At 59.0% G+C, this 56,181-nt stretch carries 53 protein-coding genes (2 of these 53 cut by a window edge); 34 read left to right on the top strand and 19 right to left on the bottom strand.

Going from position 1 to position 56,181, the window contains the following annotated elements:
- The 3 genes from ACOYW2_RS15005 to ACOYW2_RS14995 form a co-directional block, all read left to right on the top strand.
- Window positions 1-529, top strand: the 3' portion of a protein-coding gene (locus ACOYW2_RS15005; protein ID WP_482423621.1) for a UbiA family prenyltransferase. Its footprint begins 422 nt before the window's first position; only the last 529 of its 951 coding nucleotides appear in the window; the start codon falls outside the window, past its left edge; the stop codon is at window positions 527-529.
- Window positions 530-552: 23 nt separating this feature from the next.
- A complete protein-coding gene (locus ACOYW2_RS15000) occupies window positions 553-1,095 on the top strand; it encodes a hypothetical protein (RefSeq protein WP_482423620.1) in 543 nt (180 codons plus the stop codon).
- Between the two features lie 312 nt (window positions 1,096-1,407).
- Window positions 1,408-3,882 carry a diguanylate cyclase gene (locus ACOYW2_RS14995; protein WP_482770957.1) on the top strand — a complete coding sequence of 825 codons (2,475 nt, stop codon included), beginning with the start codon at window positions 1,408-1,410 and terminating at the stop codon, window positions 3,880-3,882.
- 25 nt (window positions 3,883-3,907) lie between these two features.
- On the opposite strand, the gene ACOYW2_RS14990 is transcribed toward ACOYW2_RS14995, so the two are convergent.
- Window positions 3,908-4,585, bottom strand: coding sequence for an HAD family hydrolase (locus ACOYW2_RS14990; RefSeq protein WP_482770956.1), 678 nt, complete (start codon window positions 4,583-4,585; stop codon window positions 3,908-3,910).
- Between the two features lie 257 nt (window positions 4,586-4,842).
- On the opposite strand from ACOYW2_RS14990, the gene ACOYW2_RS14985 reads away from it, so the two are divergent.
- Genes ACOYW2_RS14985 through ACOYW2_RS14975 form a run of 3 tightly spaced genes read left to right on the top strand, consistent with a single transcriptional unit; the run spans window position 4,843 to window position 7,061 of the window.
- Window positions 4,843-5,388, top strand: a complete 546-nt coding sequence (locus tag ACOYW2_RS14985; RefSeq protein ID WP_482770955.1) for an FGGY family carbohydrate kinase — start codon at window positions 4,843-4,845, stop codon at window positions 5,386-5,388.
- A gap of 7 nt (window positions 5,389-5,395) precedes the next feature.
- Window positions 5,396-6,442 carry a xylulokinase gene (locus ACOYW2_RS14980; RefSeq protein ID WP_482770954.1) on the top strand — a complete coding sequence of 349 codons (1,047 nt, stop codon included), beginning with the start codon at window positions 5,396-5,398 and terminating at the stop codon, window positions 6,440-6,442.
- Window positions 6,443-6,467: 25 nt separating this feature from the next.
- Complete coding sequence (locus ACOYW2_RS14975) at window positions 6,468-7,061, top strand: TetR/AcrR family transcriptional regulator (RefSeq protein ID WP_482770953.1); 594 nt, start codon at window positions 6,468-6,470, stop codon at window positions 7,059-7,061.
- A 34-nt stretch (window positions 7,062-7,095) separates the two neighbouring features.
- Here the strand turns inward: ACOYW2_RS14975 and ACOYW2_RS14970 are convergent, their stop codons facing one another.
- From ACOYW2_RS14970 to ACOYW2_RS14960, 3 genes are all read right to left on the bottom strand, one after another.
- Entirely contained in the window at window positions 7,096-7,761 is a 666-nt protein-coding gene (locus ACOYW2_RS14970) for a class II aldolase/adducin family protein (RefSeq protein WP_482770952.1), read from the bottom strand.
- A 12-nt stretch (window positions 7,762-7,773) separates the two neighbouring features.
- Entirely contained in the window at window positions 7,774-8,412 is a 639-nt protein-coding gene (locus ACOYW2_RS14965) for a class II aldolase/adducin family protein (RefSeq protein WP_482770951.1), read from the bottom strand.
- Between the two features lie 62 nt (window positions 8,413-8,474).
- Window positions 8,475-9,938, bottom strand: coding sequence for an aspartate aminotransferase family protein (locus ACOYW2_RS14960; RefSeq protein WP_482770950.1), 1,464 nt, complete (start codon window positions 9,936-9,938; stop codon window positions 8,475-8,477).
- Between the two features lie 646 nt (window positions 9,939-10,584).
- Between ACOYW2_RS14960 and ACOYW2_RS14955 the strand changes: the two genes are divergently transcribed.
- The 6 genes from ACOYW2_RS14955 (at window position 10,585) to ACOYW2_RS14930 (ending at window position 14,453) form a co-directional block, all read left to right on the top strand.
- On the top strand, window positions 10,585-11,205 hold the full coding sequence (locus ACOYW2_RS14955; RefSeq protein ID WP_482770949.1) for a hypothetical protein: 621 nt from the start codon (window positions 10,585-10,587) through the stop codon (window positions 11,203-11,205).
- Window positions 11,206-11,228: 23 nt separating this feature from the next.
- A complete protein-coding gene (locus ACOYW2_RS14950) occupies window positions 11,229-11,918 on the top strand; it encodes a hypothetical protein (protein ID WP_482770948.1) in 690 nt (229 codons plus the stop codon).
- Between the two features lie 161 nt (window positions 11,919-12,079).
- The gene (locus ACOYW2_RS14945) at window positions 12,080-12,787 is read left to right on the top strand and encodes an AzlC family ABC transporter permease (RefSeq protein ID WP_482770947.1); all 708 of its coding nucleotides are present in this window, start codon (window positions 12,080-12,082) and stop codon (window positions 12,785-12,787) included.
- Window positions 12,784-13,119, top strand: coding sequence for an AzlD domain-containing protein (locus tag ACOYW2_RS14940; RefSeq protein WP_482770946.1), 336 nt, complete (start codon window positions 12,784-12,786; stop codon window positions 13,117-13,119). Before ACOYW2_RS14945 ends, ACOYW2_RS14940 begins: the two co-directional genes overlap by 4 nt.
- Window positions 13,120-13,157: 38 nt before the next feature.
- A complete protein-coding gene (locus ACOYW2_RS14935) occupies window positions 13,158-13,775 on the top strand; it encodes a dual specificity protein phosphatase family protein (RefSeq protein ID WP_482770945.1) in 618 nt (205 codons plus the stop codon).
- 33 nt (window positions 13,776-13,808) lie between these two features.
- Complete coding sequence (locus tag ACOYW2_RS14930; protein ID WP_482423604.1) at window positions 13,809-14,453, top strand: manganese efflux pump MntP; 645 nt, start codon at window positions 13,809-13,811, stop codon at window positions 14,451-14,453.
- A 9-nt stretch (window positions 14,454-14,462) separates the two neighbouring features.
- On the opposite strand, the gene ACOYW2_RS14925 is transcribed toward ACOYW2_RS14930, so the two are convergent.
- The 3 genes from ACOYW2_RS14925 to rapA form a co-directional block, all read right to left on the bottom strand.
- Window positions 14,463-15,320 (bottom strand): DNA ligase, encoded by an 858-nt coding sequence (locus ACOYW2_RS14925; RefSeq protein WP_482770944.1) that lies wholly within the window; start codon window positions 15,318-15,320, stop codon window positions 14,463-14,465.
- Window positions 15,321-15,323: 3 nt separating this feature from the next.
- Window positions 15,324-15,686 carry a hypothetical protein gene (locus tag ACOYW2_RS14920; protein WP_482770943.1) on the bottom strand — a complete coding sequence of 121 codons (363 nt, stop codon included), beginning with the start codon at window positions 15,684-15,686 and terminating at the stop codon, window positions 15,324-15,326.
- Between the two features lie 279 nt (window positions 15,687-15,965).
- Entirely contained in the window at window positions 15,966-18,731 is a 2,766-nt protein-coding gene (gene rapA / locus ACOYW2_RS14915; protein WP_482770942.1) for an RNA polymerase-associated protein RapA, read from the bottom strand.
- A gap of 309 nt (window positions 18,732-19,040) precedes the next feature.
- On the opposite strand from rapA, the gene ACOYW2_RS14910 reads away from it, so the two are divergent.
- The 8 genes from ACOYW2_RS14910 (at window position 19,041) to ACOYW2_RS14875 (ending at window position 26,392) form a co-directional block, all read left to right on the top strand.
- Entirely contained in the window at window positions 19,041-19,418 is a 378-nt protein-coding gene (locus tag ACOYW2_RS14910; protein WP_482770941.1) for a hypothetical protein, read from the top strand.
- A gap of 10 nt (window positions 19,419-19,428) precedes the next feature.
- Entirely contained in the window at window positions 19,429-19,734 is a 306-nt protein-coding gene (locus ACOYW2_RS14905) for a hypothetical protein (RefSeq protein ID WP_482770940.1), read from the top strand.
- A gap of 128 nt (window positions 19,735-19,862) precedes the next feature.
- Entirely contained in the window at window positions 19,863-21,443 is a 1,581-nt protein-coding gene (locus tag ACOYW2_RS14900; RefSeq protein ID WP_482770939.1) for a DUF2293 domain-containing protein, read from the top strand.
- Window positions 21,444-21,519: 76 nt separating this feature from the next.
- Window positions 21,520-22,353 (top strand): zinc transporter ZupT, encoded by an 834-nt coding sequence (gene zupT / locus ACOYW2_RS14895; protein WP_482415675.1) that lies wholly within the window; start codon window positions 21,520-21,522, stop codon window positions 22,351-22,353.
- A gap of 196 nt (window positions 22,354-22,549) precedes the next feature.
- The gene (locus tag ACOYW2_RS14890) at window positions 22,550-22,687 is read left to right on the top strand and encodes a hypothetical protein (protein WP_175469871.1); all 138 of its coding nucleotides are present in this window, start codon (window positions 22,550-22,552) and stop codon (window positions 22,685-22,687) included.
- A gap of 494 nt (window positions 22,688-23,181) precedes the next feature.
- Complete coding sequence (gene hisD, locus ACOYW2_RS14885; protein WP_482415676.1) at window positions 23,182-24,492, top strand: histidinol dehydrogenase; 1,311 nt, start codon at window positions 23,182-23,184, stop codon at window positions 24,490-24,492.
- 737 nt (window positions 24,493-25,229) lie between these two features.
- A complete protein-coding gene (locus ACOYW2_RS14880) occupies window positions 25,230-25,949 on the top strand; it encodes a hypothetical protein (protein ID WP_482770938.1) in 720 nt (239 codons plus the stop codon).
- 212 nt (window positions 25,950-26,161) lie between these two features.
- Window positions 26,162-26,392, top strand: a complete 231-nt coding sequence (locus ACOYW2_RS14875; RefSeq protein WP_482770937.1) for a VF530 family protein — start codon at window positions 26,162-26,164, stop codon at window positions 26,390-26,392.
- 39 nt (window positions 26,393-26,431) lie between these two features.
- On the opposite strand, the gene ACOYW2_RS14870 is transcribed toward ACOYW2_RS14875, so the two are convergent.
- The 5 genes from ACOYW2_RS14870 to ACOYW2_RS14850 form a co-directional block, all read right to left on the bottom strand.
- Window positions 26,432-27,160 (bottom strand): DUF1638 domain-containing protein, encoded by a 729-nt coding sequence (locus ACOYW2_RS14870; protein WP_482770936.1) that lies wholly within the window; start codon window positions 27,158-27,160, stop codon window positions 26,432-26,434.
- A 90-nt stretch (window positions 27,161-27,250) separates the two neighbouring features.
- On the bottom strand, window positions 27,251-28,147 hold the full coding sequence (locus tag ACOYW2_RS14865; protein ID WP_482770935.1) for a GTP-binding protein: 897 nt from the start codon (window positions 28,145-28,147) through the stop codon (window positions 27,251-27,253).
- Window positions 28,148-28,308: 161 nt separating this feature from the next.
- Entirely contained in the window at window positions 28,309-28,962 is a 654-nt protein-coding gene (locus tag ACOYW2_RS14860) for a cobalamin B12-binding domain-containing protein (protein ID WP_482770934.1), read from the bottom strand.
- Window positions 28,963-29,098: 136 nt separating this feature from the next.
- Window positions 29,099-30,475 (bottom strand): monomethylamine:corrinoid methyltransferase, encoded by a 1,377-nt coding sequence (locus ACOYW2_RS14855; protein ID WP_482415681.1) that lies wholly within the window; start codon window positions 30,473-30,475, stop codon window positions 29,099-29,101.
- 593 nt (window positions 30,476-31,068) lie between these two features.
- Window positions 31,069-32,466 carry a trimethylamine methyltransferase family protein gene (locus ACOYW2_RS14850; protein WP_482415682.1) on the bottom strand — a complete coding sequence of 466 codons (1,398 nt, stop codon included), beginning with the start codon at window positions 32,464-32,466 and terminating at the stop codon, window positions 31,069-31,071.
- On the opposite strand from ACOYW2_RS14850, the gene ACOYW2_RS14845 reads away from it, so the two are divergent.
- Window positions 32,449-32,805 (top strand): hypothetical protein, encoded by a 357-nt coding sequence (locus tag ACOYW2_RS14845; protein ID WP_482770933.1) that lies wholly within the window; start codon window positions 32,449-32,451, stop codon window positions 32,803-32,805. The genes ACOYW2_RS14850 and ACOYW2_RS14845 overlap by 18 nt on opposite strands.
- 413 nt (window positions 32,806-33,218) lie before the next feature.
- On the opposite strand, the gene ACOYW2_RS14840 is transcribed toward ACOYW2_RS14845, so the two are convergent.
- From ACOYW2_RS14840 to ACOYW2_RS14830, 3 genes are all read right to left on the bottom strand, one after another.
- Entirely contained in the window at window positions 33,219-34,214 is a 996-nt protein-coding gene (locus ACOYW2_RS14840) for a TRAP transporter substrate-binding protein (protein WP_482415684.1), read from the bottom strand.
- A gap of 911 nt (window positions 34,215-35,125) precedes the next feature.
- A complete protein-coding gene (locus ACOYW2_RS14835; RefSeq protein WP_482415685.1) occupies window positions 35,126-36,871 on the bottom strand; it encodes an ASKHA domain-containing protein in 1,746 nt (581 codons plus the stop codon).
- A 214-nt stretch (window positions 36,872-37,085) separates the two neighbouring features.
- Window positions 37,086-38,432, bottom strand: coding sequence for a uroporphyrinogen decarboxylase family protein (locus ACOYW2_RS14830; protein WP_482415686.1), 1,347 nt, complete (start codon window positions 38,430-38,432; stop codon window positions 37,086-37,088).
- Window positions 38,433-39,512: 1,080 nt separating this feature from the next.
- Between ACOYW2_RS14830 and hisD (ACOYW2_RS14825) the strand changes: the two genes are divergently transcribed.
- The 12 genes from hisD (ACOYW2_RS14825) to ACOYW2_RS14770 all read left to right on the top strand — a co-directional run bounded on the left by hisD (ACOYW2_RS14825) (window position 39,513) and on the right by ACOYW2_RS14770 (window position 50,043).
- Entirely contained in the window at window positions 39,513-40,823 is a 1,311-nt protein-coding gene (gene hisD, locus ACOYW2_RS14825) for a histidinol dehydrogenase (RefSeq protein ID WP_482423589.1), read from the top strand.
- 93 nt (window positions 40,824-40,916) lie between these two features.
- Window positions 40,917-41,762, top strand: a complete 846-nt coding sequence (locus ACOYW2_RS14820; RefSeq protein ID WP_482770932.1) for a DegT/DnrJ/EryC1/StrS family aminotransferase — start codon at window positions 40,917-40,919, stop codon at window positions 41,760-41,762.
- Window positions 41,671-42,120 carry a DegT/DnrJ/EryC1/StrS family aminotransferase gene (locus ACOYW2_RS14815; RefSeq protein WP_482770931.1) on the top strand — a complete coding sequence of 150 codons (450 nt, stop codon included), beginning with the start codon at window positions 41,671-41,673 and terminating at the stop codon, window positions 42,118-42,120. Before ACOYW2_RS14820 ends, ACOYW2_RS14815 begins: the two co-directional genes overlap by 92 nt.
- Before the next feature lie 738 nt (window positions 42,121-42,858).
- Window positions 42,859-43,854: a TRAP transporter substrate-binding protein gene (locus tag ACOYW2_RS14810; protein ID WP_482415689.1), complete on the top strand. Its 996-nt coding sequence runs from the start codon at window positions 42,859-42,861 to the stop codon at window positions 43,852-43,854.
- 83 nt (window positions 43,855-43,937) lie between these two features.
- Window positions 43,938-44,315, top strand: coding sequence for a TRAP transporter small permease (locus tag ACOYW2_RS14805; RefSeq protein WP_482423587.1), 378 nt, complete (start codon window positions 43,938-43,940; stop codon window positions 44,313-44,315).
- Entirely contained in the window at window positions 44,206-44,487 is a 282-nt protein-coding gene (locus tag ACOYW2_RS14800; RefSeq protein ID WP_482423586.1) for a TRAP transporter small permease, read from the top strand. The genes ACOYW2_RS14805 and ACOYW2_RS14800 overlap by 110 nt, the downstream gene beginning before the upstream one ends.
- A gap of 12 nt (window positions 44,488-44,499) precedes the next feature.
- A complete protein-coding gene (locus tag ACOYW2_RS14795) occupies window positions 44,500-45,783 on the top strand; it encodes a TRAP transporter large permease (protein ID WP_482415691.1) in 1,284 nt (427 codons plus the stop codon).
- A gap of 117 nt (window positions 45,784-45,900) precedes the next feature.
- Entirely contained in the window at window positions 45,901-46,281 is a 381-nt protein-coding gene (locus ACOYW2_RS14790) for a RidA family protein (protein WP_180143332.1), read from the top strand.
- Window positions 46,282-46,388: 107 nt separating this feature from the next.
- Complete coding sequence (cuyA, locus tag ACOYW2_RS14785; protein ID WP_482770930.1) at window positions 46,389-47,390, top strand: D-cysteate sulfo-lyase; 1,002 nt, start codon at window positions 46,389-46,391, stop codon at window positions 47,388-47,390.
- Between the two features lie 167 nt (window positions 47,391-47,557).
- Entirely contained in the window at window positions 47,558-48,310 is a 753-nt protein-coding gene (cuyB, locus tag ACOYW2_RS14780; RefSeq protein ID WP_482415693.1) for a cysteate racemase, read from the top strand.
- A 239-nt stretch (window positions 48,311-48,549) separates the two neighbouring features.
- Complete coding sequence (locus ACOYW2_RS14775; RefSeq protein WP_482770929.1) at window positions 48,550-49,206, top strand: GntR family transcriptional regulator; 657 nt, start codon at window positions 48,550-48,552, stop codon at window positions 49,204-49,206.
- 213 nt (window positions 49,207-49,419) lie between these two features.
- Window positions 49,420-50,043 (top strand): arylesterase, encoded by a 624-nt coding sequence (locus ACOYW2_RS14770; RefSeq protein ID WP_482770928.1) that lies wholly within the window; start codon window positions 49,420-49,422, stop codon window positions 50,041-50,043.
- A 124-nt stretch (window positions 50,044-50,167) separates the two neighbouring features.
- On the opposite strand, the gene ACOYW2_RS14765 is transcribed toward ACOYW2_RS14770, so the two are convergent.
- Window positions 50,168-50,569, bottom strand: coding sequence for a helix-turn-helix domain-containing protein (locus ACOYW2_RS14765; RefSeq protein WP_482770927.1), 402 nt, complete (start codon window positions 50,567-50,569; stop codon window positions 50,168-50,170).
- Between the two features lie 55 nt (window positions 50,570-50,624).
- Between ACOYW2_RS14765 and ACOYW2_RS14760 the strand changes: the two genes are divergently transcribed.
- A complete protein-coding gene (locus ACOYW2_RS14760) occupies window positions 50,625-51,407 on the top strand; it encodes a DUF3179 domain-containing (seleno)protein (protein WP_482770926.1) in 783 nt (260 codons plus the stop codon).
- A gap of 81 nt (window positions 51,408-51,488) precedes the next feature.
- Here the strand turns inward: ACOYW2_RS14760 and ACOYW2_RS14755 are convergent, their stop codons facing one another.
- The 3 genes from ACOYW2_RS14755 to ACOYW2_RS14745 all read right to left on the bottom strand — a co-directional run.
- Window positions 51,489-52,835, bottom strand: a complete 1,347-nt coding sequence (locus tag ACOYW2_RS14755) for an alanine/glycine:cation symporter family protein (protein ID WP_482423582.1) — start codon at window positions 52,833-52,835, stop codon at window positions 51,489-51,491.
- Window positions 52,836-53,336: 501 nt separating this feature from the next.
- Window positions 53,337-54,437, bottom strand: a complete 1,101-nt coding sequence (ald, locus tag ACOYW2_RS14750; RefSeq protein ID WP_482770925.1) for an alanine dehydrogenase — start codon at window positions 54,435-54,437, stop codon at window positions 53,337-53,339.
- A 390-nt stretch (window positions 54,438-54,827) separates the two neighbouring features.
- Window positions 54,828-56,181, bottom strand: partial view of a sigma 54-interacting transcriptional regulator gene (locus ACOYW2_RS14745; protein ID WP_482770924.1) — the 3' portion only. It continues 269 nt past the right edge of the window; 1,354 of the gene's 1,623 nt are visible here — the last part of the coding sequence; its start codon lies off the right edge, out of view; its stop codon occupies window positions 54,828-54,830.

Below are 56,181 nucleotides of genomic sequence, written 5' to 3'. Positions count from 1 at the left end.
TGACGGCCTCTGGCCCGGGGCCATGGTCCTGGTGGGACTTTTTTTCTACAACGCGGTGTATACCCCGCTAAAGAAGAAGAGTCATCTGGCCCTGCTCCCCGGTTCCCTGTGCGGCATGGCCGCCCTTCTTGCCGGGTGGATGGTGGCCGGGGGCTCTCCCATGGACCGCGGGGCGCTTTCCGCTGCTCTGGTGGTGGGGGTGTGGCAGATTCCCCATTCCATGATCCAGAACCTCAAGCACGCCGATGAGCTGAGAAAGAGCGATCAGCCCACCATCACGAAGCTCTTCAAGGATCCGGACCTGGCCTTCGTGACCCTCATGTGGGTGATGCTCTATAATCTCTCCTTGTACCACCTTATTTTCATGGCGCCCTTTTCGGATTGGGCGCTGCTCCTGCTCTTTACCAATGCAGGCTTTCTGACCCCGCTTTTTGCCCATACCCTGTTTGTGCTCAAGAGGCCGGGCCTTGCCTTCAACTTTCTGAACCTGTCCCTGGTGGTGTATTTTATCGCCCTGATGATACCCTGAAACGACGTGAAAACGGAGAAGGGATGCCGACGATTCATGACCCGATCCCCCTTGTGGAAGAACTCTTCGTACCTTGGAAGGCGTCCCTTGCCGGTGAGTACACGGGATACCGAAATCATGTCTACCGCATGCTTCACTTCTGCTTCGGCCTTGCCCGCTGCTCCGACGCGGATCGAGAAAAGCTCTGCATCGCAGGGGTGTTCCATGATATGGGCTTGTGGATCGACAGCAGCTTCGACTACATCCCCGCATCCATCCCCCCGGCCCTGGCCTGCCTGAAGGGCCGCAACCTCTCTGCCCACTCCCATGAGATTTCCCTCATGATCTCCGAGCACCACAAGCTTCGGGAGTACAGGAACAAAGCCTTTCCCCTTGTGGAGCTGTTTCGCAAAGGCGATCTGGTGGACGTCTCCCTGGGCCTGTGCAGCTTCGGGCTTTATAACGCCTATGTCCGGGCGGTGAGGGGCCATTTTCCCAATGCCGGATTTCATGTGAACCTTGCCCGCAGGGCGGCCAGATGGGTCGTCAGGCACCCCCTGGATCCCGTCCCCATGATGAAGTGGTGACGAACGCTCCATCATTCCTCCGTTCCCAACGTTTCCTTGATCCCTTCCTCTTATGATGTGTTCCCGTGTATCCCTGTGTCTGCATGTTGCTGAACGTCGAATGCGTTTGACCCGTTCCGTCCGGCGCGGAGCGAGTGACTCGGGTGTATTCATATGTCTCAGCGTGTGATACATAAATGATTTCCCGTTTAGACAAAGTTGGGGGTGGACAGGGCCCTGGGAGAGGCCCTTTGGTTTTCTTTTTTTCGTTGCGCAGTAGAATTTGCGCGTCCGGGGCCCTGGTGCGGCAACGATTGCCGGAGTATGTGGTGCATGGCTGTATGTGGGTGTGTGAAGCGTGTGATGCTGGTGGGGGCCTTTGTTCTGTGCCTTGGCTTGCCGGCGGGGGCGTTTCAGGTGTCTTTGTTTGTGCCCCGGGACGACACGGTGTTCTGGGCGTCCCTTGTGAGGTTGACCCGTGCAGCGGCCCATGACCTGGCCCTGGACCTGGAGGTCTATTCGGCCGACAACCGGGGCGACATCATGCTGTCTCAGGTAGAGGCCGCGTGCGCCAAGGGCACCGACGGCATTCTTTTCATGAATTACGAAAACCTCGGCCAGCAGATCCTGGCCATATCCCAGGCCCACGGAGTGCCGGCATTTCTTTTCAACACCGGTTTTTCCGATTCCTGGCTGGTCCCCAGGAAACAGTATCCCCATTGGATCGGAAGCATGACCCCGGATGATGCCCGGGCCGGGGCGCTCCTTGCCGAAGGGTTGATCCGGGCGGCCAAGCGGTCGGGCAGGAGCGATGTCCAGATGCTGGCTGTGGAAGGCAACCCCTTGGAGAAATCGTCCTCGGACCGGGTCGACGGCATGAAGGCGGTTGTGGCTGACCGTGACGACGTGACGCTGTACGGCATTGTCAGCGCCGGAAAGGGGTGGAGCAGGGGCCGGGCAAGGGACGCGGTCATGGAAGGGCTGCGCAGCCACCCGGACATCAATACCGTGTGGGCGGCAGGGGACGACATGGCCCTGGGCGCCCTGGATGCCGTACGTGAGCTGGGGCTGGACAATGGAACGGTGGTCACGGGGGGCATAGACTGGAGCTTTTCAGCCGTAGAGAGCATTCGGTCCGGTGGTGTTACCTTGAGCGTCGGCGGCCATGTCCTGGAAGGGGCCTGGTCCCTTGTCCTGATGCACGACTATCTTAACCGCCGGGATTTTGCCCGGGAAAGCACGGTCTTCAAAACCAGGATGCACGCCATCGACAGCGGCAACGTCGAGCAGGTGGCGGCCTTTTTATCCGATGACTGGGATCATGTCGATTTCACCTGCTTCTCCAAATACCTGAACAAGGCCTTGCTCTACCGGTTCGACCTACCCTACCTGCTGGACGCTTTTTATCCAAAGAAAAACACCTTTGAGCTCACCGCCGAGGAGCGCCGCTGGCTGGCGGACCATCCCACGGTGCGCCTGGGGATCGACGACAACTGGCCTCCGTTTGAGTTCATCGGACCGGAGGGGCGATACAAAGGCATGGTGGCCGATTATGTCCGGGTTCTGGAAGATCGCCTGGGAATCCGGTGCATCTACACCCGCGGGATGAGTTGGACAGACACCCTGGAGGCCATGGGGGAGCATCGCCTGGATATGATCGCCGCCATCGGTGCGATCCCCCGGCACAAGGGCGCCATGCGGCTCACCACGCCATTTTTGTCATTTCCCCTGGTGGTGATCACCAGCGAACAGGTGGATTTCGTGGAGGACATGGCAGCCCTTTCAGGCAGGACCGTGGCCGTCGTCAAAAATTATTCCGAGCACACCATTCTTTCTGCCGAGTACCCGGATATCAAGGTCCTGGCAACGGACAGCACGGCCCGGGCCCTGGCTGCCGTGGCCACGGGCAGGGCCCACGCCTACGTGGGAAACCTGGCCGTGGCAAATTACACCATCAAGCAGGAGCGGTTTACCCACCTCAAGGTGTCCGGCACGGTCCCCAGAACCCTGGAAATCAGCATGGGGGTCCGCAAGGACTGGCCCCTGTTTGCCGGACTGCTCTCCAAAGCCATTGAGTCCATTTCCGAGGCGGAGCGGGACACCATCTATCAACGCTGGCTCCCCTTGCGCTACGAGCACGGCTTTGACTACGGGTTGCTCTGGAAGTGCCTGGGAGGCGCGGCTTTGATCCTGGCCCTTGCCTTGTATTGGAATAGGCGGCTGGCGGCCTTGAACAGGGCCTTGAAAAAGGAGATTGCCGTGCGGGTGACGGCTGAGGAGGCCTTGCGGCGGGAGCAGTCCAGGGTCAAGGTGATGGCGGTGACCGATCCTTTGACCGGCTTGTACAACCGGCGGAAATTTGCGGAGGCCTTTCCCCTTGAGATCAGTCGGCTTCGCCGCAGCGGACGATACCTCGCCTTTGCCATCATGGATATCGATTTTTTCAAGCAGTACAACGACCATTACGGCCATCAGATGGGGGACGAGGCCCTGAACCAGGGCAATCTCCAGCGGTGCAAACGGGGCACGGACTACTGCTTTCGCCTGGGCGGGGAAGAGTTTGGCATCCTTTTTCTGGCCCGTGATTCGCAGCGGGCCCTGGCCTTTATGGAAAACATGAGGCAGGCCATTGCCGCACTGGCCATCGAGCATGCCCACAGCGGGGTCGACGATGTCCTGACGGTCTCCCTTGGCCTGGTGGTTTCCGACACCCCCACAGACATTGACGGCATGTACAAAGTCGCGGACAACGCCCTCTATCGGGCCAAAGGCGCCGGGCGCAACCGGACCGAAATGGTCTGCTGCTGAGCCAGGCCACGGGGACGTATGTTCGTCAGGTTGAGAGGGTGTGATGGGCGATGGCCCATCCCCGTGCCAGGGCCGTCGCCTTGAGGTCCGGGGTGGGGTTCACTGCCGTGGGATGGCCCACGGCCTCAAGGAAAGCCAGGTCCGCGTGGTGATCGGAGTAGGCGTGGGATGCGGCCAGGTCGATGCCCATGGTCCGGGCCAGCTGGCCGATGGCCCGAGCCTTCTCCCCTCCGACACAGACGTTTGCAGCCGGGCGGCCGGTGCATTGATCGTTGCCGTCGGTTTCAATGGGGGTGGCGAGCCAGGCGTCGGGGGTATGGTCGTCCACAAAGGGCGCCAGAAGGTGCCCGCTGGTGGCCGAGACCACAATGACAAGGTGCCCCTGCTTCCTGTGGGCGGCCATGCAGGACATCATCTCGGGAAAGAGCAAGGGGCTCAGGCGCTTTTCATAGAGCTGTCTGGCGTGGGCCCGGAGGCGGGACATGGGAATGCCCTTGTATGAGGCGAGGTAGATGCGGTTGAAGCGGTCGTGGTCCATGAGCTTTCGCTTGTACAAGGGCTCGGCCAGAGCCACCTTGAGCAGGCGAAAGGGGTAAAGGGGCCCCGGGCAGTGGTGGCGAAGCAGGGAGAGGGCCTCCATGCGCTGGCTGTCTGCGGCGATGAGGGTGCGGTCAAAGTCGAAAAATGCGGCGGTGCGTCTCATGGATCTCCTTGGGGTGACGGGTGGGCGTCCGGGACGGTATGTACCATGTGCCTTCCCAGGGTGTCAATGTGCGGGCTGACGCAACATTCCGGGATGACGGGGGAATGGGTTGATCCCTCTTGTGGGCTCCATGGTTCCTGAAATTGTACTGACCGGTCAGTTATCCTGTTGACACCATTGCAATTCCTCGGATATGTTTTCTTTAAAAATCAGCGACGCTACCCGTTTTTCTACCTCAACCATGTGAAGGAGTGAGTGTGGATCCCGTGACCCATGTCCTTGCCTTCGATGTCGGAACCACAGGTTGCAAGACCTGCCTGTACCGTATTGGTGAGTCCCTGACCCAGGTGGGCTCCGAGGTTGCCGAGTATCCCCTCTACGTGACCGAAGACGGGGGGGCCGAGCAGCGCGTGGACGAGTGGTGGGAGGCCCTGTGCCGATCCACGCAGGCGGTCCTTGCCAAAAGCGGTGTGCCCCCTGCCGGAGTTCGGGGCATCTCGTTCTGCTGTCAAATGCAGGGGTCGGTGCTGGTGGACAAAAACGGCGAGGCCCTGCGCAACCCCATGGTCTACCTGGACGGCCGGGCCACGGAGCAGATCTCCCGATACCTGCACAAGGGGCTGCTTCGCATCAGCGGCATCAACGCCGTGACCCTCTTGAACACCCTGCGTATTACAGGGGGCATCGCGGCCACGGCCAAGGATCCGCTGTGGAAGTACCATTGGGTGAAAGACCACGAGCCCGAGCTCTTTGAAAAGGCCCACAAGTGGCTGGACGTCAAGGATTACCTTCTCCTCCGATGACGCCGCCATGACCCGGGATCTCGCCCACATCACCTTTGTCTACGACACGCGGCAGGGCAGGGAGGGGTGGCATAAAGGCCTCTGCAGGACCTTTGGCGTGGACATGGCCCATCTGCCTGAGGTGGTGGAGGCCACGGACGTGGTGGGGGGGCTTTCGGATCGGGCGGCCCGGGAGCTGGGGCTCTGCGCCGGCACCCCTGTGTTCGGCGGGGGCGGGGACGTCACACTGACGACCATCGGGGCCGGGTGCCTGGATCTTCACGATACCCATATCTACGTGGGAACCTCCGGCTGGGTGGGTTCCAACGTGGGCAAACGGTATGTGGATATCGCCCACTTCATGGCGGCGATTTCAGGGGCGATCCCCGGGTATTACAGTTATGTGGCAGAGCAGGAGACCTCGGGCGCCTGCCTTCAGTGGGTGAGGGACCACCTGGCCCTGGATGCCATCGGCGTCTACCTCAAGGAGAAGGGCATGGATGCGGAAAACGTGGACCCGGCAGCCCTTTACTCCCTCATGAACCAGGCCGTGGACGAAACCCCGCCCGGTGCGGGGGACCTTCTTTTTACGCCCTGGCTCCATGGAAACCGGGCGCCCAGGGAGGACATCCGGGCCCGGGGTATTTTTTTTAATATCGGCATGAACACGGGCAAGCGCCAGATGATCCGGGCGGTGCTCGAGGGGGTTGCCTTTCACAAACGGTGGATGCTGGAGGCCATGGAGGCGCGGATTCCAAGGCAGGAGGCGGTCCGCTTCGTGGGGGGCGGGGCCCGCTCCGGGGTGTGGTGCCAGATCATGAGCGATGTGACGGGGCGACGCATCGAGACCCTGGCCCACCCCCAGGACAGCGGCGCGGCAGGCGCTGCCGTGGTTTGTGCCGTGGGGTTGGGGATCATGCCCTCTTTTGCCGCGGCAAAGCCGTTGATTAAGGTGACAAAAACCTACGAGCCCCGCACCGAGTTTAAGCCCATGTACGACCGCCAGTTTGACGTGTTCAAGGGACTCTACAAAAAAAACAGAACACTTTTCAATACATTGAACCAGGGACGATAAAACGGGAAAAATCAATCGGAGGACCATGGATTCCGGGAAAACAAGCACCAAACGCAAGCAGATACTTGAGGCCGCAGCCACCATTTTTTCGCAAAAGGGGTTCCACCAGGCGCGCATGGACGAGATCGCCGTCATGGCCAATGTGGCCAAGGGCACGCTGTACTACAATTTTTCCAGCAAAAGCCTTCTCTTTGCCGCCACTGTCACCGAAGGGATGGAAGGCATCGTCAGGCAGATCCGGTCCGAACTGGTGTCCGATCTTCCCTTTCCCGAGCATTTTCAACTGCTGGTGACCTCCATTGTCCGGCTCTACCTTCAGCACAGCGACCTGGCCCACATCATTTTCAATGAAATCTCAAGCGGCATCGACGACGCGGTCCTCGTGGAGATCGAGCGGGTCCGTTCCCGGTTTATCGAGTTCATCGCAGAGATGCTCGAACGGGGCCAGCAAAAGGGGTATATCAAGGCCATCGACCTGAAACTCTCTGCCGTGGCCCTTGCCGGGATCATCGACAGCGTGTGCGGCCATCTGCTCCAGCACCCCGACGAGGCCACCGAGGAGAAGGCCGTTGCCACCCTCCATGCCATGCTCTCCACCGGGTTGTTGAACGGCGAATAGGTGAGTGGCCGTTGGCATTGACGAGCCTGGGGTATTACCCCCTGTCCGCCCGAGGCATGGGTTGTGTGCGTTTTTTTGCATAGGCAAGCCGGTAGACGGTGCGCATGAGAAGGGCTTCTCCTCGGTTGATCCGGATACCGCCCCCTAAAAAGGTGGCCTCGATGGCGGCCTTGCAGTTCTTTTCCAGGACCTGGGCCACGGCACGGGCATCGTCAAAGGTTCCGGCTCCGCAGAGGGCGCCGCTGTCTCTGAGGAGCACGGCATTTCGTCCCTTCATGGCTGCCACCACCGGGGCGGTGCCCCGGCATGGCCAGGATCGGGCAACCTTTGCGGAAACGCCCACCAGCTGGGCCATGTCGTCCAGAAGGGGCGGCACCTCGTGCCCTGCCTTGGAGGCGGTGAGGATACTCAGGGGATCGGCGTGGACAAGAACGCCCAGGTCCTTTCGTTTTTTGTAGAGGGCCCCATGCAGGGGGAACCGGCGATCCGGCCTGGGGCCTGCAAGGGGGGTGCCCGTAGCAAGGTCCACCACGGCAAGGTCGTCCGGGGACAATTCGGAGAGCCCTGTGTCCTCGGGGGTGATCACTAGGCGATGCCCCAGCCGGGCGCTCAGGCACCCGGAGGTGTCGGTGCACAACCCTTCGGAAAGCAGGGCCAAGGCGTTTTCACAGAGGGTTCGGGAGACGGACGTCATGGTCATGGGGCGCTCCTTTCAGGGGGCGGTTGTCAGGTAGCAGGCATGCATCTCTTCGATGGTGTGCGACCGGGTACCGTAGTGCCGGGCAAAGGCCTCGGCAATGAACGATTCGCAGGCCCCTTCCAGCTCCAGGGCCACCCGGAAGGCCGCCTTCATGGTGCTTCCGACACACAGGGCGCCGTGATTGGCCAGAAGGGCCGCGTGGCGCCCCTCTTCAAGGGCCTGACCAGCGGCTTTCATGAGTTTTTTGGTGCCGGGAAGGGCGTAGGCGGCGCAGCGAACGCTCTTGCCCAGGAGCCGGGCATGGTCCTCGGAGAGCCCTGTGACCTCTTTTCGGGCGGCAGCCACCGTGGATGCGTGGCGCTGGTGGGTGTGGACCACGGCGTTGATCTCCGGGCGCCGCCTGTAGACCTCGGCGTGCATGCCTTTCTCGGAGGAGGGCTTCACGTCCCCCTGGTGGGTGAGGTCGTTGATGTGCACCGCAACGATCTCCTCGGGGGCCAGGGTCTCATAGCTCCTGCCGCTGGGGGTGATTACAAAGGTTTGTTCGTCCAGGCGCAGGCTGATGTTGCCCCAGGTGCGGGCCACGAGACCCTCTTTCACCAGGTCGAGGCCTGCCTGGTACACAATGTCGCGGGCTTGGCTCAGTTCCATGACGTTGTCCTGTTTTTTGGTAGTGGCAGAGCGGACATAAGCTGGGTGCACGTGCCTGGAGCTTACGCCGGTACCCCTTCGATTTTTTTGAACACGCGCTCGAACCGGGCCAGGGCGTCGTCGATGACCTCGTCGGTGTCCGCAGCCGACGTATAGAGGCGGCTTCCGGCAAGGGTGACGAGGCCTTCGGCCATGTAGGCGGCCCCCATGTGGGTCATGACATCTTTGCGGGCGTGGATCTCCTTGATCCTGGAGGGGATCTCCCATGGCCTGAAGAGGTTGATGTCAAAGAGCATGGTGCCCACGGTCTCCAGATGACAGATGGAGCCCTGGTTGTAGGCAACAAAGGGGAGCCCGTATGTCTCGATGAGCTTCTGGAGCCCCTGGGTAAGCCGGTCCCCTGCCTTTCCTGCCGTTTCACAGGCGTTGGTCTCTTCGATCATCTTCACCGTGTGGTAGCCGGCGGCGGCGCTTAAGGGGTTGGCCGCCATGGTTCCCCCCACATGGGCCTTCTTCGATTTCTTTCCGCCGAGCCCTCCGGCCAGGCAGGCCATGTAGTCGGCCTTGCCGCCGATGCCCCCCGCAGACGGGTACCCCCCGGCCACCACCTTGCCGAAGATGGTGAGGTCGGGTGTGACCCCAAAATATCCCTGGGCCCCATCGACGCCGATGCGAAAGGCCGTGACCACCTCATCAAAAACAAGGAGGGCACCGTAGGCGGTGCAGAGGTCGCGGACCTGGCCGTTGTAGTCGAAGTCCAGGGGCCGTGTGCCGCTCTCCGGGCCCATGGGTTCCATAAAGACCGCGGCGGTTCCTCCCCGAAGCCTGTTGCGTTTGAGCTGTTTTTCAAGGGCCTCGATGTCGTTGGGGAAAACCTCCTGGGTGTATTTGAAGCAGGCCAGGGGGATGCCGTGGGACTCCAGGAACCGGATCCCCGGGATGCGGTTGCCGTAGGAGAGCTGATCGCTCCATCCGTGATAGGCCCCGCCGAGCTTGATGATGTTTTTTTTCTTCGTGGCCACCCGCGCCACCCTCACGGCTGCCATGCACGCTTCGGTGCCGCTCCCCAGCATGCGGAACATCTCCACCCCGCTGAACCGGTCACAGATGAACCGGGCCAGCTTCATTTCATATTCGTGGAACAGGCCGGTACAAGGCCCGCAGGTGTTAAGCAGGTCGAGTACCCTGGCCCTGACGGGTTCGGGGTTGCTCCCCAGCACCGTGGGCCCCCCTGCCTGGAGAAAGTCGATGTATGTGTTGCCGTCCACGTCCTGGAGGTGCGCCCCTGAGGCTTTGGTAAAGGCCAGGGGGAAGGGGTAGTTGAAGGCCAGGTTGTGCTGCACCCCTCCGGGGATAACTTTGGCCGCGTCTTCCGTCATGCGTTTGGAGGTCGGACATTTCTCCTCGAAGTACGCCAGGTATCCCTCCAGGGCGTCCTTGCGAAGGGTCCGGATGGGCTGGCTGATACTCAGGCCGCGGCCCGCTCGGGTAGATTTTACCGGTGTCGTGGTACTGGCTGATGGCATATCCGGGTTTTGTCATGGTGGTCTCTGCCTCGTCGTTCCTTGATTTTTGCCAATGCCTGCTCCGGGAACGGGCCTTTCTGGGGAACGCCTCACGCTGTGGGCGTTTGCGTACGGCCCCATGCCGGGCTCCCCATGGCCCGGTTCCTGTGGCGTTTACGGGATATCCCCCTCCAAAGAATGTGCTTGGCTTAATTTTCGGTAAATACATGGAAAACGAAGTGCTCTGGAGCCACTATAGGAAAAAGGATTTTTGGGTGTCAATGAAAAACTGACTGGTCAGTTTAGTTCTCAAGGGCGGCAGGGAGGGCATGCACTGACCGGTCAGTTAATGGTTGACAAACATTGGTCGCCGAGGCTAACGTCTGTTTTGAGTGTTGGTAAACAGTGATTGTGAAAGAAATGCTTGTTTGACAGCCAAAACCTGTTTGGTCAGGCCCGGGTGTCGCCCGTGGCCTGCATACCAAACCCGTTGCATGGGCGTCAGCGTATTGGACGAAGCGACATTCATCATGAGATGGCTTTGCTTTCCATGACCCAGGCGAGTGATTGAAAGGGCCTTGCCGGTTGGGCCGTTCCGCGGCCACCTGCCTCCAGGCCCTCTTGTTTCCATGGGCGGCAAACCATCTTCACGACCAGGGAGGGTGGTATGAAACGATCGGTTCTCTTCAGTGCAGTGCTGGTGGCAGTCTGTCTTGTCTCCACGGATCTTCTGGCCAACATCGACAACCTGTCCAACATGAGTGTGGAGTGGATGCGGACCGCCAATAGGAACGCCGCAACGGACAGGGCGGATATCGTGGTCTACAACCCCGGCGGCATTACGGAGCTGGCCGACGGCGTGGCCATCAACATCGGCAACCAGAGTATGCGGCGAGAGCCGGAGCACTCCTATAACGCGGGCATGGGGGAGAAAAGCTTCGAGCAGGACGGGGACGATCCGTTTCTTCCCAATATCTATGCGGCGTACAACAGAGACAACTGGGCGCTCTGGGGCGGGTTTTATATCCCCGGGGGCGGTGCCGTGGTTGATTACCCCACCGGGTCCTATACCACCAATGTGCTGATTCCCGGGAATATCTCCAAAGGGGTGGCTGACTTCCTCGGTGGAGGGCTTACGGGCAATGATGTGTTTGCGACCCTTTCCACCTCCAACGAGAGCCTTGAGGCGGAATCCATGTACCTCACCTTTACCCTGGGCGGGACCTACAAGCTCAACGACATGGTATCGGTGGCCCTGGGGGGGCGCTATATCGATGCGGTATCATAGATGCCGTTGAATCAGCCAACCCCTTGTTCAATGGTGTTATCGCTGCCGGTGGGTTCAGCGACAACAAGGTGGACGTCGAGGAGAGCGCCGAGGGCGCTGGGTATATCCTGGGGCTCAACCTCAACCTTACGGACCGGTTGAACATCGGGGTGCAATACCAGTCCAAGGTGGAGCTGGATTTTGAGGCCGATGTCAAACAGGACAACCTCGGCCTGTATGTGGATGGCGTGGAGAACCCCCGGGATTTTCCTGCCATGCTGGGGGTTGGTGTCGGTTGGGATATCCTGAAACGATTTTATCTGGAAGCCAACTACAGCTACTGGTTCCAGGAAGATGCGGACTGGGGAACAGACGCCCAGGGCAGGGATATCTCCGATATGGCCGGTGACACCCAGTCCTGCGGCATCACAGGGACCATCCAGTGGACCGAGGGCCTTGCCACCAGCATCGGAACTGTCTACACCGATTTCCTCTGGAACGATATCGACGGGTATTATTCGGCCAATATCGGGTCCTACGAGGTGCTGTACTCGGACAACTGGCAGGTGTGCGGGGGCGTCTCCTGGCAGATTACCAAAACGGTGGAGGTCAACGCGGCCATCGCCAGGACCATCTGGGATGATGAGACCATTACCGACCAGAACACCGGCCTTGAGATAAAGACCGAAAACGCCACCACCACCGTTGCCCTGGGTGCCAACTTCACCTTTTAGGATTCCTTGCAGCGTTCTCTGGTCCGTTCATGCCACGGGCCCCGGCAGGACCATGACGTCCTGCCGGGGCTTTTTTTGTTTTTCCCTTTCCCTTTCCTTTTCTCCGGCCATTGCTGTAAGACAGTCAGCGTTGATTTTTTTATGTATGGCCGGAGGATGTAATGGGCTGGTGTGATGAGAAGCGGGCGGTGTTTCTGGAAGGGGTGCGAGCCTCCCTTCCGTTGATGTTGGGGGTGATCCCCTTTGCCTTGATTTGCGGGATCGCCTCTGTAAAGGCGGGGCTTCCCGTGTGGCAGGCGGTGGTGATTCCCGTGGTGATTTTTGCAGGGGCGGCCCAGCTTGCCGTGACCCATCTTTTTGTGGCGGGGGCTCCGGCTGTGGTGATGGTGCTCACCGCCCTGGTGATCAACCTTCGCTTTGTGATGTACAGCGCCTCCATTGCCCCGCATTTCAGGCCGGTGCCCGGCCGCTGGCGGCCCATGCTCTCCTATCTTCTGACCGATCAGGCGTACGCCCTGTCCCTGACAAAATTCAACCAGCCCGAAGGGTGCCGGTACCCTTTTGCCTACACCATGGGGGCCGGGGTGACTGTTTTTGTGGCCTGGCATGTGTGCAACGGGTTCGGCGTGCTCTTAGGTGCCGGCGTCCCGGAGGGGTGGGGCCTTGACTTCGGGGTCCCCCTGACCTTTATGGCCCTGCTGGTGCCGGCGGTTCAGGACCGGCCGACCCTTGTGGCGGCCCTGGTTTCCGGTGTCACGGCCGTGGTTGCCGTGGGTCTCCCCTGCGGGCTCAACATCATCGCAGCGGCGCTGGCAGGCATCGGCGCAGGGATGCTCTTTGACTCCGGTGCCCAAGGGAGGGTATCATGAGCCACGACGCTTTTTTCCTGGTGGCGTTGCTTTGCGGTGCCGTGACCTTTTCCGAGCGGGGGGCTTTTCTTCTGCTGAAACGGAACAGGGAGCCTCACCCCAAGTTTACCCGGGCCCTTCGCCTGGTTCCGGCGGCCGTGCTTCCGGCCCTTGTCACACCGGCTGTGTTTCTGCACGGCGGCACCCTGGACCTCTCTGTGGGCAACCTTCGGCTCCTGGCCGGGGGCATTGCCCTTGCGGTGGCCCTCTGGAGACGAAGTGTCTTTTGGACCCTTGCCTCCGGCCTTGTCTCCCTCTGGGGCCTTCAGTGGGGGACGGGGGCGTGGGGCTGAGAGAGGGCTGTCTCAAACCTTTGGAGCGGGGGCATGCGATGCGAATCATCATGATTCTGGCGGTGTGTCTGGCCATGGGAGCTTCAGCTTACGGCCAGGACCGGTTCAGGCCTTCGGATTGGGCGGACCCGGTTCACATCGAGGGGGTACCCAACCTGTACCGTGTCGATGAGGGCGTGTACCGAAGCGCACAGCCTTCGGCCCTCGGCATGAAGAATCTTGCTTCCGAAGGGTTCAAGACCATAGTAAATCTGAGGCTGTTTCATTCGGATACGGATGAGGCCGAGGGCACGGGGCTTCTTCTGGTGAGGGTCCCCATGAAGGCCTGGGCCCCGGATGAGCAGAGGGCCGCCCAGTTTTTTTCCATTGTGTCGGACCCCTCCAACCGGCCCGTGTTGTTTCATTGCTGGCACGGGGCTGATCGAACCGGGGTCATGGGGGCTCTGTACCGGGTGGTGGTGCAGGGGTGGACCAAAGAGGCGGCCATTGAAGAGATGGTAAACGGGGGGTACGGATTCCACAGTATCTGGTTTCATCTGCCTGGATGGATCCGGGACCTTGACGTGGATGCCTTAAAAGAAGATCTCGCCGACGATTTTTTCCAGGCAGGGGTGATGTGCCCTTTGTTTCGTTGGATGCCCGGGCCTGTGTGTTAACCTGAAAATTCTTTAGATGGATACCCTTTCACCATGCCGACGGCTTCGGGGATGATTCCGGGGCGGTGGCTGGGGCAAGGGCCCGATTGTGATGTGTGTGCCGTGGAACTGATTCCTTTGATCTCCCTTGCCGTGGCCCTTGCCATGGATGCGTTTGCCGTTGCCGTTGCCGTGGGCATCAGACTCAAGACCGTCAACCCCAGGCAGATGTTTCGCCTTTCCTGGCATTTCGGCCTGTTCCAGGCCATGATGCCGGTGCTGGGGTGGAGCCTTGGGGTAAATGTTCGCTCCTTTGTGGAGAGCTTTGATCACTGGATTGCCTTCGGGCTCCTTGCCTTTGTGGGAGGCAAGATGATCTGGGAGGCGTTCCATGAAGACGAGGAGGCCGAGGGCGCCCAGGACCCCACCCGTTCCGTGAGCCTCGTGGTTCTCTCCCTCGCCACCAGTATCGATGCGCTTGCCGTGGGATTTTCCATGTCCGTCCTGGATGTGGCCATCGCCTTTCCCGCCGTTGTCATCGGCATAACCGCCTCAACCTTTACCCTTCTGGGCATGCAGCTCGGCAGCCGGTTCGCCTCCTCGTCCCGCCTGGGCCATTGGGCCGAGATCTTCGGCGGCGTGGTGCTTTTCCTCATCGGATTTCATATCCTCTACGAACACGGCTGTCTGGGGGGATAACGGGCGGTATCAGTCTGTCCGGACCCTCATGAAGGATGCAAACCGCGGTTTTCCGGTGTGGGTGAAGCCGTGGTACCTGAAAGTGACCACCGCTCCCCGGGGGGGAGGATTCTGTCGCGCCTCATCGGAAAATCCGGTGCCGAGGTTGAACTCCACCCCGTTATCCAGCCTGATTTTAAGGCTTCCCATCATTCCCTTGTATTTTCCTTTGCCCTCATTGATGCCCATGATGGTCCCCTCCATGTCCGAGGCGTGCTTGACCTTGAGAACGTGGGGCGACCTGCCGGTGTGGTAGGCAAGGTGCGGGTTTTTCACGATGATGCCTTCACCTCCCTTGCCCTTGATATCCGCCATGACGTGCTCTAAGTGCTCGGGGCCTTTGCAGGGAATTTGCGGGATGATGCGTGCCGGGGTTTCGGGGTGGGCGTTGAACCAGCGCCTGGCGCGGTCCAGGCGGTGGGGAAAGGGACCCGGGGCGTTGGGGACCTCGAAGATGTTGTAGGTGATTCGCCGCCACCCCTCTGATGGGGTGTGATCCATGACGGTACGCTGGATAAAGGAAAAATCCCCGCGCGCACTCCAGAGTTCGCCGTCGAGTTCAAAGGGGGGAAAATCCCGGGTGAACCAGGCAGGGGCATGGATACGCTTTCCCTTGCGGGTGATAAGGGCGGTGCCGGTCCAGTAGCCGCGAATTCCGTCGAGTTTTTCGCTCATGAACCATCCGGTGACCTGTTCATCGCCGGAGTAGGTGGCGGCTTTCTGCAGGGCCGGGGGGGCAGCCGGGGAGGGAAGGGGGGCCAGGAAGAGACTCCCCAGGAGGATCAGGCTCAAGGTGGTCAGGCTCAGGCACCGATGGGGGCGGGGCATGGGTCAGCTCCCGGTATCCATGGGCCCGGATGGGGACATGGCCGGGGGCCTGGCAAAGTCGATCTCTTCAAGCCGGGTCTTGGGGTCTAGTTTTTTGTAGTAGAACTCGCCGTGGCCGGGGGTGCACATTTTCAGGAAACCGTCGTCGGTTTTGCGGGCCACAAGAGAAAATCGGTCCCGGTTCTGGTGCTTGAGGGTGACGGTGTCGTCTGTTACCGACACATCCAGCAGGAGCCGGTCCCAGCCCTTTCTGGGGGAGTATTTTCGCAGATCGCCGTCGGGGCTGAAGAGCAGGAGATGTTTTTCCCGGGGGCATTTGAGGGCCATGGGTGCCTCGCCCGGGGCGCTCTCCGACGCCACTGCCACGTGGAGCCACCTGGGGTCAATAGCCGAGGTGCACTCAGCGGGAAGGGTGTTTGAATCGTTCCCGTACCGAAGGTGAGAAACAGGGCAAAAAGAAACTGGGGCATACATATCTCCAATCTGTGATTGGTAAGGTTGTATGGCGACGATGAATACTTTACTAATACGCGAAATCGCGACAATGATCAAGGATAGAACTGCGGATCAGTGTTTATTGTGTGTGCGAAAGGTGTTTACGCCCCGGGCCCGAAAGGCCCGTAACAGACTTTCGGAAGGGGGATGTCAGGGCATAAGCAGCACAAGGCGCAGGGCGTCCAGACGGACTCTGCACCCTTTCAGGGCCGTTGCCATGGCCTGCTTTTCGGTGGGCAGGTCTGCCTCCGTGACGTCGGGGTTGGTGGCCTTCAGGGCAGTGAGCCGGGAGATTTCGCGGTCCATGAAGGATGCCATGGTTGCGGTGGCCGTACGGGCAAGGGTGCGGCCCTCGGCATCCATTGCCGCGGTTCCCTTTTCCATGAGCATGGGGAGGAGTTCCCGTGCCAGCTCAGGGTGGTCGGAGAGCCAGGAAGGGGGAAGGTCCTCAAGGGGTTCTGCAAGGGTGTCGGCGATGCGGCGGGCGGGGACGACTTCTCCCTGGTGGTTCAGGGCAATGCGAAAGGGGGCTGTGGGGAGAAACCGATCCACACCCAGTCGGGCGGGAGCCACGCATTCGGGAACACCGATGAGCTCCAGAAGGAGCCCGTGCTCACCGGCCCCCGGGAGACAGGCCAGGGCCGCGTTGCCGGTGTCGGATCCGAGGAAGGACTCCAGGGCGCCCACCACCATGGGGTGATCGGCGGTGAGGAATTCGATCTCTTCGCGTTTCAGGGCGGTGGCGCGGTCAAAGGTGGCCACCAGCGGGTTGCGTCGGAAGGGAGGGAGGGGAAGGGAGGGCTCGTCGTTCTCCTTGAGCCCCAGAAGGAGAGCCTTTTCCCCTGCGCTGTCCACCTCGATGCCGTGGTGCCTGAAGAGGCGGAGGATAAAGTGGGGAAGGGCCGTGTCGCTGTCGCTTTTTTTGACCTTGTCCAGCAGCCCTTTGATGCGTTCCGGGCGGTTGGCCGCAAGTTCCAGAAGGCGATCCCTCCCCTTTTCCAGGGTTGCCGCAAGGTCTTGGGAGAAATCACGGGTTTCGGCAAGGAGTGCGGTCAGGCCTGCCTCGGGGAAGGGGCCGGTTCCCGTGGCCTCTGCCATGAGGCTTTCGAGGCGTGCCCTGAAGGCGGCTCCGATGGTGTGAAGGCCGGGAACGCAGCGTGAAAAGAGTCCCACGGCGTCGTACCATCGCGCGGCAATCTCGGTGGCGCTCCGGGCGAGGAAGGGGACATGGATGGTGATGTCGTGCTCCTGGCCGATGCGGTCGAGGCGCCCGATGCGCTGTTCCACCTTCTCCGGGTTGACGGGCAGGTCAAAGAGAACCAGGTGTTTAGCGAACTGGAAATTGCGCCCTTCGCTGCCGATCTCCGAGCAGATGAGAAGCCGTGCACCGTCTTTTTCCGAGAACCAGGCGGCGTTTCGGTCCCGCCGGATGAGGGGCATCTCTTCGTGAAAAAGGGCGATTTTGACGGAGAGGTGGTGCCCAAGGGCCGATTCGATGGCCAGGGCCTTGTCCCGGGAGGTGCAGATGACGAGGAATTTTTCATCCCGGTGGGCCTTGAGCTGCTGTGCCAGCCAGTGGATCCTGGGATCTTCGGCGAGGCCGGGCATGGGCACATCCGGTTGCGTGTCGTGGCGCAGTTCGTCCCGGTGAAGGGCAAGGGACGGTTCCGGGGCGCTTAAGCTGCAGAGGTTGGGAATACGGCCTGCAAACCCCTGGATGGTTTTTCGGGTGTTCCGGAAAATGACCCGGCCGGGGCCGTGGCGGTCCAGAAGGTCGTCCACCATGGCCGGGCCATCGGTTTCAGGGGCCGTTGTCAGGGTGGCGAGGGTTTTCTGCTCCGATGCGGAGAGCGTTTCGTTGTCCAGAAGTTTTCCGGCGAGGGTGGCGATGCGTCGGTGGCCCTCGGCTTCCTTCTGGTAGGCGTCGAAGTCGGGGTAGCGGGCCGGGTCCAGAAGGCGAAGCTGGGCAAAGTGAGCTTTTCGCCCCATCTGCTCGGGTGTGGCCGTGAGAAGGAGCAGGCCCCGGCAGGTGCGGGCCAGTGCTTCCACGCCTCGGAAGCTGCGCCCCTGGGGGGCCATGTGATGGGCTTCGTCCACCACCACCATGTCAAAGCCAGCGTTCAGGGCGTGGCCCATGGTTTGCTTCGTTTCCAGAATGGTCATGGGGGCCAGGAGCAGCTGGTCATCTGTAAAGGGGTTGGATGCCGGGTCGCGCTGGGCTGTGTCTGATAGATGCTCTTCGTTTGCGATGCGGAAGTGGAGGTTGAAGCGCCGCAGGAGCTCCACGAACCATTGGTGGATCAAAGCGTCCGGGACGAGAATCAGGACCCTGGAGACCTGCTCGGTGAGAAGGAGGCGGTGAAGGATAAGGCAGGCCTCAATGGTTTTTCCCAGGCCCACCTCATCTGCCAGGAGCACTCGGGGAAGGCGGCGCTGGGCCACTTCCCGGGCGATGTGGAACTGGTGGCCGATGAGGTCCACGCGTCCCCCTAAGAACCCACGCACCGGAGAGGCCTTGGCCGCCAGATGATGGGAGATGGCCTCGGCGCGGAGGTCGAAGAGCTCGGACCCATCTGAAAAACCGCCTGTCAGACGGTCCAGGGGAGCGGAGGCGCCCAGGGTATCGGAAAGCTCCGACTCCGGAAGCTGCTGCCCGTTCCCACAGTAGACAAGGATTCCTTCGACTTCCTCCACCGTGTCCACGGAAAAGGTGGTTTTGCTGCGGCTCGTGACGGCGTCCCCGGGCTGAAAGGTGACGCGGCGAAGGGGGGCGGCGGCCGCCGCGTATTGCCTGGTGCAGTCGCTCTCTTCAAATCGGACGGTGACCCGCCGCAATTCCACGGCGCAGACCGTGCCCAGCCCAAGTTCCGGTTCGGTTTCACTGACCCAGCGCTGACCCACAACAAATGGATTCATCAATGCTCTTTCCTTCGCCTTGTGATAACGTCTAATGTGTTTGAGTCCCGGCCATGGCACCATGGCAAAACGCCCGATGCAATATACCAAATAGCGTCAAATATCCAGATTATTCTGCGGGATTTGTCTGCGATGGTCGGGCGAGGTTCGCAGGGGGGAACGTTTTTTTGCCTCGGCGTACCGGGAAGTCGCTGTTGCATTTGTTGAGATTACTATTATACTAAACATGATGGATTTGCGGCCTTTCCAGGCCCGGAGATACTTACCATAAGGGCGACGACGGTCCGCCAAGAAAAGCGAGGTGAGAACATGAACAAGGAAAACACCGGCAGGCTCCCCCGGACGGGCTCCTGTGCCGCAGGGCTTGGCCGTGTCCTGGCCGTAGCGGTGGTGCTGGCATGGCTGGTCGTCCCGCCTTCGTTTGCCGGGGCGGCATCGTATGGCGAGTCCGCTGGCGATGCGCCTTCAGAGACCAGTGTTCCCGAAGGGGCAAAGGAAAATCTTCCCCCCTCCAACGTGGATATCACCAAGCCCAGCAGCTCCACCGACGTCCTGATGGATGCGTACAACCGACGAATTCAAGGGGTGATGGAACAGGCCGACCCCTTTGCCTACGTGGCGCCTGAAGAGGCTTTTTCCGCGTCCAGTGCGTTGAAAAATAACCCGGAGTACAAAAAAGCCCTGTAGTTTTAGCAGCATGCAGCTCGTAGACGATGGGGCTGCCGAGGGCGGGGACCCAGGGTCCCAGGGGCTTTCCTCTGATCTGGAGAACGACCCCGCCCAGTCCTACGAGGACTTTTACGAGGCGCTGCTGGCCAGGGCCAAGGCCCGGGAGACCATGGGGCAGGTCCCGGATGTCCGGGAGCTGATCGAGGAGGCCATGGCCTCCATTTCCGAAGACGGCACCGGGGTGGATGCGGCGGTGACCGAACTCTACAAGGAGATGATGGAGCAGGTGTCGGGTCAGTCCGGCTCAGCGTCCCCCGAGGAGGAGACTCCCTGACTTTCCGCTTTTCTGTGATGAACCAGCGTCACCTTGCCTCCGGCGGTCCTGCCGGGGGCATCACTGAATAGTTCCCGTTGTTTTTTTTGTTTATCCTTGGATCATGTAACGGACCTGGCAGGCGTTTTATGGATGTGTCACCGTGGTTGCTGGTGGGGGTCTCAGCGGTTCTGTGTGTGCCCCCGGCCCTTGAGCTGAGGCAGATGACAAGGGGAGGAGCCCTGGCCTCAAGCGGCCTTTATCTCCTCCTCTTTTTTATGAGCTGCATGCTCATCGATCGTTTTCTCGTGCCCATTCCCGTGGCTGCCCTGGGTCCTCCTCCGCCCCCTGCAGACCGGTTTGCCGCCCGGCTGGCAAAAGACCCGGTGTGCAAGGCGTTAAAAGAACATGACCCGCAGCGGTACCGTGAGCTGGTGGCGGCCATGGTCTCCTCAGACCTTGACTCCATGGCCCAGGCCTATGCCTCCTTTAAGATCAACGGGATCCTTTCCCGGTCTCTTCGCGTTCACCTTCCCAAAGCATCGGATACGGCCCTTGTCCATTATATGCAGGCGATGTTAAGGGAACTGCAGGAGACGGCGTGGGAGCAGCCGGATGCCTGCCTGACCATGGGGATTGCTCCGGGGGCAGAGGCGGATCGGCCCTACTTTATGACGGGGGAGACGCGGGCCCTCTACACCGGTGTGTTCATCGAGGTGCTGGAGTCCGCATCCCATGGGGGGCACCCCGCCCCCAGCCGCGCGGCATTCAACAGGGCTGTGGCGCCCGTGATGGATGAACTTCGCGGCACTTACGGCCAGGACCTCCGCCTTCTGGCGGACCCCGGTCGCTACGTTATGGACGAAGGGGGCCGGGCCACCTATTGTCGTCTGGTCACGTCGTACTATGAGGCGGTTGCCTTTCAGCCGTCGGAAGACGCCGGTACGATTTTGCGGTGGCTCTACGCGCCCCCTGCCGCCGGACGACCTGAAGGCTGGGCAGTCAATGTACAGAGGCACGTTAACAGCAGAGAAACAAACGTAAGGACGGGTATGCCGGAAGAGAGTCGGGTCGTCAGACCGGGAAAGGCCGCAAGGCAGGTAATCAGTGATAACGGAGAGACCCTTGAAGCGCCAAAGGGCTGGGAGCTGCTGGCTCCCGGTGATGCGGCGCTGACACGGCGGGTGAAAAAGGCCGGCCCCCACTGGCAGGTTCAGGAGAAACGCGGGCGAAAGCTCTTTTCCCGTGGGGTGTGGGCCCCTGCCGACACCATCCGTTCCCTTCGGGAATGCCTGGAAAAGGAACGGGAGACCCCCGCCTATAAAAAAAAGCGCGCCTCGGACAAGGCACGCCGGGAAAAAGAGCAGGTCTCCTACGTGGAGGATTTTAAAGGGGCCGTGCTGGTGTTCCTTCGGTTTCATCCCCGTCACCAGGCGCTTGCCGAGGAGCTGGCCACGGCCGTGACCGCCCATGCATCCCCCGTGGGGAGCGGCACCGTGGCGCGTACCCGCCGCATTCCCATCGAGGAGAGGGCCAGTGCCGCCGTCATCGCCTGGCTGCGCCATCAGACAACCGCCTACGACAGCCTGCGAATTGCTCGCGTCAAGGGAGAACGGCGGCGGGTGCGGCGCCGCCTGGCCAAAGAGTCCGAGTCCATTCTCGAAGCATACCGGCGCGGAGAGGGTTTTGAGTCGTCTCCCCTGGAACGGGCCCTTGCGAAAAACCGTTGACACAAAGGGGAACACTCCTTCAAAATAAAAGCTCCGGTGTGCCCCTTCCAACCCCAGCCGACGTACTGGAGCCCCCATGTCCACAGCGATCCCTACGAGCACTGTCCTTTTTGCCTTCGGGCTCACGGCCTTTGCCGGGCTTTCCACCGGCATCGGCAGCGCCCTGGCGTTCTTCTCCAAAAAGACCAACACCAAATTCCTGGCGGTGTCCCTGGGTTTTTCCGCCGGTGTGATGATCTATGTCTCCATGATCGAGATTTTCGTCAAGGCAAGGGACTCCCTGACCCTGGCCGTGGGCCCCACCCTGGGGTACTGGTACACCACCCTGGCTTTTTTCGGGGGGATCGCCGTCATCGGGATCATCGATAAATTGGTGCCCTCCTTTGAAAACCCCCATGAATACCACAAAATAGAGGAGATGGGGCCAAATGGCGCCGACGCGGTGGAGGCCAAAAACGGGGCGCTCCTTCGCATGGGCATGTTTTCGGCCCTTGCCATCGGGATCCACAATTTTCCGGAAGGGCTGGCCACCTTCACCGGCGCCCTGCAGGATCCCACCCTCGGTATCTCCATTGCCGTGGCCATCGCCATCCACAACATTCCGGAGGGGATCGCTGTTTCCGTCCCGATCTATTTTGCCACGGGCAGCCGGAAAAAGGCCTTCGGGTATTCGTTTCTCTCAGGGGTGTCTGAGCCGGTGGGGGCCCTGGCGGGGTATCTTGTCTTCATGCGCTATTTCAACGACATGGTCTTCGGCCTGCTCTTTGCCTCGGTTGCCGGGATCATGGTGTTTATTTCCCTTGACGGGCTGCTGCCCACCGCAGAAAAATACGGGGAGCATCACCATGCCATTTATGGGGTGATTGCGGGAATGGCCGTGATGGCTGTCAGCCTTCTTCTTTTTGCCTGAGGGCGCACTCCGACTCGACGGTTTCAACGCTGCTCATTATTGAGGGCGATGAAACCGTTTTTTTGTGTTAAATTTTAGGTAAGCCTAAAAAAATTATTTGACACAAAAACAATCGATCTTATCTTGAGAGGTAACAAAGGATTTACCCTGTTGAAAACCCAATAAAAACAATCCCAATCCGGGAGGAGAACATATCATGAAATTTACCGAAACCGAACACAACTACATTGAAACCGATGAAGAGCGCGAGGAAGGACACATTGACGTCAGGACCCCGAACCTGGAGTGTGAAGGCCCCCTCGGGTGTGATCTCGGCATCGACGTGGCCGGATAGGCCCATTCACGCCACATGCTCCGGGTAAGATCCCGGGGCAAAGACAATTTGGTTTTGAAAGGCGCTGCTCAGTCAGCGCCTTTCCTGTTTTGTGGCACTGCGTGGAGCGTCCACCCGCAGAACTCGGCTTTTTTGAGATGGGCATCAGGTGGAGGCCACGCATATAATAAAGGAGCAATGGGCAAGGGGAGCAAAGGGGTCCCTTTGGAAAGCAAAGGGGAGCGCAGCAGGGGATGCGGCGCATGTCAGCCGGAGTGGTCAGTGACGGATGTATCAGATAGGCTTGTTTTAATCTTCAATTAATTCGATGAACTATCAGGGTGGTGCCGAATGCCTCAGATTGTGTGAACATATTTTATAAAATAAATTCGAAAAAAGATTATGAAAAATATTGACACAAATACTGACCGCAGCTATACATGATTCATCCTCACGTTGTGAGGGGTCAAACGCAGTTTTTTTGGATTGATTTTATATACATGTGGAGTGTGTCAATGGAATTTATCAAGAAAGCAGAGCTTAGCTTTGAAGAAGTAAGTGACCAGAAACGTGTGATCGTCGAGGGCATCCTCAAGGACATCGAAGCCCGCGGTGAAGAGGCGGTTCGCGAACTGGCCAAGAAATTTGACAACTGGGAAGGTGATTTCATCCTTTCCGAAGAGAAGAAGCAGGCTCTCATCGCGCAGGTTCCCCAGCGTGTTAAGGACGACCTCAAGTTTGCCTACGATCAGGTGTTTGGCTTTGCCCAGGCCCAGCGTGAGAGCATCGTTGAGTTCGAAAAAGAGACCCTCGAAGGCGTTCGCCTCGGCCAGAAGGTCATCCCCATGGAAGTGGCCGGTTGCTACGTTCCCGGCGGTCGTTTCGCCCACGCCTGCTCCGCCATCATGAGTGTGGCCACTGCCAAGGCTGCCGGCGTCAAAACCGTTGTTGCCTGCTCCCCCCCCCGTGGTGAGAGCATCGCTCCTGCCGTTGTTTACGCCATGGAACTTGCCGGCGCCGATATCATCATCGAGATGGGTGGTGTTCAGGCCATTGCCACCATGGCCTTCGGTCTCTTCAGCGGCAAGCCCGCAAACATCCTCGTAGGCCCCGGCAACGCCTTTGTTGCTGAAGCCAAAGCCATCCTGGCCGGTACCGGCCGCTGCGCCATCGACGTTTTCGCCGGCCCCACCGAGTCCTCAGTGATCGCCGACAAGACCGCCGATCCCATGACCGTAGCCATCGATCTGGTTTCCCAGGCAGAGCACGGCCTCGACTCTCCCGTATGGCTCCACACCGACTGCCGCGAGCTGGCCGAGAAGGTCAACGAGCTGATGCCCAAAGTCATCGCCGACATGCCCGATCCCGACACCCCCGCCACCTCCTGGAGGGATTTCGGTGAGATCGTTCTCTGCGAAGACCGTGAAGAGGTTGCCAAAGTCAGCGATCAGTACGCTTCCGAGCACGTACAGGTCATGGCCGAAGACCTCGACTGGTGGACCCAGCGTCTCACCAACTACGGTTCACTCTTCCTCGGCGAAGGTTCCACCGTACCCCAGGGTGACAAGTGCTCCGGCACCAACCACATCCTTCCCACCAAGAAGGCCGGCTACATGTCCGGTGGCCTGAACGTACACAAGTTCCTGAAGATCATGACCTACCAGGAGATCAAGCCCGAGGCCAACAAGGTCGTCAGCGGTGCTGCTTCCCGTCTCTCCCGCGTGGAGGGCATGGAAGGCCACGCCCGCGCCTGCGACTGGCGTCTGCGCAAGTTCTTCCCCAACGAAGAGTGGGACTTCGAAGTATACGACCAGACCAAGTACTAAGGGATTGGGGCATCATCGGAATATCTGATCGGTGGTGCCCATCTCAAGCTCCACCCTTCCGGGGCCCATTACCTTCCCGGGGCCCGGGAGTGCAAGCAAGACATAATCCCGACGCACACAGGAAGGGCTATGTTACAGGGATGAGACGGCACTTCCTGTGATGCGATTTTTATGTCGGGTTTACATATATTTTTTCCACCCCGCCGGGCGATGGACGCCACATTGCCTTCCGGGTTTACATATGAGTAATCCTTGATTACCGAGGCAGCCTGCGTGCAACTGGACCGTTGGCACGCGACAAGCTGGACATGTGGTGCAGGAGATATCCTGCCGGGCTGCCGACTTCTCTCCTTACATTCTGAAGAAGGCCGGAGGTACCCTAACGCCTCCGGCCTTTTTCGGTCTGGTTTCATACCGCCTGTTTCATGCCCCCACATGCAGCGGGCGGATGTCCTCCCGGGATGCCTTGAAGGCGAGGCTTTTCCGATGCAGACACGATGAAAAAAAAGGGCCGCACCCCCGAACAGGGTGCGGCCCTTTTTTTGTTGTGCGCATTAAGGCAGGGGGATACATGGGCAGGGGTAACGCATTTAGATTTTTGCCTCCGGTGGCCCTGCCGGAGGCAACTGAATGATTAAATGCGTTGACCCTGGATATATGGGGCCATTTTCTTGATTTTACAGGGGGAATGTGGTCTTCTTTGGGGACGTTGTGTGAACGCGTATCAGGGGGGCGGTATGAAACCTGTGGTGTTGGCCCTTTGGGCGTTTGTTGTCTTTTCTTCGGCATCTGCCGGTGCAGAGGAGGTCTGGAAGATCACCTCGTTGAACTGGGAGCCGTATTCCGGGGCCTCTCTGGCACACCAGGGGGGCGCCATCCAGAAGCTCAGGGAGCTCCTCAAAAAAGAGGGGATTCGGCTGCTGGTGGAGTTCTACCCCTGGTCCAGGGCACAGGCTCGGGCGCGGTCCGGGGAGTATGTGGGCTATTTTCCGGCATGGCCCGAGGAGGTCGGGTCTGATTTTGTGGCATCTCCGCCTGTGAGCTGGTCCGAGGTGGCGGTGATGAAGAACACATCGGGTTCTTTTTCCTACGACGGCCTGGATTCCCTGTTCAGGACCCATGTGGTGGGGGTGGTGAAAACCTACGCCTACCCCCGGCCCGTCAGCGATGCCATGGCCGCCTATCCCCACCATGTGGACGGTGCGCCCAATGATATGTCCCTGTTGAAGAAACTGGCCAGGGGGCGCCATATGGTTGCCGTGACCGATCCCAATGTGATGATGTTCCTGGCGGAAAGAGAAGGGATCGACAACATCGCGCCCATGGCCGTGGTTGTGAAAAGAGAGCTGGTTGTGGCTTTCAGAAACGACACGGAGAACAGGGCGCGTCTTGCCCTGCTGACGCGGTTGCTGGAGGAAGCTTCGGCCAAAGATGCCAAAGATAAAAAGAAAGAGTAACGATTCAGCTCAACATCGCCTCGGAGGCATACGCTGAATCGTAGCGATGAAGATAGCGTTGCGGATTGATCCCTGATGGGTGTACAAGGGGACAGGCCGGGCAGGTATGCGCCGGTTCAATCCGTTTACCCACCAAAAGCCTGTGGTACCGGCAGGGCCAGTTCCTTACCGACTGCACGTTTTTTTATGATGAAGGAAGGCAGTGCCCTTATATGAGTGAGACGCAAGTGAACAACCCCCTGCACGGGGTGACCCTGGAACAGATCGTGACCGCCCTGGTTGCACATTATGGCTGGGAGGCCCTGGGAAGTCGCATCCATATCCGGTGCTTCAACATCGACCCGTCGGTAAAATCCAGCCTGAAATTTCTTCGAAAAACCCCCTGGGCACGGAAGAAAGTGGAACAGCTCTACCTTGCCCTTCCCAAGAATACGCGAGCATAAAAGCAATACCCGGGCCTGCTGGGCTCCGGGACCAGATTCCTACCCCTGGTCGGTTTTTTTCGGCGTGATCACCTCGTCGGGGTCCATGCTCTGGCACACGGTGTGCCCGGGGGGGATGCGGACAAACCGGGCATCGTCCCAGGTGCCGGAGAGCAGCTCCGCCAGGTAGTCGGGGGCGCCTTTCATGGTTTCCAGGGGCAGGTTGGAGCGTCTGGCAGCCTCGGCGGCCTGCTCCCGGTACGATTCTCCCAGGCCGGGCCACTCGATGAGGCAGGCCCGGGTGTAATTGGCAAGAACCCCGTCTTCCATTTGCATGAGAAGCTCGGCCCGGTCTTCACCGTATTTTTCCACGTAGTGGGCAAGGCGGACCGTCCGGTTGTCCAGGTAGGGGATCACCGACCAGGTGAGCCATCCAGGGGAAAACCAGTAGGTGCCGCACTCCCGGCTGTGGGCTTCCCGGTGGGCGGAAACCGACCCCACAAGAAGGGGAATGCAGTCGTGTACCCTGGGAATGACCAGCTCGCAGCGGCCTGCAGTGACGCCATCAATCCCCTTGCCGCACAATCCGTACCCCAAAACAATGCGGGTAAGGTCCGGGTGCTCCTCTTCCACCCTGGCGATGGTGGCCCGAAGCTCCTGCTTTAAGAGCTTCGGCGTGTCGTGGAGTCCCTGCTTTAGAAAATGAAGGTCAGGGGCCTTTTCCATGTCCCTGCACAGCATCTCCAGCTCATAACGCATCACCTCACAGGCTATCACAGCCATCTTCATCGTTTGTTCTCCCTGCAAAAAACAGTGCTCCTTTCTATGCGACACGGTTCAGTCCGCCCCGGGCAGGCCTCTTGGTGAAAAAAGCGTTGTTTACGCAGCAAGGAACCCTGCGTCGGCAAGGTGCTGCCTGACTGCTTCGCCCTTGTCCTGCATGGTGATAACCACCACAGGGGTGAAGTTCTCTGCCTCCTCCCTTTTTTCGATCTCCGCGCCGGTGTCGGAGATGTAGTAGTGGCGACCGTTTTCCGTAAGGCATCCCTTGACCCGCAGGAGGTCCTCTTCGCGATTCAGGGCCTCAAGAAAGGCGTCCACCGATCCGTTGATGCTCTCCACGGTGAAGGCGTCGGGGCGGTTGTCCGAGGTGTTGAGGCTGGGCATCATGGCAAAGGGGTTTTCCATCTCTTTTTTCAGGAGGTCCACGTTGAATCGGCACTTGCGGGTCGGGAAGATCACGGCTCGGCTGTTTATTTTGCGGATGTAGGCTGTTGATGCCTCCATCTCTCCTGAGGTGGCGAGGTCGGTTTTGTTGAGGAGGATGTAGTGGGCGTTTGCCACCTGGCGCTCGATGGTGGCCAGGTTCTGGGCCAGTTTGAGGCTTTTGATGGCGTCAAAGACGCAGAGGGTGCACATCAGCTCACAGGCGTCCCCCAGCCCGGCATTTCGGATCATGGGGCCGATGCCCGAGGGGTCGGCCATGCCCGAGGCTTCCACCAGGATGAGGTCGGGGCTGCATTCGGTGAGGGCCTTGAGGCCGAGGACGAAGTTGTCCTTCAGGCAGGCGCAGAAAATGGACCCGCCGTTGACCTCGTAGAGCATGTCATCGGGCAGGCCCCGCCCGGAGAGGAGGGCTGCGTCCACGGGGACCTCACCGAAGTCGTTGACCAGCACGGCCACCTTCTTTTCCGGAAATTCATGGAGGAGATACTGCATGAGGGTGGTTTTTCCGCTTCCTAAAAAGCCGGTGAGAACAATGATGGGGGTTTTCATGGCAAGACTCCTTTTTATGCATGTCAGGTGACCGGTATACCTGTTTTTGGCGTGTTTGAAAACAGGGAAACCCGCTCCCCGAAATCCTGGATTTATCCGGTCGGGGAGCGGGTTTTCTTTTTTTGCAGGCATGGGGCAGGGCAAACCCCTTAAATCATACCTTAGGCCGCGTTGCCCATGAGCTGCTTGGCCATCTCAACGCACTTGGAGGCGTCTGCGGCGTAGCCGTCGCAGCCGGACTCTTCAGCAAACTGGGGGTTCAGGGGGGCACCGCCCACGAGGACCTTGTAGTTGTCACGCACGCCCTTGGATTTGAGGAGCTCAACGAACTCGGGGATAAAGGCCATGCAGGTGGTCATGAGGGTGGAGAGGCCCACGATGTCGGCGTTGTTCTCTTCTGCTGCGGCAAAGATCTCTTCCTTGGACTTGTCGCAGCCCAGGTCGATGACCTCAAAGCCGGCGGAGCGCAGCATCAGGGCCACAATGTTCTTGCCGATGTCGTGGAGGTCGTCCTTGACGGTGGCCATGACCACCTTGCCCAGCTTCTCATCGGCGTTGCCGGAGGCGAGCATGGCGGGCTCGATGATGGCAACGGCGGAGTCTGCGGCACGGCCTGCCAGCATGAGCTCGGGCAGGAAGCAGTCGCCGTTGGTGAACTTCTCGCCCATGATGTCGAGGCCGGCGCGGATGCCGTTGGTGATGAGGTCCACGGGCTCTACGCCCTCGGCAATGGCCTGGGTGGCGGTGTCGGCAGCAGCGGCTGCGTTGAGGGAGGTGATGGCATCGCGAAGGTTGTCAAAATGGGTCTGGGACATGGTGTACTCCTTTGTTTCTTACCTGATCGGGTGTTTTTTATTTATGGCCCGGAATGGGGTTGGGCATTCCGGTATGCCGTCTGTGGTCTGCGGGGGCCAGGCCGCCGGGCCGGCCCCTGCGGGTTGTGTGTCGGTCTTACTTGATGGGCACGCCCAGCTCCACGAGGTCGGCTTTCACCTCCTCGTACATCTTCTGGTAGAACGCCTTGGGAGTATTGGTGTCCAGGTCGAAGAGCTCGGGGTAGGTCATGCCCAGGTCGGGAGTGTCCAGGGTGTGCTCGTATTTTTCAAGGAGCTTGGCCACGATGGGGCTTGCCTGGGCCCTGGTGAGCTGGCTGGCCGCATCGGCCATCTCGGTGTGGAATCTGGCCTCAAGGGGCGTCATGCCGTCCATTTTGACGCCCGCAGCGGGGAAGGGGGTGCCGGTGGTGACCCCGGAGGTGACCCCGGTGAGGATGTAGGCGGCTGACTGGTAGAAGTACTCCTTGGTGCCTGCCCCTGCGGCAGAGTAGCCGGAGTTGTAGGTGGGCAGGTAGATGTTGCGGGAGATGGCCTGTGAGCCGAGGCCCAGTCCCCAGAGGAGCGGGCGTGAGGTGGAGATGGCGCCTTTGAGGGTTACGGGGAAGTTGAGGAAGTACTGGGCGCCCAGCATGCAGGACATCATGGCGTAGGCGGTGACACCCACGGCGATGCCTTCGGGGCCGCCGCAGTAGCCGCCCAGAAGGGTGCTGGCCTCACCGGCGATGTTGCCGCCGATCTCCTGAAGGAAGCAGATCTTGTTCAGGGTGTCCATCTTCAGCTTGTACTCGGGGTAGAAGGCGCAGAGCCAGCCGTCGGAGGTCCGGGTGCCGCAGTTGGGGTGACTGGCCGCCAGGGTGCTGACCGGGCCGCCGGAAGCGGGAACCACGTTGAATACGGGGAAGCCGGGACGACCGGCGTTCTCGGTGGCCTTGCGGGCCAGTTTCATGTTGTGGATGCAGGCCATGACCTCGGAGGGGTGAAAGGGCACGTTGGGGTCGCCCTGGCCGTCGGGGTCGTTCATCAGCGTGGGGATGGCCATGGAGTCTGCTCGGTCAATGCGGGCATACCCTTCCACAAGCTTGAGGAAGAGGTCGTCGTTGCTGGTGTAGATGCCGGAGCCGATGTGGCACCAGGGTCGGGAATTTTCGTCGGGCTTGCGGCATCGCCACTCCCTGCGGCTCTCCTTCTCACCGCCGATGCAGCGGGGGCGGGCCGACTCGCTGATGGCATAAAGGACTTCCTCTTTGGTGAATTTCACCACACGGCCCGTGTCCTGGCAGTACATGCCGGAATTGACAAAGAACTCAAGGGCAGCCTCGAAGACGCGGTCGGCCAGATCGTCATCGGACGAGACGGGGTCCTCGGGGTTGTACTTGATGTTGTATTTCTGGGCCATCTGCATCATGGCAGGGAAAACGACATTGATATCGTAATCGTTTTCATTCATTTCTTCGCCGTTGAGGCATCGTCGGTAGATGTCGATGATTTTCATGGGCCTGTCTCCTCCCAGAGAGAGTGTTGAGTCTATCCAGCCGGTGTCCGTACGGCCTGATTTTTACGGCAGTGGACCGCTTCCACTGTCGCATGGTCGCTGCTGGGTGTGTCCTGCCGAGATGTCTCCCTCTGAAGTTGAGGGGGAACGGGGCTGCCCGCCGTTGTGTCGCGGAGTGTCCGGCGCCGCGAAGGCGAAGGGGCTGGCCGGAGGGGCCATGCCGGGTCCCTTCTCACGTGGCTGGGCGCTTGGTTGCCGTCTCTCGGGGACGGTTTGTTTTTTTATGAAGGATTTTATAAAATAATCCCTGTTTTCTTGTCAAGCAATTCGTTGCTTAAAATAGATATTTTTTTGTTTTACAATTTGGGCAACAGAATATGCAATTCACCTTATATCAATGGTTTGTATGAACGAGTCATAGCAATGCAAAAATTGCTTAACCATTGGTCTTAGTGAGTTCTTTGTGAGTGATATTGGAGCCTGCGGCTTACCAATATCGTCAGCCGTCGGGGTGTCCTGCCCTCCGGTGTCGGGGTGGCCAACACCGGGAGCTCGATAGTGGGCATGGGTGCTGCCCGTTGCCGACGGGCTCCCTATGCTTCGCTGAGCTTGCCTTCCACAAAGGCGTTGACCGCCTTTTCCCGGTCTGCGTCCAGGAGGCTTTCCGGGGCCTCGGCAAGGAGTTTTTCCCAGCGTTCACGGGCCATGGTACTGAAATCTTTGGCACCTGCGTCGGCCCAGTTCTGGTAGGCCTCCTGGGTGGAGACCGTGGGGCGCCAGGTGTTTCGAAAGTTTGTCACGGTGGTGGGCTCCATGAAGTAGGTTCCCCTCGGGCCCGCGTGGACGATCTCGGAGACCGTGGTGTCCTTGTCCCACTCCTTAAGGCCCTCCAGGAGGCGAAGAACCCTGGAAAAGGCCTCCTCTCCGAGCATGATTTTTTCAAAGGAGGTGGAGTTCAGGGAGTCCAGGGAGCCGAAGCAGCCGTGGATCCAGTGGGCACCGGCCATGACGGCGTGAATGAGGGTCTGCATGGTCTCCATGCCGGCCTGGGCGTCCACCACCTTGGCGTCGGTGATGCCTGCCATGATGCGCACGGGGATCTTGTAACGCTCGACGGCCATCTGGATGCTGAGGCCGTTGATCATGTTGGCTTCCGGGGAGCCGTTGGCGTAAAGTCCGGACTTCATATCCGGTCGGCAGGAGGCAGGGCCCATGATGTAGGGCGTTCCCGGGTTCACGAGCTGAAGCAGGACGTTTCCGGCCAGCATCTCGGCGTTTTGCATGACCGCCGCGCCCATGATGCTCATGGGGGCGGAGATACCGCTCATGGCGCAGGTCAGGGTGCAGATGGCCTGCTTTTTCTTGGCGTGCTCGATCATGGTCTGCAGGGGAAAGGCCGCGTAGGTGAGGGGGCTCACCGGGTTGATGCTGGCAAACATGCAGGTGTGGTTGTCCAGGTAGCCCTTTTCGCCCTTGGCGATCTCAAAGAGCTCAAAGTACTCCTGGACCTCTTCGGTGGTACCCACAAAGCTGCGAAGGGGCTTGTCCGTGTGGCGGACCATTTCTCGGAAGACGTGCAAGTGGGGCTTTTTCACCGGAATGTCCGCCGGTTCCACGGGCCACCCGCCTCCGATGTCACAGATGTCGCTGGACTGGATGAGGGTGAAGAATTTGGTCAGGTCGTCCATGGTGCAGTCGCGGTAGCCGGTCTTGATGTCGTGGATGCGCACCGCGCCGAAGCTGGGGTCTGTGTGGGGGCGGGTCTGGCCTTCGCCCACCAGGAAGGATTTCTCTTCGTTGCGGCCGTGGAACATAAAAGAGCTGGGGGCCTGTTCAATGGTCTTTTCAAGGATGGCCCGGGGGATCTTGATGCGCCATCCGTCCACCTCGCATCCCCCGTCTTTCATGATCTGGCGGGCGGTTTCATCTTCAAAGTCCACGCCGCAGGTCTCAAGGACCTCCACGGTGGCTTCGTGGATCTGGTCGAGCATTTCATCATCCGCAAGTCTGAATCTGTTGGCTTTCAGCATTTAAAAACAACCTCCTCCTCAAATGGTGCGCGGGGTGTGTCGGCTTTCTGGGGCGTTGTTGCCGTCTCCGCGCTGATGAACGTCTTTTTTATAAAAGTTCGCAGTCGGATCCAGTCTGCGGGAACCACCGGCATCGTTGGCGGTCTGTTCCTTACTCCTGCTGGCTCCGGTTCATCCGAAAGGGTCTTCCCGGTGGTGCGTATGGGGGAATTTGAAAAGTTTCGAAGTTTTACTACAAACTCGAATCTGTCTCCCATAGTCGCCGTGGCTCGCTGGATGGGATGCGTCGGCCCAGTGTGACTCTGATCGGGACTCGATGCTTGCTTTTTCCAGTGTTTACGTGCCTTCGGCTGGTTGCTGCCGCCGGGATGACCGAGGCCCTCTTTATTCCTTTATGGCGGTCTCGGTGTTCCCTTGGTGTTTGACTGTTTTATATGAGCAACAACCATGCCAGAAATGGGTGTTTGAACATCTTTGCGGCAATGGAAAGGGAGTAAAGGGTCAGAGGGCACAAGGGCGGATGAAAAGGTGCTGGGGTGCTGAGGGATGCAGCGCAATGGCATCGGGGGATTTTTGCAAGGTGGGAGACAAAAGAGGGGGGGGTAAAAATGAGGAGGGGGGAGATGGGCTCTCCCCCCTTTGGTCAGGACGGGGTGTGCGGCAGGTGCCGTGCTTCACTGGCAACGCCCCTGCGGCACATCACCTTGGGTGGGTTACTTTTTACCGAGGGCCTTGAGGACCATGTCCAGGTTCTCTTTGCCGCCGATGAAGTCGTAGTACTCGGGCCATACGTTGTCCATGGCCAGTTTTTTCCACTGGGCTTCGTCTTCGAGGGTGCTGACTTCAACACCGCCTTTGATCATGCCCTCTTTGGCGTTGGCTGCTTCCAGGATCTGGTAGGCGATCCAGTACTGCTGAGTCTCCTGGGCTGCACGGGCGATAAGCTCTTTGGTTTTGGCGTCCCACTTCTTCCAGGTGCGCTCTCCTACGAGCATGGGCTGCAGGGAGTACTGGTAGTGCACCTCGGTCAGGTAGCTCTGAACTTCGTGGAACTTGGAGGTGTAGTTAACGATGTAGGGGTTGTCCTGGCCGTCAACAACGCCCTGCTGCAGGGCGGTGAAGGTCTCGGACCAGGCCATGGGAACGGGGTTGGCTCCCCAGGACTTGTAGGTGGCCATGAGGATTTTGTTCTGGGGGATTCGAATCTTCATCCCCTTGATGTCAGCAAGTTTCTTCACGGGCTGCTTGGAGTTGGTGATGAAACGGAAGTTGGAGTATCCCCAGTGCAGGATACGGAATCCGCCTTTTTTGGTACACAGCTCGTTCCAGTGGGTGGCAAGGCCGCCGGTGGTTGCCTTGATGGCATCGTAGTGGTTCTCAATGAGGTACGGCATGGTCAGGGTGCCGAGCTCTTTGACAAAGGGTACGGCGTTGCCGATACCCACATAGCAGAGATCAAGGGTCCCGCGACGGACGTTCTGAAGCATTTCGGTTTCCGTGCCGAGCTGGCCCCCCGGAAAAAGCTGCACCTCAATTTCGCCATTGGACTCGGATTCCACCGCCTGCTTGAAGAACCGGGCACCGTAGCCCTGGTCCGAATCCGGGGCATCTCCCATGCCGACTCGGATTACCTGTTTGGCGGATGCACCCTGTGCGGTCATGACCATGGCGAATACTGCGATGGCAGCGATACATAATTTCCTGAACATCACTTCCTCCTAACGTAGTTGTTGACTCATTGCCTTACCGGGGAACCGGGTGATTCCAGGCACCCAATCACGCATCTTGCCTGGGTGCGTGCCGGGGAGTCCGGACTTCCGGAAAAAGGCCTCCGGTCCTTGGAATGCCAAGGACGTCTTCCCGTGCGGGCCAGCCCCGCACACAGGAAGGGTGGAAAAAGGTTCGAAAAGCTGAACGGCCGGATTCGAAGATCGTTTCGTGGTGGCGTGCATCACGGGCAGTCTGGATGCATGAAAACGATTGTGAATCGAGGCGGCGTGCCAGCCGAACCTGACCATCAGCGCCTGCGTGCGCTGAATCTTCGTTGAGTGCGCCGCAGGCGAAAAGGCAGTTGCCGGGAGGTGAATGGCCCGGCGTCCTTCCTAAATGGATAGCTTGATAGTGAGCAATATCCGTACCAGGGGAACATTATTTGTCCTTCGTACAGGTGTGTCGGAGGGGGTGGGGCTTGACAGTTCCCGGAGCCGGTCATGGGAAGCGACAGTGAATATGAGTCAAAACAGGGTTTCGGGCGTAACGGGACTCTTTGGCCGGATGGCGGGGAGTGCCTGGAAACATGTGTGTTTTCAATGGCCGCCCCCAGCCGTGGTTAAGGGTCGGTAATCCTTGATGTAGTAATTTTTCTACTATTTCGAAACGCCCCTAAGTTCTGTTGCGTGGCCGGAGTTTCTCGGGGTGAGGAAACGTCGTAAATTCATGGTGCGGGAAGCGCCCTGCCGATTTTGTGTGCCGTTTTTTGTCGCGGGGGGCGTCGGGGCTCAGTGGCATGTTTCAGTCTGGGAAGGAAAGAAGAAACCCGGCCTCTGGGAAGGGGCCGGGTTTACTCAGCGGGTCGCTTTGGATGTGCATTGGAAGACGGGGGTGTGTGCACCGGGGGAACTTAATCCTCGATAAAGACCATGCGGTTCATGTACTCGCCGCTGAATCCCTTGTGGGCCGACAGCTCGATGTGGCGGGTGTTGCGGCGGATGGCATCAGCCGTCTCCACGGCCCTGGCTTCGGTGACATAACGGAGGGCACCGAAGGAGGCGGCGTTGCCCAGCACCGATATCTTGTTGAGAAGCCCGTGGGGAATCATGCCGATGCGTGCGGCGCTCTCCGGGTGGATGGCCGATCCGAAGCCGCCGGCCAGGTAGAGGGTGTCGATGTCGTCACAGGTGATGCCCGCCTCCTGCATGAGGATCTCGATGCCGGCCCGCAGCGCGGCCTTGGCCAGCTGGACCTCCCGGATGTCCTTCTGGGTGAGGGCCACTTCCGGGGTGAGGTGAAGGCGAATTTCGTTTTTCTCTCCGTCGATGCTTTCGGCCAGGGATCCTGTTGCCTGGAGCCGTCCCGTGGGGTCCATGGCCCCTTCCTCCAGAAGCAGGGCGATGGCGTCGATGACGCCGGAGCCGCAGAGCCCTGTGGCTTTGCGGTCGTCAATGACGGTGAGGCCCACGCCCTCGTCGGTTTTGAACACCGAGTCGATGGCGCCGGGCTGGCCCGGCATGCCGCAGCTTAAGTTGGCGCCTTCAAAACAGGGCCCGGCCGCAGCGGAGCAGGCATAGCAGACGCCGTTTGCGTAAAGGACGGTCTCGGCGTTGGTACCGATGTCGGCCAGCAGGAAGGTCTCTTCCTTGCCAATGGCCCCGGTGGCCAGAAGCGAGGCGACGATGTCGGCACCGATGTAGGCGGAGACCCCCGGAAGAAGGAAGGCGCGCCCGTCCGAGAGGATGCCCAGGTCCCGGGCGGGCATGTGCATCCCGTTTAAGGTGGCGGGGATAAAGGGGGCCTTGCTGATGAACTCCGGGGAGATGCCGCAGAGCAGGTGCATCATGGTGGTGTTGCCGGCCAGGGCGATGAGGCTGACGTCCCTGACGCCGGCGGCGGAGAGAAGCCCTGCCAGTAGGGTGTTGAGCTGATCGGTCACGGCTGCGGTGAGGGGTTCGGTGCCGTGCTCCATGCTGTACTGGATGCGGGTCATCACATCGGCGCCAAAGGGGGCCTGGGCGTTGTGGGAGCCGCTGACTCCCACGGTGCTTCCGGTGTTCAGGTCCACGAGCATGGCAGCAACCGTGGTGGTTCCGATATCCACGATGAGGCCCAGGTGGCTCTCTTCGTCGCTGATGCCCACCAGGGTCTCTCCGTGGAGGACAGCCTGCCCGGCGAATCCGTGGCGGCGAAGAAAATCAGGGAGCGTGCACAGCTGGGACAGGGGCAGGGCATGGTCCCCGGCGCCAGCGGCGGCCATGAGGCGGTCCAGGTCCGGGGACTGATCCAGGATGGCCGGGGCCTCTGCCCGGAACGGGCGCTTGGTCAAGACAGGCACATGGTCGTAGGTTTGCGTGCGAAAGCGGGTCAGGACTTTGAGGTTCTGGCGGTCCGCAACGGTGATGCGCATGCCCTCTTCGGGCCAGGTGTAGCAGGCAAGGCGAATACCGGCGTCCAACTCCATGGGCGTTAAAAGGCTTCGCTCTTCGTCCGTGGGGCTGGTGCTGCAGATGATCTTGCACTTTCCGCATTTGCCGATGCCGCAAGGGGCCACGATGAGCCGGGCTTCCCGCAGGGCGGCGACGAGGGGTTTGTCTTTGGGGACCTCAAGGACGGTCTCTTTTTTGTCGTGGGAGACGGTGATGGTAACGGTCATGGTCGTATTCCTGGGGACACAAGGTCCTTGGGCGGGATTCTCGGTCGGAAACGGCCACGGTAGAGCAGGTGTGGGGCTTGGGATGGAGAATGCCCTTGCGTTGTGCGGGTGGTGCGGGCTTGGGGCTGCCCTGGTACGCCACACCCGTCGGTCGGTAAAACGAAACGTTCAAGAACGCCGCGGGGGGCGCAGGGCCTCCCGCGGCGTGGTACGGTTACTTCATAGCTGCGTTGATTTCTGCGGTCAAGGTCTCACTGGTGGGAATCAGGGAGATGTGCTTGATTTCGCCGTGAACGAGCATGGCCGGTGCGTTGGCCAGGCCGATTTTGCTCATGAACGCCACGTTTTCAGGGTACATGATGGAGCGCTCCACCACCTTGACCTTGTCGCCGAAGGGGGCGGCGGCATCGTTGGCGGATGCCACCATGTACCCGCAGGCAGCACAGGTCTGGGAGTCGATGGTGACCACCTCGATGAGGACGTGGTCCAGGCTGTCGTAGTCGGGCAGCTCAACTTCCGGGAGTTCATCTTTTTTGATGTAGGTGGAAAGGGCCTTGCGTACCGCCTCTTTGTTGTGGACGGCCATGCCAACGCCCACGATGTTTTCCGGGGGCACGCCGAAGGGCATGTCGCAGCCCGGGGCGAGGATGAAGTCTTTGGTGCCCAGGGAGTCCATCAGGTCGATGGCGGCCTGCTGGTTGTCCTGCTGGGTGCCGAAGAGCATGGTGATGGTGAGCTGGAGGTTGCCGGAGATGAGGATGCCGTGCTCGTCGGTGACCTTTTTGGCTTCCACGATGTCCACGTTCTCGTCGATGGCAACCGCATCCGGGCGGGTCTTGCACATGGCCGGGATGTTCTTGGTGGCGTCACCGCAGACAAAGAAGCTTGAGGGGACCTGGCGCTCACGGGCCTTGGCAAAGAACGCGGTAAAGGGCTCGGTCAGGTACTGCTCAAAGGAGGCCGGAGAGATCTGGGAGACCAGGGGGTCCACGGCGCCGATGACATCGCATCCCGCATCGATGAGAAAGCCTGCGTACTCGCTGACCACCTCTTCACAGTAGTTGATGAGCTCTTTCACCTTTTCGGGCTGGTCGTACATGTCCATGAAGATGTTGGTGCCGCGAAGGTGGGACGCCAGGGTGAAGGGGCCGCAGACCAGGCCGTAAAGGGCGATATTGGGCTTGGCTTTCTTGAGGCGCCTTGTGGCCTCCATGATGATGGGGATGCGGCCGTCCTCTTTGGTCAGGCGTTGTGTGGGGACGGTAAAATCGTTTGCAAGGGGGTGGCTGCAGACCGTGGGGGGGGTGTTGGGGTACCACTTGAGGTCGCATCCGAGGATTTCGGCCTCTACCTGGAGGTCGAACATCACGGGCAGTCCGTCCGGTGCGTATTGCGCTTCGGCTTCCAGAAGGCATTCGACCAGTTTGTCGACATCTTTGAAAATTTCATCGGCAGCATACCCTTTGAGGTTTGCGATCTGGGCGCCTGTGTAAGGGACCCAGGGTGTGCGGGGAACCTCTTCGTGGTTGAGTGCTTTTAAGATAAGAGATTTGCCGTCCATACTACACCTCCTGAAATCTAAACGTGTTGGCTTTTTTGGTCACATCCGAGGCCGATGGGCGGGCGGTTGAAAATGTTCCCTCGGCTCGTTTGACTAAGTTTATGAGTCTTTTTTCTGTGGCCGTCAAGTTCTTTTATGAAAAAAATCTAATAAAATGTTAAAACATTTTTTATAAAATATTTTACGCAAATCTTAAAGGGGTTGCGCGGTGCCTCGACGGTTTGTGGTGCTGGCGTTTAGCTGAATATCTCCTTCTGTATATCTGTTCTTGTGGGCTCTCTGTCTACTCCTGTCGGTCGAATTGAGTACATGTGCCCGCCCCTTCGCTGGAATGGGGTAGGGGCGTTTCGAAATGTTCGAACAATTTCGAGGCCGGTGGGCCATGCCGCTGACGCTGTTTCATTCAAGGGGCCCCATGGTGGAGCCTCATGCGTGTACCCCACCGGAAGCGGCTATGGACCCGGGACGGCTTGGCTATCCGTCGATTCACCCTGAGGGCCCTTCAGGTGTCCGAGCCATTACTGTACCTCCGGGGAGGTGGCTCTTTCATGGTTCGCCTATTGGGATATTCAAAAAATGTGCCGAAAATCTCCGTAAACGTGGTCCAGCCCCTGGTGAAAGGTTGGGGAAATTCCTTTATGGTGGTATGTATATTATAATATGGAAAATCTTGAAATGGTTTTCGCAATATAGAAAACAGAGCCTCTTATACCATTAAATATATGTGGTGGGTGGGCCATGTGGTATGATGTTCCTCTAGCGCTGTTGCTCCTGTGGGCAATGGGAGGTGCTGTCCGTAGGAAAAATTAACGTGGATCGCTGATTTTTGGTGTTCGGACAGTCGCCGTACAGGGGAGGGAACGTTTCGCATGTCGGTAGCATCTATTTGGATCTATTCTGGATATTTCGTTCTGAATTTGAAGCTGATCAAAATGTTTTAACGAAAGTTTAAAGAAATTTTTAAAAAGATTTTATAAAATCATTGACAATGTTCATCTGGACTGGCTAATTTACTCCATACCGACGGGAAATTTCTGACATCCAATATACAAAGCGATCTACTTACGGAGATTTTTTGCAATGGAGTACATTAAAAAAGCAGAACTCAGCTTTGAAGAAGTAAGCGACCAGAAGCGCGTCATCGTTGAAGGGATCCTCAAGGACATTGAGGCCCGCGGCGAAGAGGCGGTTCGCGAACTGGCCAAGAAATTCGACAACTGGGAAGGTGATTTCATCCTTTCCGAAGAGAAGAAGCAGGCCCTCATCGCCCAGGTTCCTCAGCGTGTTAAGGACGACCTCAAGTTTGCCTACGATCAGGTGTTTGGCTTTGCCAAGTCCCAGCGTGAGAGCATCGTTGAGTTCGAGAAAGAGACCCTCGAAGGCGTTCGCCTCGGCCAGAAGGTCATCCCCATGGAAGTGGCCGGTTGCTACGTTCCCGGCGGTCGTTTCGCCCACGCCTGCTCCGCCATCATGAGTGTGGCCACTGCCAAGGCTGCCGGCGTCAAAACTGTTGTTGCCTGCTCCCCCCCCCGTGGTGAGAGCATCGCTCCTGCCGTTGTTTACGCCATGGAACTTGCCGGCGCCGATATCATCATCGAGATGGGTGGTGTTCAGGCCATTGCCACCATGGCCTTCGGTCTCTTCAGCGGCAAGCCCGCAAACATCCTCGTAGGCCCCGGCAACGCCTTTGTTGCTGAAGCCAAAGCCATTCTGGCCGGTACCGGCCGCTGCGCCATCGACGTTTTCGCCGGCCCCACCGAGTCCTCAGTGATCGCCGACAAGACCGCCGATCCCATGACCGTAGCCATCGACCTGGTTTCCCAGGCAGAGCACGGCCTCGACTCTCCCGTATGGCTCCACACCGACTGCCGCGAGCTGGCCGAGAAGGTCAACGAGCTGATGCCCAAAGTCATCGCCGACATGCCCGATCCCGACACCCCCGCCACCTCCTGGAGGGATTTCGGTGAGATCGTTCTCTGCGAAGACCGTGAAGAGGTTGCCAAAGTCAGCGATCAGTACGCTTCCGAGCACGTACAGGTCATGGCTGAAGACCTCGACTGGTGGACCCAGCGTCTCACCAACTACGGTTCACTCTTCCTCGGCGAAGGTTCCACCGTACCCCAGGGTGACAAGTGCTCCGGCACCAACCACATCCTTCCCACCAAGAAGGCCGGTTACATGTCCGGTGGCCTGAACGTACACAAGTTCCTGAAGATCATGACCTACCAGGAGATCAAGCCCGAGGCCAACAAGGTCGTCAGCGGTGCTGCTTCCCGTCTCTCCCGCGTGGAGGGCATGGAAGGCCACGCCCGCGCCTGCGACTGGCGTCTGCGCAAGTTCTTCCCCAACGAAGAGTGGGACTTTGAAGTGTACAACCAGACCAAGTACTAAGGTCTGTTCGGCTTTGAGCCGATGGTAGACGATATGGGGCGGGGAGCGTTGGCTCGCTTCCCGCCCCTGATTTTGAGATATTCAGGAGGTCGCATGGGAAACGCATCCGTCAAACGGTTTACCAAGGAATTTACTCAGCAGGAACCCATCAGTGAAGCGTCCATTGAACGTGCCGTGGAGATCATGCGCACGGGCAAGCTTCACCGTTACAATGTCAGCGCCGGTGAGAAGGGCGAAGCTGCTCTTCTTGAAGAGGAGTTTGCAGCCTATATGGGCGCAAAGTACTGCCTCTCCTGCGCCTCATGCGGCATGGCCATGTACCTCGCATTGAAAAGCGTTGGGGTTGAGCCCGGAGACAAGATCCTCTGCAACGCTTACACCCTGGCACCGGTTCCCGGCGCCATCCACAACGCCGGTGCCGAAATCGTTCTTGTCGAGATCACCGACGACTACACCATTGACCTGGTGGACCTGGAGAAGAAAGCGGCAGACCCCGATGTGAAATGGTTCCTCATCTCTCACATGCGCGGTCACCTTACCGATATGGATCGCCTGATGGAGATCTGTGAAAAGCACGGGCTTGTCCTCATCGAGGACTGCGCTCACACCATGGGAGCGTACTGGGACGGCAAGAAGTCCGGCTCCTTCGGCAAGGTGGGCTGCTTCAGCACCCAGACCTACAAGCACATGAACTCCGGGGAAGGCGGCCTGTTGACCACCGACGATCCCGATGTCATTGCCCGCGCCATCATCCATTCCGGTTCTTACATGCTCTACGAGAAGCACACCTCACGTCCCGGCATGGAAGTGTTCGAAAAGGTCAAACACTTGCAACTATTCAAGCCGCATGGACAACCTTCGGGCCTCCCTCCTTCGTTTTCAGCTTCGCGACCTGGACAACCAGTGCAAGCGCTGGAACGAGAGGTATCAGGTCCTTGAAGAGGGATTCAATTCAATCCCCGGGATGACCTGCCCCAAGCGTCCTGAAAAAGAGACCTACGTAGGAAGCTCCATTCAGTTTTCCCTTGTGGGACAGGACGAGACCACCATCCGCAACTTCCTGGCAGCTGCCCTGAAACGCGGCGTGGAATTGAAGTGGTTCGGTGATTCCGAGCCCGTCGGATTTACCAGCGCCTACGGGAGCTGGAAATACTTCGGCAATCTTCCGGAACTCAAAGAGACCAACCGCGTTCTCGCTGTTATGTGCGATATGCGGGTACCCCTGACCTTTGACCTGGACGACTGTCGGCTGATTGTAGAGATTCTTCGGGATGTTGCCGAAGAGACCCTCTCTTAGATCAGCAGTGTGGGACAGGAAGGGCTCCCCCCTTCGCCCCTCCTGCTCCGGTTCCGCTTTTGAATAAAGAGGGGTGGATGCGTGATCCTTGCTCGGTTGAATGTCTGAGGATCCGGTGATTGAGTTTTTTGCATGCTGATGCGGACATGTGGGGCCCGGTAAGGGTCACACGGCGTTCCCCTGGATTTGAGGGGCAGCGAAACCGCCTCAGCTTAACATAGGGTACCGTCCACGTTTTTGCCGCCCGGCCCCGAAGTCAGTGGCCAGACCGGCAGAGACCATGGCGATGGCGCAAACGCCATATGAGACGGCACCTCTCATGCGGCAGCATCATGGTTGATGATGTCTCGATCCGCAGCACGGGTCGAGGGCAGCATGAAAAAAGAAAACGGTCTTTCCACAAGGGGAGGGCCGTGCAGGCGAAGTTGGAATGGGTTGTTTCCCGTCTCCGTTTTTAAGGGCACTGCGTGATTCACCACAGCATGCACAGCCCACGGCGTAAAAAAAACGGTAACAAAACGCTTGCCAGCTGAGACTCAGCATGTCACGTTTTGCGTGCGGGGGTGGCCCGCATGCGAAGATGTCCCCTGGCAACAGGGGACCCGTCTCCTTCATTGGGGTCCAGGGACCGGATTACTCTATATGTGTCAAATGTATACATTTGATATGTGTAACTTGAGCTCCGGCCTCCAGGGAAGGGTGGCGGAACCTTTGACACAACGAAGTTAGGAGGAAGTGATGTTCAGGAAATTATGTATCACCGCCATCGCAGTTCTCGCCATGGTGATGACCGTTCAGGGTGCATCCGCCAAGCAGATTTTCCGAGTAGGGATGGGCGATGCCATTGAATCCGATCAGGGCGCTATGGCTAAGCAGTTCAAGTGGATTGTCGAGTCCCTTTCCAACGGTGAAATCGAAGTTCAGCTGTTCCCCAACGGTGCGCTTGGAACCGAGACCGAGATGCTCCAGAACTCTCGTCGCGGTACCCTTGACATGGCGTTCATCGGTGTGGGCAACGCTGTGCCTTTCGTGAAGCAGCTCGGTACCCTCACCATGCCCTACCTTATCGAAAGCCACTACGATGCCATCCAGGCAACCACCGGCGGCCTCGGTGCTCACTGGAACGAACTGGCTATTAAAAAAGGTGGTTTCCGTATCTTGGGTTGGACCTACTCCAACTTCCGCTACATCACCAACTCCAAGCGTCCCGTTAAGAAGCTTGCTGATGTGAAGGGCCTCAAGATCAGGATCCCCCAGAACAAAATCATCATGGCAACCCTCAAGTCCTGGGACGCAAACCCCGTTCCCATGGCTTGGTCTGAGACCTTCACCGGCCTTCAGCAGGGTGTAGTCGACGGTCAGGAAAACCCCTACATCGTAAACTACACCACCAAGTTCCATGAAGTTCAGGACTACCTGACCGAAGTACACTACCAGTACTCTCTGCAGCCCCTCATCGTGGGTGAGCGTTCCTGGAAGAAGTACGACGAGAAGACCCGTGCACTCCTCACCCGTGCAGGTATCGAAGCGCAGCAGTACTGCATCGCTTTCCAGATCCTCGAAGCTGAGCATGCCAAGCAGGGCATGATCAAGGGTGGTGTTGAAGTCAGCACTCTCGAAGACGAAGCCGAGTGGAAAAAACTGGCCATCGAAAAAGTATGGCCTGAGTACTACGACTTTATCGGTGGCAAAGAGAACGTCGACCTGGTTCTCAAAGCTCTCGGTAAGCAGTAGTAACTGATTAGAAAAGGCGGCAAAAGGGACTCTACGATCCCTTTTGCCGCCCAGTGCTCAACCGGGTGAGGAGATGAAGCCCCATGTTTGCAAAGCGCTTGCTTAAATTTTTAGATAATATTGAAAGCTATATATGCCAGATTTTGCTTAGCTTCTTTGTTGTCATTCTTTTTCTTCAGATCGCACTTCGAGTCTGTTTCAACTACGTTATTCCCTGGAGTGAAGAGATTTCCCGATTTGCGTTTGTCTGGTTCGTCTTTTTCGGCGCAGCCTATGCAGCTCGACTGGCAGCTCACAACCGCGTGATGATTCAGTTCAAGCTGCTTCCCAAGGCTGGTGCAGGACGTCGCCATGGTGGTGACAGACCTGATCTGGATTTGTTTCAACGTGGTGATGATCAAAAAGAGTATCGAGGTCATTCGAGATCTGACCGAGTTCCCCTTTCATTCTCCCGCCCTTGAATGGTCCATGGCCTATGTCTACTGGATCTTCCCCATCAGTTTTGCCCTGATGACCATTCGAATCATCCAGGTGGACATCATGAAATACATTCTCAAAATCGAAATCAAGGATGTTGATTCCGTGGATCTTGAGGAAACCCAAAAAATGCTCTCTGAAGCAGAAAAGTCTTAGGAGGAAAAGGACATGTCGGCTGCAGGTATTCTGTTCATTTCTTTCGCTGCTCTGCTTTTTATGGGCGCGCCCATCATGGTGTCACTCGGCGTGGCAGCCATGGCGGCTTTCTTTACGGTGGGTCAGGACCTTTCTACCCTCGTACAGGTTGCATTTTCTTCGGTTAACCAGTTCCCCATCATGGCCCTTCCGGCCTTTGTGCTCTCCGGAGCGCTGATGGAGAGTGCGGGCATCTCACGTCGACTCGTGAAGGTGGCCGAGTCCATGGTCGGGTCCCTTGACAGTGGCCTTGCCATCTCCACCACGTTGGCCTGTATCTTCTTCGGTGCGATTTCCGGCTCCGGCCCTGCAACGACAGCGGCTGTGGGCATGCTCATGATTCCGGCAATGATCAAGCGCGGGTACGATCCCGGCTACGCATCGGCTGCAACCGCCGCATCCGGCGGTGTGGGCATCATCATTCCCCCCAGTATCCCCATGGTTATCTATGGCGTTACTGCCCAGGAATCCATTACCGAGATGTTCATGGCGGGCGTTGTTCCCGGCCTCCTCATCTCCGTGGGCCTCATCATCGTTCATGTGTTCCGCTGCCGCGGCAAAGGGTACGGCCAGGGCATGCCCAGCCTCTCTATGAAGCACGTTGGCAAGACCATGAAAGAGGGCTTCTGGTCCATCCTGGCGCCCGTGGTTATTCTCGGCGGTATCTACTCCGGTATGTTTACCCCCACCGAGTCAGCCATTGTGGCCATTTTTTACACGCTTTTCGTGGGCATCTTCATCTACAAGGAGCTCACCATCAAAGGACTCATGGAGTCCCTTGAGACCACCAGCTGGCTTACCGGGCGAGTGCTTGTGATCATGTTCACCGCTTACGCCTTCGGTCGCCTTCTGGTTCAGTACCGAATTCCAGACATGATTGCCGAGCTGCTGCTCTCCGTGACCTCTGACGTCCATGTTATCTGGCTGTTGGTTGTTCTCTTCCTCCTCTTCATGGGGATGTTCATGGAGACCCTGGCTATCATCATGCTGGTAACACCTGTTCTTCTGCCCATCATGACCGGCCTCGGCGTGGATCCCATCCACTTCGGTATCGTTCTGGTCTGCTGTTGCGGCGTTGGTTTCTCCACACCGCCTCTGGGAGAGAACATGTTCATCGCCTCCGGTATCGGCGGGGTGACACTGGAAGAGATCTCGGTGAAGGCTCTTCCCTTCTGCGCCATTACCATCGGTGTGATTCTCATCATGGCTTACTGCCCCAGCATCGTGATGTGGCTGCCCCGGGCCATGGGATTCTAATCCACCGGGCCTTTTCTTTGATAACACGCGCCGACTCGGTCGGCGCCTATATATAACGTGCAACCAAAACGTGTTCACGCGGATTTAGCGGAACAACGTACAACATGGAGTGAACCCATGAGCAAAAAAGCAATTCATACGGACAATGCGCCCGCCGCAGTCGGTCCCTATTCCCAGGCAGTGGTTGCCGGTGGACTTCTCTTTACTTCCGGCCAGCTTCCCATCGACCCTGCCACCGGCAAAATGCCCGAAGGCTCCATCGAAGCGCGCGCCCATGCTTCTTTCAAGAACCTGGCCGCCATCGCTGAAGAAGCCGGTACCACCCTTGCCAAGACCGTGAAGACCACCGTCTACCTGGCAAACATCGCTGATTTCCAGGCGGTAAACGCCGTCTACGCCGAGTACTTCCCCGAGCCCTTCCCCGCTCGCAGCGCCTTCCAGGTTGCTGCGCTGCCCCTGGGCGCCGATATCGAAGTCGAAGCGATCATCGCACTGTAAAAAGAAAAAGAGTTTCGGGCGACGATGGTGTTCATCTCGCCCGACTGACGGACCTTGCAGATAGATCCGGTAAATATTCATTACTTATTAGTAAGGACTAAACGAAAATGAATTTCACTAAATTTCCCCGTCGTGGTTACCTCCAGGGTCAGACTCCCATTGAGCCCATGAAAAACCTCAGCAAAGCCCTCGGCGGCAAAGTGAACCTTTTCGTCAAGCGTGACGACCTGCTCCCCGGTGCTTCCGGCGGCAACAAGACCCGTAAGCTTGACTTCTGCATTGCCGACGCTCTGGAAAAGGGTGCTGACACCATCATTACCTGTGGTGCCATCCAGTCCAACCACTGCCGTCTGACTGCTTCCTGGGCCGCCAAAGAAGGCCTCGAGTGCCACCTCGTCCTCGAAGAGCGCGTAAAAGGCACTTACAAAGAAGACGGCAGCGGCAACAACTTCCTCTTCGAACTGCTCGGTGTTAAAACCAAGCGTGTTGTTGAGGGTGGTTCCGACATGATGGCTGAAATGGAAAAAACCGCAGCCGAGCTCAAAGCTGCCGGTAAAAAACCCTACATCGTCCCCGGCGGTGCTTCCAACGCCATCGGCGCCCTGGGTTATGCCGCATGTGCCGAAGAGATGATGGACCAGCTCAACACCATGGGCCTCAAGATCGACCACGTGGTTGTTCCCTCCGGCTCTGCTGGTACCCACGCCGGTATGGTTGTCGGTATGACCGGCACCAACGCCAACATCCCCGTTTCCGGTATTGACGTATCCAAGCCTGCAGCCGATCAGGAGCCTGGTGTGTACAAGCTGGCCCAGGAAACTGCTGAGCTGCTGGGCATCAAAGGCGGCGTTGAGCGTGACGCTGTTAAGTGCTACGGTGAGTACGTTGGCCCCGGCTACTCCGTACCCTCCGATGCCATGGTAGAAGCAGTGAAGCTCTTCGCTGCCGAGGAAGCTATCCTCCTCGACCCCGTCTACACCGGTAAAGTTGCCGCAGGTCTCATTGACCTCGTACGCAAAGGCGCCTTCCCCGAAGGTTCCAACGTGCTGTTCCTGCACACCGGCGGTTCCCCCGCCCTCTACGCATACCTCGACACTTTCCGTGCGTAGCGTGTTAGGATGACCACTGTTCCGTAACGGATCAGTGTGCAGCCCTGCTCTCCTGTGCGGTTCGGGCCGTCCGGCATTTCGTTTATGGGGCTTTGGTTTGTATGGGACACCATACGACGTGATGCCGGATGGCTGGCAAGCGGCCGATCCGGTCTTTGGGAGACAAGATGGAAAAAACGTGTCAGCAGCCCGGAGCGGAGAAAATTCCGGGAATCCTGGGAGGCATGGGGCCTGAAGCGACGGTTGACCTGATGCAGCGCATCATCGCCCTGACCCCTGCTTTGGATGATGTCGATCACCTGCGATGCATCGTGGACAACAACCCCAAGGTGCCTTCACGCATGAAGGCCATCATCGACGGGGACGGGGAAGATCCCGGTCCCTGCATGGCCGACATGGGCAAGCGCCTCGAAGCCTGGGGAGCCGATTTTCTCGTGATCCCCTGCAACACGGCCCACCATTATTATTACAATGTGGCCGATGCGGTCTCCATTCCCGTGGTCCATCTCGTGGACCTTGTTGTGGAGACGGTGGTGACCAACAACCCCGGTATCAAAAAGGCGGGGGTCCTTGCCTCCACGGCCGTTTTGATCACGAAACTCTACGAGACCCGCTTTGCCGCGCGTGGCGTGGACGTGGTTTACCCCGACGCACCGGTCCAGGATCAGCTCCTGGGGGTGATCCGTCGTGTCAAGGCCGGTGAGACCGGCGACAAAGTCCGGCAGGACTTTTCGGACATCTGTGCCCACCTGGCATCCAAGGGCGCTGAGGTTGGTATTCTCGGATGCACGGAACTGGGCATCATCGGCGGGGGCGAGCTGCCCATCCGCAGCGTGGATGCAGCCGATGTCCTTGCCCGGGAGATTGTGGCAGTTGCCCGTGAGGGGAAGATGCCTCATACCGAGTTATCCGCACCTTGACAAAGAGGGCTGTACGAAATAAACAAGGGTGTGTTAAAAAAGACAGTTTTGAACTCAAGTCCTGATCCTGCCCTTGCGACCCTTTCTCACACCCTTGTCGTTTGCCGCGTTACCAGCGGCAGGGTAATCTGCTCCCTGGGGAGTAACCCATTTTTTCCGGGCCGCCTGTTCCGGGCAGGACCCTTTTTTGTTTTACTTACGTCGCGTATTTAAGATTCCGACTGGCAGGAGAAAAGACTTTGGACAACAATGTATCTTCGATGAAGTCCCTTGTGGCTTATGAAAAGATTCGTGATATGATTCTTACGGGTGTGAAGTTGCCCGGCACCCGGCTCGTGCTGTCGGACCTTGAAACGGAGTTGGGCATCGGCAGAGGGCCCATCCGGGAAGCCCTGATGCGCCTTGACCGATCTGGTCTGGTGAAGAACATTCCCTACAAGGGCGCCGTGGTGGCCAGCCCGCCTTCGCGCAAAGAGATTTCCATTATCTTTGACATGCGCGTGGACCTGGAATCCCAGCTCGCCGTGGAGGCGATGCACAACATCACCCCCGAAAAGATCGCCGAACTCGAAGAACTCCACAGCCGCATGGCCAGTGTGGACGCGGATTTTTACACCCTGGATCGCGAGTTTCACAAGACCATCTACGAGGCGTCCAATCTTCCCCACCTCTGCTCCATCGTGTACAAGCTCATCGAATCCGTGGAGACCTTTCTCAATCTTTACCGCCAGGAGATCACCGACTGCCACAAGTTCTCTTTCGAGCATGGCCAGATCCTTGCGGCCATCAAGGCCAAGGATGAGGAGCAGGTTCGTGCCGTGCTCCAGAGCAACATCCGAAGCGGCCTGGAAGTGGTGGAACGCTCTTTTTCCCGTCTCATTCGAAAGCCGGTATAACCAGTCGTCCCGGGTGCGCCTGACGTGCGTCCGGTTTTTATCGGCTGCTGCCGCTCCTGCACGTTACGCTATGGCAATGGCGGCACCGACCGGACCATTGGAATGTTTTTTGCCGTTGCTGTCTGCTGAACCGTTGCTTCTTAAGTTGGCAGACCTTCCTTTGAAAGATGTGCTGAACGGGTTGCCTTGGGGCAGCCCTGATTGGGGGCGGCCATGAGCAAACGCATCCTCTTCATTGCCATCGTGCTGGTTCTTGTTGTCGCTGTCTGGTCTCTCCGCAGGCCGGGTACGCACCGGTCTGTCCGCAACGCCCCTCCCATCCATTCCACCATCGTGGCCTTCGGCGACAGCCTCACCTCCGGGGTCGGCGCCGGGCAAGGCAGCTCCTACCCTGACCAGCTCTCGGCACGCATCGGGCGGCCGGTTATCAACCTGGGAGTTCCCGGGGAGACGACCCGAAGCGCCATGGCACGGCTTGATGATGTGCTGGGGTACGAACCCGGCATCGTGCTTATCACCCTTGGGGGCAATGACCTGAAAAACGGGGTGGACAGGGATCAGGCCTTTCAAAACCAGGCGTCCATCATCGGGGTGCTCCAAGAGAGCGGGGCCATGGTGATCCTGGGAGGCATCGACATCCCTTTCTGGGGGCGCGACTTTGGCGCGGGGTACCGGGAGACAGCCGACGCTATGGGGGCGGTGCTGGTGCCCGACATCTTCGAGGGTATTCTGGGCAAGCCAGGCCTCATGAGCGACAGGATTCACCCCAACGACAAGGGGTACGGCATTATGGCAGACCATTTTTTTAAGGCCCTCAAGCCTTATCTTACCCGGTAAGCTTTTCACTTACGCGACAAAGCCATTCAGCCCTTGACCTTATATCTTCCGTTTTTTATCCTTAGCCCTTAGCCCTTAGCCCTTAGCCCTTAGCCCTTAGCCCTTAGCCCTTAGCCCTTAGCCCTTAGCCCTTAGCCCCTTTCTTTCTCCGCTTTTTCCCCCAGTTTCCTTTAACCCGATTCCCTTTTGCCTTTTCTATCTGTTCTTCAAGGGGGACGGTGCGGTCGTGCTGTTTAGCGATATCGTAGCCTTCCTGGGTCAGGTACGAGGCATACCCCATGGTGTCGTGGTCGGTAATGCCCAGGGTGGACAGCCGCTTCAGGGCCACGGCCACCGCAGCCTTGCCCAGGCCCAGGGCTTCTGCCAGGTCCTTGTTTTCGACGATTCCCGGTGGCCCGTTCCGGTCCCAGGCAAGGGCCAGGTGCCCCAGGACCTCCCATTGCACCACCCGTCCTTCGTCCTCCAGCATGGCGGCGAGGCTGCGGACCTTGGCTTCCAGCTCTTCGTATGTGGGTTTGTTGTCCATGGTTTGAGTGTATCACAGGAGGCAGGGGCGTTTCCTGGCTGTTTTTCAGGTTAAGATGGCAGCCTCCGGCGGCCCTGCCGGGGGCAACTTATTTTTTAAATGCATTGGCCCTGATAAGCTTTGCCCTCAGGTGACCGGGCAGGGCACCCCATGGTATACTGGGCGTATCATGCGCCCGGAATCGGGCAAAGGGAGGCTTTCAATGAACATCAGATGGAAACGAGTATGGGCCCTTGTGCTGGCCCTGGTTATATGGAGCGCCCCGCTCACTGGGCCAGGCCGGGAGCGCAGGGGAGACCGTGTGTGGATCGTGGACCGCCTGGGCGACCGGTGGGAGGTAACCCAGGCCGAGGCCCTGGGATTTGAGCCGGAGAAGTTCCAATACGGCATCGGAAAGGATGCCATCGTTCCCCTGGATGAGAGGGCTTTCTCCTCGGCACCGGCTGATGTCCGGGACCGGGAGAGGGTCATCGGGTTTGGGTCGAATGAGGAGGCCCGGGCGGTCTCGGTGAGGATCCTGGCGCGCCATGAGATCCTGAATACCAAACTGAAAGACGCCTGGGTTGCGGCGGCATACTGACCGCTCGTGGACCTGTCGGCTGTGTACAGCCGAGAACTGAACGGAGAGCCCCTGACCCTTGCCCCTTCGGGGTGGACCTATGGGGATACTTTTGTTCTTTATGACAAGGAGAGCGGCAGCCTGTGGTACCCCGACGGAAAGGGGCTCCTGGCCATTGACGGGCCCCATGCCGGAAAACGGCTCCCGGAGATTGGCCATGAGGACACCTCGTGGTACCTGTGGGAAAAGGCCCACCCCAAGACCCGGGTCGCCGATTGAGGCGAACGGCGTGGTCGGACGGAAGAAAAACCCGTCCCCTGAGACAGGGGGCGGGTTTTTTCGTTTCAGTGCCCTTAAGGGCTACTTCCTGTAATGGTTGTCGAAGTAGTCCCGGGTTTCGCTGATGATGACGGGGGTCAGGGCAAGAAGGGCGATGAGGTTGGGGAAGGCCATGAGGCCGTTGAAGATGTCGGCCAGGGTCCATACCAGGTCGAGCTTCAGGGTGGCCCCGATGCCCACGAAGATCACGAAGATCACGCGGTAGGGCATGATGGCTTTTTCGCCGAGCAGGTATTCAATGGATTTCTCGCCGTAATAGCACCAGCCGAGGATGGTGGAATAGGCAAAGAGGATGAGGCCGATGGTGACGATGAGGCCCCCGCCGGGCAGGGCGCCCTGAAAGGCGAAGGTGGTGAGCTCGGCGCCGTTTTTGCCGCTGGACCAGGTGCCGGTGATGATCAGGACCAGGCCGGTCATGGAGCAGACGATGATGGTGTCGATGAAGGTCTGGGTCATGGAGACCAGGGCCTGGGTGACGGAGTGCTTGGTCTGGGCTGCGGCGGCTGCGATGGGCGCGCTGCCGAGGCCGGATTCGTTGGAGAAGACCCCGCGGGCAACGCCCATGCGGATGGCCAGCATGACGCCCGCGCCGAGGAAACCGCCGGTGGCGGCCGTGGGGTTGAAGGCCTGGGTGATGATCAGGGTCAGGGCCGAGGGGATGGCCTTGGCGTTGAGGATGAGGATGACAAGGGAGCCGACAATGTAGAAGACGATCATGATGGGAACCAGCACGCTGGTGACCTTGCCGATGCTCTTGATGCCGCCGATGACCACAAGGCCCACGAAGATCATGAGGATAACGCCGGTGACGCCTACGGGGATGTTAAAGGTGGCGTGTACCGCATCGGCAACGGAGTTTGACTGGACCATGTTGCCGATGCCGAAGGCTGCAATGGAGGCGAACAGGGCAAAAAGAACCCCCATCCAATTCCATCCGAGGCCGTTGGCGATGTAGTACATGGGGCCGCCGCACATGTTGCCGTTTTCATCCTTTTCACGGTACTTCACGGCGAGAACGGCCTCCGCGTATTTGGTGGCCATGCCCACCAGGCCGGTGACCCACATCCAGAACATGGCGCCGGGGCCGCCCACGGCGATGGCCGTGGCCACACCCGCGATGTTACCGGTGCCCACTGTGGCGGAGAGTGCCGTCATCAGGGCCTGGAAATGGGAGATGTCACCGTCGCCTTCATCTCCTTCTTCCCTGCGCTTGACAAGGGCCAGGTAGAGGGAGTGAAGCAGGGTGGTGAACTGAATTCCCCGAAGGGAGATGGTCAGCCACAGCCCTGTGCCCACGAGCAGGACAAGCAGGGGGACGCCCCAGATAATGCTATCGATTTTGTTCAGTAACCCGATAAAGTTCTCCATAAAATTCCTCCAGTGGTGGTGTGAGATTGCCTATATGCACCGGGCGGTGCCTCCCGTCCGGGATATATGGTGCCTTAGCCATGGCGGCTTCACAACCCGCAGAAAGAAAAAGAAGTTATCGGAAGGCCGGGTGCCGGAGCGTTAACTTCTCGCATGGAATAGAGAAATGAAATATGTGAGGTGGGCGGGCGGAGAGCCTGTCGTCTCCATATGAGAAAGAACTGTGTTGCGGCGATGTTCTTAAGGGAAACGGAAGTTAGTAGACCATGAATTGAAAAAATAATCAATATCCGCTTTTAAATATGGATAAAATTGCCGCTGGGGGGGCGGTCAGGCAGGTGTCTGGTTTGTCTTTGTGAGCAAGTCGGGTGCGCTGACTCGCATGACGATATGCTCGCTTCGGGTACAGCCCGGTATGCCCCAGGGGCGGGCCCCCTGTGGGGAGGCCCGGCCGTGGGGTTTGGTGGTGGTGGTGGGGGGGCGGTTGGTTATTTCAGGAGGTCATTGGCTCGGGGGATGCGCAGCCGAAGGCGTCGGAGACCCCTTTGTACGTGATCTTGCCTTGGCCAGGTTGACGAGCTTGATGCCGTCGATGATTGCAGTGCCGTTTCTCCGGAGCTCTTTGTTCTGGATCTCCACCGCGTAGGGCAGGGTGGCGTTGGTCAGGGCGATGGTGCTGGTGATGGGAACAGCACCGGGCATGTTGGCCACGCAGTAATGGATGATGCCGTCCACCTCGTAGATGGGGTTGCCGTGGGTGGTGGGTTTGGAGGTCTCAAAGCATCCGCCCTGGTCGATGGCCACGTCCACGATGACGGCTCCGGGTTTCATGGTGCCGAGCATCTCACGGGTGATGAGCTTGGGGGCCTTGGCCCCGGGAATGAGGACGGCTCCCACCACCACGTCCGCCTCGCGGATCAGTTCACGCACCGTTGCCGGAGAGCTCATCATGGGGAAGCAGTTTTTGGGCATCACCTCGCCCAGATGGCGGAGGCGGTCCAGGTTCATGTCCAGCAGGTAGACCTTGGCACCGAGTCCGCAGGCCATCTGGGCTGCGTTGGTGCCCACGATCCCCCCGCCGATGACCACCACCGTTGCCGGGGGCACGCCCGTGACCCCGCCCAAAAGGATCCCCCGTCCCCCATGGACCCGCTCCAGATACTTGGCAGCCTCCTGCACGGACATGCGTCCCGCCACCTCGCTCATGGGGGTGAGAAGGGGCAGCCCCCCCGAGGTGTCTTCGATGGTTTCGTACGCGATGGCAACGGAATCTGTTTTCAGAAAGTCCCGTGTGAGCCCCTCGTCGGCGGCAAAGTGCATGTAGGTGAAGACGATCTGACCTTTTTTCACCATGGCGTATTCGGACGGCTGGGGCTCCTTGACGTGCATGACCATGTCGGACCGGCTGAAGACTTCGGCCGGGGTGGCGACGATCTCCGCCCCGGCTTCCACATACATGGCATCGGAAAAGCCGCTGCCCACGCCGGCGCTGTGTTCCACGAGCAGGGTGTGCCCGTTGGCGGTCATCACTTCAACCCCGGAGGGGGTCATGGCGACACGATTTTCCTCTGACTTGATCTCTTTGAGGATACCTACGATCATTGAAACCTCCATGGGACCGGCCACGGCCGGCCTGTTGTTCGGCGGGGATGAGCCCCGCCGGGGATTGTGAACGTCGGGTGAGGACGGCCCCGCAGGGGAGGGGGGCGTCCGGTCATGGAAACAGAGAAGAGCAAAAACGCTGCCACGAATGAACAGAGTGGAAAAAAAGAGGCTGCAAGGCGGGAATACCGCCCGGTGTATCGGAGCCAATGGGCGGGCGCAAGGCCTGAGAACAGGGACGTTGCGTCCGTCGCCAGCCCAGGGAGAGGAGAACCGGAAAAAAGCGCAGAGGGGCTTCCGGGTGGTGGTGGGGGCAGGGCTAAGATGGTTTGAAATCGCACCGTATTAGCTCCATTTGGATCGGTTGTTCTTTGAAAACAATATGTTGCGTTAGTGGTACGAATACGTTCCAATGGATTGTTTTGTTTCCACGCGGATGCCGTACTTTTTGATCCTGTTGAGCAGGGCGGTGTGGGTGAGGTTGAGGTGAGCGGCGGCTTTACGGATGCTTCCGGCATCCTTCAGGGCCCGGATGATCAGGTCGGTCTCAAACTGGGCGGTAAGCTCTCGCAGCCCGCCTTGGGGATCGGGAGACTCGGCATCGGCTGCGGGGGCAAGGTTGGCCTCGTGGCTGAAGAGGATGTTGGCGTGCTTGACGATGCGGCCGTCCCCTAAAATGGCGCCCCGCTCCATGACGTTTTTCAGTTCGCGGACGTTTCCCGGCCAGTGGTGGCCCATGAGTTTTTCCATGGCCGCTTCGGAGATTGTCTGGCGGGGGTTGTTGAGTTTTTCGGTGAGCAGGTCGAGGAAATGGGGGGCAAGGAGGCCGATGTCCTCCCGGCGCTCGCGTAGGGGAGGGATGTGCACGGGGACCACGTTGATGCGGTAGTAGAGGTCCTCGCGAAAGAGGCGTTTCTGGACCATCTCCTCTAAATTTTTGTTGGTGGCGGTGATGATGCGGGTGTCCACGGGGATCTCCCGGGTACCCCCGATGCGCCGGACCAGGCCCTCCTGTAGCACCCGGAGGATCTTGGCCTGCGGACCGGGGGGCATCTCACCGATCTCATCGAGAAAAAGGGTTCCCCCGCTGGCCACCTCAAAGAGGCCGGGCTTGCCCTTTTTCCGGGCCCCGGTGAAGGCCCCTTCGGCGTAGCCGAAGAGTTCGCTCTCTAAGAGGGGCTCGGGCATGGCCGCACAGTTGATGGCGATGAAAGGGCCGGTGCGGCCGCTTTCAAAGTGGATGGCCCCGGCAAAGAGCTCTTTGCCTGTGCCGCTCTCGCCCCGGACGGAGACCGTGGCGTCGGTGGGGGCGATGCGCCGGGCCAGCAGCACGGCGTTCTTGATGCCCTGGCTGGTGCCCAGGATGCAGTTGAAGCTGGCGGTGGTGGGGGAGGCGACCTCCCTTGCCATTTTCTGCACCTCCCTGAGTTCCTTCATGAGCACCACGGTGCCCACGGAACGTCCCCCTGCATCGTGGATGGGTTGGGCCGAGGCGTAGAACTCCACACGCCCGTCGGGGGTGACCACGGACTCCCGTCGGCTCAAGGGGCGTTTCTGGGCCATGCATTCCAGCAGGATGTTGCCGTCGGGCTTGATGTCCCGGATGTTTTTGCCGAGGAGCTGGGCCGCGTCGTGGCCCAGGATGCGGCAGGCCACGGGGTTGATGGTGGTGACAAGGCCCTTTTCGTTGGTGGCGATGATGCCTTCGGAGACGCCGTCAAAGACGGCCTGGTGGTGTTTTTCC

Source organism: Desulfoluna sp. CLI2B (assembly GCF_056847375.1).
This window is presented reverse-complemented; position numbering and strand designations above follow the sequence as displayed.

What these genes read in the sequence shown, in the direction of transcription:
- ACOYW2_RS14755 (WP_482423582.1), bottom strand. Translation starts at nt 52,835, where the DNA reads ATGGAGAACTTTATCGGGTTACTGAACAAAATCGATAGCATTATCTGG.
- ACOYW2_RS14870 (WP_482770936.1), bottom strand. Translation starts at nt 27,160, where the DNA reads ATGAAGATGGCTGTGATAGCCTGTGAGGTGATGCGTTATGAGCTGGAG.
- ACOYW2_RS14800 (WP_482423586.1), top strand. Translation starts at nt 44,206, where the DNA reads ATGGTGGTGACAGACCTGATCTGGATTTGTTTCAACGTGGTGATGATC.
- ACOYW2_RS14860 (WP_482770934.1), bottom strand. Translation starts at nt 28,962, where the DNA reads ATGTCCCAGACCCATTTTGACAACCTTCGCGATGCCATCACCTCCCTC.
- ACOYW2_RS14790 (WP_180143332.1), top strand. Translation starts at nt 45,901, where the DNA reads ATGAGCAAAAAAGCAATTCATACGGACAATGCGCCCGCCGCAGTCGGT.
- ACOYW2_RS14830 (WP_482415686.1), bottom strand. Translation starts at nt 38,432, where the DNA reads ATGGACGGCAAATCTCTTATCTTAAAAGCACTCAACCACGAAGAGGTT.
- ACOYW2_RS14965 (WP_482770951.1), bottom strand. Translation starts at nt 8,412, where the DNA reads ATGGAACTGAGCCAAGCCCGCGACATTGTGTACCAGGCAGGCCTCGAC.
- ACOYW2_RS14865 (WP_482770935.1), bottom strand. Translation starts at nt 28,147, where the DNA reads ATGAAAACCCCCATCATTGTTCTCACCGGCTTTTTAGGAAGCGGAAAA.
- ACOYW2_RS14770 (WP_482770928.1), top strand. Translation starts at nt 49,420, where the DNA reads ATGAGCAAACGCATCCTCTTCATTGCCATCGTGCTGGTTCTTGTTGTC.
- ACOYW2_RS14835 (WP_482415685.1), bottom strand. Translation starts at nt 36,871, where the DNA reads ATGACCGTTACCATCACCGTCTCCCACGACAAAAAAGAGACCGTCCTT.
- ACOYW2_RS14980 (WP_482770954.1), top strand. Translation starts at nt 5,396, where the DNA reads ATGACCCGGGATCTCGCCCACATCACCTTTGTCTACGACACGCGGCAG.
- ACOYW2_RS14935 (WP_482770945.1), top strand. Translation starts at nt 13,158, where the DNA reads ATGCGAATCATCATGATTCTGGCGGTGTGTCTGGCCATGGGAGCTTCA.
- ACOYW2_RS14900 (WP_482770939.1), top strand. Translation starts at nt 19,863, where the DNA reads ATGGATGTGTCACCGTGGTTGCTGGTGGGGGTCTCAGCGGTTCTGTGT.
- ACOYW2_RS14815 (WP_482770931.1), top strand. Translation starts at nt 41,671, where the DNA reads ATGGACAACCTTCGGGCCTCCCTCCTTCGTTTTCAGCTTCGCGACCTG.
- ACOYW2_RS14945 (WP_482770947.1), top strand. Translation starts at nt 12,080, where the DNA reads ATGGGCTGGTGTGATGAGAAGCGGGCGGTGTTTCTGGAAGGGGTGCGA.
- ACOYW2_RS14940 (WP_482770946.1), top strand. Translation starts at nt 12,784, where the DNA reads ATGAGCCACGACGCTTTTTTCCTGGTGGCGTTGCTTTGCGGTGCCGTG.
- ACOYW2_RS14855 (WP_482415681.1), bottom strand. Translation starts at nt 30,475, where the DNA reads ATGAAAATCATCGACATCTACCGACGATGCCTCAACGGCGAAGAAATG.
- ACOYW2_RS14850 (WP_482415682.1), bottom strand. Translation starts at nt 32,466, where the DNA reads ATGCTCGACCAGATCCACGAAGCCACCGTGGAGGTCCTTGAGACCTGC.
- ACOYW2_RS14890 (WP_175469871.1), top strand. Translation starts at nt 22,550, where the DNA reads ATGAAATTTACCGAAACCGAACACAACTACATTGAAACCGATGAAGAG.
- ACOYW2_RS14955 (WP_482770949.1), top strand. Translation starts at nt 10,585, where the DNA reads ATGAAACGATCGGTTCTCTTCAGTGCAGTGCTGGTGGCAGTCTGTCTT.
- ACOYW2_RS14795 (WP_482415691.1), top strand. Translation starts at nt 44,500, where the DNA reads ATGTCGGCTGCAGGTATTCTGTTCATTTCTTTCGCTGCTCTGCTTTTT.
- ald (WP_482770925.1), bottom strand. Translation starts at nt 54,437, where the DNA reads ATGATCGTAGGTATCCTCAAAGAGATCAAGTCAGAGGAAAATCGTGTC.
- hisD (WP_482415676.1), top strand. Translation starts at nt 23,182, where the DNA reads ATGGAATTTATCAAGAAAGCAGAGCTTAGCTTTGAAGAAGTAAGTGAC.
- ACOYW2_RS14820 (WP_482770932.1), top strand. Translation starts at nt 40,917, where the DNA reads ATGGGAAACGCATCCGTCAAACGGTTTACCAAGGAATTTACTCAGCAG.
- ACOYW2_RS14960 (WP_482770950.1), bottom strand. Translation starts at nt 9,938, where the DNA reads ATGCCATCAGCCAGTACCACGACACCGGTAAAATCTACCCGAGCGGGC.
- ACOYW2_RS14930 (WP_482423604.1), top strand. Translation starts at nt 13,809, where the DNA reads ATGCCGACGGCTTCGGGGATGATTCCGGGGCGGTGGCTGGGGCAAGGG.
- ACOYW2_RS15000 (WP_482423620.1), top strand. Translation starts at nt 553, where the DNA reads ATGCCGACGATTCATGACCCGATCCCCCTTGTGGAAGAACTCTTCGTA.
- ACOYW2_RS14840 (WP_482415684.1), bottom strand. Translation starts at nt 34,214, where the DNA reads ATGTTCAGGAAATTATGTATCGCTGCCATCGCAGTATTCGCCATGGTC.
- ACOYW2_RS14905 (WP_482770940.1), top strand. Translation starts at nt 19,429, where the DNA reads ATGCAGCTCGTAGACGATGGGGCTGCCGAGGGCGGGGACCCAGGGTCC.
- ACOYW2_RS14975 (WP_482770953.1), top strand. Translation starts at nt 6,468, where the DNA reads ATGGATTCCGGGAAAACAAGCACCAAACGCAAGCAGATACTTGAGGCC.
- cuyA (WP_482770930.1), top strand. Translation starts at nt 46,389, where the DNA reads ATGAATTTCACTAAATTTCCCCGTCGTGGTTACCTCCAGGGTCAGACT.
- ACOYW2_RS14925 (WP_482770944.1), bottom strand. Translation starts at nt 15,320, where the DNA reads ATGCCCCGCCCCCATCGGTGCCTGAGCCTGACCACCTTGAGCCTGATC.
- ACOYW2_RS14910 (WP_482770941.1), top strand. Translation starts at nt 19,041, where the DNA reads ATGAACAAGGAAAACACCGGCAGGCTCCCCCGGACGGGCTCCTGTGCC.
- ACOYW2_RS14875 (WP_482770937.1), top strand. Translation starts at nt 26,162, where the DNA reads ATGAGTGAGACGCAAGTGAACAACCCCCTGCACGGGGTGACCCTGGAA.
- rapA (WP_482770942.1), bottom strand. Translation starts at nt 18,731, where the DNA reads ATGAATCCATTTGTTGTGGGTCAGCGCTGGGTCAGTGAAACCGAACCG.
- zupT (WP_482415675.1), top strand. Translation starts at nt 21,520, where the DNA reads ATGTCCACAGCGATCCCTACGAGCACTGTCCTTTTTGCCTTCGGGCTC.
- ACOYW2_RS14805 (WP_482423587.1), top strand. Translation starts at nt 43,938, where the DNA reads ATGTTTGCAAAGCGCTTGCTTAAATTTTTAGATAATATTGAAAGCTAT.
- ACOYW2_RS14765 (WP_482770927.1), bottom strand. Translation starts at nt 50,569, where the DNA reads ATGGACAACAAACCCACATACGAAGAGCTGGAAGCCAAGGTCCGCAGC.
- ACOYW2_RS14995 (WP_482770957.1), top strand. Translation starts at nt 1,408, where the DNA reads ATGGCTGTATGTGGGTGTGTGAAGCGTGTGATGCTGGTGGGGGCCTTT.
- ACOYW2_RS14810 (WP_482415689.1), top strand. Translation starts at nt 42,859, where the DNA reads ATGTTCAGGAAATTATGTATCACCGCCATCGCAGTTCTCGCCATGGTG.
- ACOYW2_RS14970 (WP_482770952.1), bottom strand. Translation starts at nt 7,761, where the DNA reads ATGACCATGACGTCCGTCTCCCGAACCCTCTGTGAAAACGCCTTGGCC.
- cuyB (WP_482415693.1), top strand. Translation starts at nt 47,558, where the DNA reads ATGGAAAAAACGTGTCAGCAGCCCGGAGCGGAGAAAATTCCGGGAATC.
- ACOYW2_RS14990 (WP_482770956.1), bottom strand. Translation starts at nt 4,585, where the DNA reads ATGAGACGCACCGCCGCATTTTTCGACTTTGACCGCACCCTCATCGCC.
- ACOYW2_RS14880 (WP_482770938.1), top strand. Translation starts at nt 25,230, where the DNA reads ATGAAACCTGTGGTGTTGGCCCTTTGGGCGTTTGTTGTCTTTTCTTCG.
- hisD (WP_482423589.1), top strand. Translation starts at nt 39,513, where the DNA reads ATGGAGTACATTAAAAAAGCAGAACTCAGCTTTGAAGAAGTAAGCGAC.